Genomic DNA, 56,440 nt, shown 5'->3' with positions numbered 1-56,440 from the left:
GCCCGTCAGGAGCGCTTGCGGGCCAGCTCCTCGTAGAAGCGCATCAGGTCGAGGTTGTCGACGCGTCCTACCGGGTCGGGTCGGTGAGAGCAGGTCAGGTCAGTGCCAGAACGGTCGTCAGGACGTGACGCAGCGTCGACTCGGCGTCCTGGACCGCACCCGGCGATCGCCAGGCCACGAACCCGTCGGGCCGGACGAGTACGGCGCCCCCGGACGAGATGCCGTGCCGTTCCCGCCAGTCCGCGCCGTCCTCGGTTACCGGCTCGACGTCGGCCCCCGCTCCCACCCGGTACGAGGTGAGCGGGACGGACATCTGCTTCGCGAGCCGGATGGCGCCGTCGTGCCACCCGTTCGGTTCACCGGCGTCGCTGAGCAGGACCAGGGACCGTTCGTAGAGGTCGAGGGTGGAGATCCGCTCACCCCGGTGCCGTACCCACAGGTGGGGCGCCCGGCTGCCGGGTTCCCCGGTCAGGGCGAGTTTCTCCGGGACCACCGCGGCCTGGGGATCGGTGCCCACCACGGCGCCGTTCGGGTAGCGGTAGCCGAGAGCCACGTTGAGGATGCCGCGCTGAGGCCCGCCGCCACCGGCAGCGGGCGGTGGGGCGAAGCCGGGGTGGCTGTGCTCGGCGGACCGGGCGGCCGCGCGGGCGGTGGTCGCCTCCGCGACCGGACGGCGTTCGGCGTCGTAGGTCTCCAGCAGCCCCTCACCCGCCCAGCCGTCGAGCACCGCGGCCAGTTTCCAGGCGAGGTTGTGCGCGTCCTGGATACCGGTGTTGGAGCCGAAGGCCCCGGTGGGGGACATCTCGTGGGCCGAGTCCCCGGCGAGCAGGACGCGGCCTGACCGGTAGGACCGCGCGACGCGTTGGGCGGCGTGCCAACGAGCCTTGCCGGTGATCTCCACGTCGAGGTCCGCGTCCCCGACCGCCCGGCGGATGTGGTCGGCGCACCGCTGGTCGGTGAACTCCTCGATGCTCTCGCCGTGTTCGGGGTGCCAGGGGGCGTGGAAGACCCAGTTCTCACGGTTGTCCACCGGCAGCAGGGCGCCGTCCGCGTCCGGGCTGGTCAGGTAGCAGACGATGAAACGACGGTCGCCCACCACATCGGCCAGACGGCGGGAGCGGAAGGTGATGCTGACGTTGTGGAACAGGTCGCCGGGGCCGGACTGTCCGATGCCGAGCTGCTCCCGCACGGGGCTGCGAGGGCCGTCGGCAGCGACCAGGTAGTCCGCGCGGATGGTGGTGTGCTCACCGGTCTCCCGGCTCTTGACGATGGCGGTGACACCGGTGGGATCGCTGTCGAACGACATCATCTCGGTGGAGAACCGCAGGTCGCCGCCGAGCCTCGCGGCACGGTCGAGGAGGACCGGCTCCAGGTCGTTCTGGCTGCACAGACACCATGCGCTCGGGCTGAACCGGGCCAGTCCGCCGCCCGGATCGATCTCACGGAACAGCCACTCGCCCGCGTCACCGACCAGGGTGGGCGTCTGCAGGATGCCGTGGTTGTCGGCCAGCGTCGCCGCGGCCTCGTGGATCGCCGGCTCGACGCCGGCCACGCGGTACAGCTCCATGGTGCGTACGTTGTTGCCCCGCCCCCGGGGGTGGATGGAGGTGCCGGCATGGCGCTCCACGAGGGTGTGCCGTACCCCCAGTCGGCCCAGGAACAGGGAGGTCGACAGCCCCACCAGGGAGCCGCCGACGATCAGGACCGGGACCTTGTGGATCTTGCCGCCGGCCTCACCGGCTCTTTCGTTCATCACTCGCCTCCAGCGCGTCATGTCCGCCGACTCGGCCGGATACGGCCGGGGCCCTCATGTATGCCCCGCACGGTGGAGGGCGGCTCAGTCTTCACCCGGTCGCAGCGGTGGTCGAGAGATGACGTTGACGGAGGTCACCACGGTGACCGCTGTCCTCGGCCTCGGCATGGGATGGCTCGCCCAGCGGCCCGGACGGACATGGCGGACACCGGGGTCACCGCGGACACCGGGGTCACCAAGGCCGCCCCGCCCAGAGCCCGGCTCCACCGAGTAGCCGCCGGAGCTGCGTGCGTCCCCGGTCGGCGCTCGGTCGACCGTCGGAGTTGTCAGGAACGGTCGTCCCGGACGCGTTGGGCGACGTCGCGCAGCTTGACGTTGTGCTCCTGGGAGATGGAGCGCAGCACGTTGAAGGCGTCGTCCTCACTCAGCTGGTGGCGTTCCATGAGGATGCCCATGGCTTCGCCGATGCCGTGCCGGGTCTGCATCGCGTGCTCGAGCTGGTCGATGGTGCGGGCGCTGGACAGGGCCACGGCGGCGTGCGAGGCCAGCAGCCAGCCGGCCGTCTCGAACTCCTTCGTGAAGGCTCCGGGACGCCGTGCGTACAGATTCAGCGCGCCGAAATCCTCCTTGTCGGTGTAGAGGAGTACGCCGGTCATGCTGCCGAACCCGAGGTCGCGGGCCGCCTTCGCGAACCGGGGCCAGGTCGGTGGCGGATCGGTCATGTCCTCGATCCGGTACGCCCGTTCCGCGGCGGCGCCGCGCGCCAGGTCGAAGCACGGTCCCTCGCCCAGTTCTCCCTGCAGCCGGTCGCTCTCCCGGACCCCTGCCCCGCAGGCGGCGAGCGTCACGGCGTGCCCGTTGCGCACGGCGATGATCCCGGCCGCGTCACAGCCGGTGACCAGCTTCACCGCCGAATCGGCGATCTCGTCCAAGGTCTCCGACACCGATTCCTTGGACAGCAGCTCGCGCGCGAGCTCCGCCATCCGTTCGGCGAACTCTCGCCACTCCATCTGTCACCGTCCGGCCTCGGTCGCCCATCGCGTCAGTCCGCCTCCGGACCCGTACACCTCGACCGTACTCGCCGTGGCGTGCGAACGGGTCGGCGGCGGGAGCGGGGGAGGGCGGGGCGGCGGCGCGGGATCCGGGTGAGGTGCGGCGGCGACCGGATCACCCCGCCCGCCTGCGCGGACGCGGGACGGCACGCGTCAGCCGGGGCCGGTCCCGGCCGCGTCGGGGCCCAGCGACTGGAGGTGCACGGGCGCAGGCCGCTCCGCCGTGCTCGTGACACGCACGCGCCGGTCGTCGGCCGCGGAGCCGAGGACGGACTCCATGATGTCCAGCACGTGGTACGCGAGGGCCCCTCCGGCCCGCGGTTCCACGCCGGGCGGCGTCAACGCCAGGTCGGCGACCCCGTACCCCCGGCCCGCGTCGCGGTACCCGGCGGACACGGGAAGGGTCTCCCACCCCTCGCCGTGCAGGCGGCGCCACTGCACCTCGCCGTCGAAGTGGTTCGGATCGGGGAGTGCGAGGCTGCCGGTCTCGCCGTGCACCTCGATGTTCGCCGACTTGGTGGCGACCGCGTCGAAGCTCATCACCAGGGTCGACAGCACACCGGACGCGTGGGTGAGGACACCGGTGACATGGGTGCCGGTGCTGACCGGTATCGCCTCCCCGCTGCGCGGGCCGGACCCGATGACCCTGGTGGACCGGGTGCGGCTGGAGGTTCCGATCACGGATACGACCGGACCGAGCAACGTGACCAGGGCGGACACGTAGTAAGGACCCATGTCCAGAAGGGGGCCGCCGCCGGGCTGGTAGTAGAAGTCCGGGTTCGGGTGCCACAGTTCGTGACCGGGACCGACCATGGTGGCCGTCGCCGCGATGGGAGCGCCGATCAGACCCCGGTCGATCGCCGCGCGGGCGGTCTGGACGCCGGTCCCCAGAACGGTGTCCGGCGCGCAGCCCACGACGACGCCCGCCTTCGCCGCCGCGTCCATAACGGCACGCGCCCGCTGGGTGGTGGACGCGAGCGGTTTCTCGCCGTAGACACCCTTCCCGGCCGAGATCGCCTGCAGAGCGATCTCGTCGTGCGCGTCCGGGACGGTCAGGTTGACCACCAGGTCGACGTCCGGGGCGGCCAGCAGCTCCGCGACCGTGACGGCTCGGACTCCGGCACGGCCGTCGGTGACCGCCGCGGCACGCGCGGGGTCGAGATCCGCGACGGCCACCAGGTTGACGGCCGCCAGCCGGTCGAAGCTCGCGAGGTACTGGCCGCTGATGACCCCACAGCCGATCACACCGACGTTCAGCGGCTCGCCCACAGCAGTCCTCTTTCGATGACGGTCCGTACGTTGCGGTCCTCAAGGACCGGCAGGTCGTGCCCGGGAGTGGCGACGAACACCCTGCCCTCGCCCCACTGTCTGGTCCAGATGGCCGGGGACACCACGGGCCGGTTCCAGGGGTCCCACTCCCGCGCCCGCTGGGTGGTGGTGGCCAGGACGTCGACGTAGTCGTCGCACAGGACCCAGTACTGCTCGGTGACGAGGTCGAAGTCCCCGATGCCGTGGGTGATGGGGTGGTCGGCGGCCGCGGGCAGCATGGTGATGGTGTGGGACACGTAGTTGTCGGACTGCTCGCCGGTGCGTTCCGACGGCCCCACGCCCGGGTGGCACGCGAACTGGCCGCCGATCAGGTGCAGGTAGTCGGAACTGGCCCGGTAGGAGTCGGCGATCCCGCCGTGCCATCCCGCGAGTCCGGTGCCCGCCTCGACCGCGGCGCGCAGGCCGCGCAGTTCCGCCGCCTCGATGGTCGACATGGTCACGCACTGCACGATCAGGTCGACGCCGGCCATGAAGGTGGCGTCCGCGTAGACGGCGGGCGACTCCTCGACCCGCACGTCGTACCCGTGGTTCTTCAGATGGGGTATGAACAACTCGGTCGCCTCGACCGGTTGATGGCCTTCCCAGCCGCCGCGGACGACCAGGGCTTGTCTGCGGTGCTCAGTCAAACGTTCTCCGTCGGGGCGCGTAGTCCCTACGTGTTTCCACGTCTGCCAGGTCCTGCTGGATGCACGGTGTTCGCACAAAGAACCGAGATCCAAAGTGACCCTAAGGAGCAGGTCAGGCACCGTCAAGGACGGCGAACCCCGCAGGACGTCGGCCGACGGGCGTCGGTCCGCGGGAAGCCCCGGCCGGGGAATGGTTCCCCCAGCTCAGCGGCCGCTCGCCCTGGCGTCCGGAGCGTGACGGCCCCGAAAATGTTTCGCTGCCGGCGACTCCCCGCGCCGTGCCCGGCGACAGGGCCGCGGCCAGGCGACGGGGGCCGCTGCCCGGTGACGGGGGCCGCTGACCGGTGACACCCTCACGCGCGGGGCGTCCGGGGGACCCTCGAGTTGTCACATATCCCGCAGGCGTTTCGTCTAGGTGGTGAGAGGAGTTTTTTCGGCGGTCGGGAAGGTGATGGTCATGCGGGTGTTCGTGGCAGGCGGGACCGGGGTCCTGGGGCGGCGGCTGGTGCCGCAGCTCGTGGCCAGGGGCCACCAGGTGACGGCGACGACGACGAGCGCGGCCAAGCGGGAATCACTGGAGCGGCTGGGTGCCGCCGCTGTCGTGATGGACGGACTGGACGCCGAGTCGGTCGGCTCGGCGGTGGCCGAGGCCCGGCCGGAAGCGATCGTGCACCAGATGACCGCCATCGTCGGCAAGCCGGACTTCCGGCACATGGACCGCTGGTTCGCCACCACGAACCGGCTGCGCACCGAGGGGACCGACCACCTGCTGGCCGCCGCCGAGGCGACCGGGATGCCCCATGTCGTCGCGCAGAGCTACGCCTGCTGGAACGGCATCCGCGAGGGCGGCTGGGTGAAGACCGAACAGGACCCGCTGGACCCGATGACGGGGATGTCGGCCCGCCCGGTGATGGAGGCGATCAGCCACGTCGAGGACGTGGTCGTCCGGGCCGGCGGCACGGTCCTGCGGTACGGCGGGCTCTACGGGCCCGGTGCCTCCGACGACCAGCTGGAGCTGGTGCGCAAGCGGCAGTTCCCGCTGGTCGGGGGTGGTGCCGGGTACAGCTCGTGGGTGCATGTCGACGACGCGGCGAGCGCCACCGTCCTGGCCGTGGAGCAGAGGCCGGGAGGCGTGTTCAACATCGTCGACGACGAGCCCGCCCCGGCCCGCGAGTGGCTGCCCCACCTGGCCGCGTGCGCGGGCGCGAAGCCACCGATGCGGGTTCCCGCGTGGCTGGCCCGGCTGCTGGCCGGGGAGGTGGCGGTCGCGATGATGACCGAGGGGCGTGGCTTCTCCAACGCCAAGGCCAGGCGGGAGCTCGGCTGGGAACCGCGTCATCCCTCCTGGCGGCAGGGCTTCCGGGACGGCCTCGGATGACACGCGGACGGTCCGGGCGGCCACGCCGACCCGGCCCGCGTCCGCTGGAATGCCATGTCGGCGGCGCAGCGTTGGTGCACACTGCTTGCAGAACTCACAGTGCCCGATCAATCGCTCTGCGTGACAGGAGAGTCCTGTGTCGTCACCGCGTCACCGCGTCCTCGCGGCCGCCGCCTCGTCGGTCCTCGCCCTGATGGGGGTCACCGCTCCGGCCGCCATCGCCGCTCCCTCCACTCCAGCCGGGTCGGCCGCCGACGCGGCCAGGGCCGCCGCCTTCCCAACCAACCCCTTCGACGTCACGTACGGCGCCACCTACACCCGCGGCACCCTGACCTGGACGGACCGCTCCGTAGGTGTCTCGGGGAACCAGCGGGCCGTCAGCACCAGCGGATGCCGCAAGACGTTCGTGTACACCTACGACGCGAGCGTGAAGGAGCTCGGAGTCCGGAGCAGCAGCGCGGTCTGCAACGGGGTCGCACCGATCGCGTTCAGTGTTCCCGCGAACGTCAGGGGTGGCGCGGCCTACGTCTCCGTCTGTCTCACCGACGGAGCGGGCGCACCGCTCAAGTGCGAGGCGTATGCCCGATCCGACGCGACGAGTGGTGCGGGCCGTTGACGGCTATCCGTAACCGGCCGTACGGACACGGAAGTTCCTGAGGGCGCGGAAGGCGCCGACAGGTGGGTGCGCGCCCGTCGTGAACCCGGTCGACGCCGCAGTCCGGCGCCGACCGGGTGACCGCGCGACCGATTGACCACACCCGACGGGCGCGTCGGCCCCTGGTGTCAGCGCCAGTCGGGTGCCCCGGTGGCGGGCGGCAGATCGCTCTCGATACTTGCTCGTACCTCTCGCATGACGGCCACGATGCGGACCTCGTGTGCCCGGCTGAGCCGGGCCACCGGGACCGAGCAGCTGATGGCGTCGGTGGCCGGTGTGTCGTACCGCAGGGCGAAGCCGAAACCCGCGATGCCGTCCACGGTCTCCTCGCGGTCGATGGAGTAGCCGCGCTCACGCACCCCCGCCAGGTCGGCGAGCAGCGCGGCACGGCTGGTGTGCGTGTTCTGTGTGAGGGCGGCCAACGCCCCTTCGGGCAACGGGAGTTCGTCGTCATGGCGCTCGGCGAGCAGAGCCTTGCCGAGGGCGCCGGCGTGGGCCGGGACCCGGCGCCCGACGCGGCTGATGGTACGCAGGTACTCGTGGGACTCGCGGGTGGCGAGGTAGACGACGTCGCAGCCGTCGAGCCGTGCCAGGTGGATCGTCTCGCCCAGCGCGTCCGAGGCCTCGTCGAGATAGGGGCGGACCGTGCGGATACGCCGGTCGCCGTCGAGGTAGCTGGTGCCCGTCAGGAGCGCGCGGATGCCGATGCCGTAGAGGGAACCGGTGGCGTCGGAGCGCACCCAGCCGCAGTCGACGAGGGTCTTGAGCAGCTGGTACATGCTGCTGCGCGGCACATCCAGGTCCTCGGCGAGCTCGTCCAGACGTGAGGGCCGTTCACCCCGCGCGGCGAGCAGTTCGAGCAGTGCGACGGTCCGGGCCGCCGACTTCACGCCGCGGACGCCTCTGCTCTCCATGGCGCCCATCGTAAATCCGCGCCCCCACACCCATTGACCCCTCCCGTTCATGGATCTAACCTCCATCTGCATACGTAGACATCGTCTGCATAGAGAGACAGGGTTCATGACAGGGATCAGCGCGGCGTTCGATGAGGCTGTCCGACGGCTCCGTGACGGGATGACACGCGGGGTGCTGTCCTTCCCGCTCACGAGTTTTCGTGACGACGGCAGCCTCGACCTGGACTCGTACCGTTCGTACTTGACCGACCGGCTGGCCACCGCGCCCGGCGCGGTGTTCCCCGCCTGCGGGACCGGCGAGTTCTTCTCGCTGGACGAGGACGAGTACCGCGCCGTCATCGAGACGACGGTCGAGGTCGCCGACGGACGGCTGCCGGTGGTCGCGGGCATCGGTTACGGCTGGGCGCAGGCGCTGCGGTTCGCCCGTATCGCCGAGGACGCCGGCGCGGACGCCGCGCTGCTGCTGCCCCACTACCTGGTCACCGCCCCGCAGGACGGGCTGGTGGAGCAGGTGCGCCGGGTCGCCGCCGGTACCCGGCTGCCGCTCATCGCCTACCAGCGCGGTCAGGTCACCTTCAGCGCCGACGGGCTGCGCCGGATCGCTGAGATCCCCGGCGTCGTCGGCCTCAAGGACGGCCACAGCGACCTCGACCGGCTCCAGCGCCTCACGCTCGCCGCCCCCGAGGACTTCCTGTTCTTCAACGGCGCCGCCACCGCCGAGATCCAGGCCCGCGCCTACGCCACGGTCGGTGTCCCCGCCTACTCGTCAGCCGTCCACGCCTTCGCGCCGGAGATCGCGAACGCCTTCTTCGCCGCCCTGCGGGACGGGGACGACGCTGGCGTGACCAAGCTCCTGCGCGAGTTCTACATCCCGCTGGTCGAACTGCGGGACCGGGTGCCCGGATACGCCGTCTCGCTGGTCAAGGCCGCCGCCCGGCTGCGCGGCCTCCCGGTCGGCCCGGTCCGCGCGCCGCTCACCGACCCCGGCCCGGACGACCTCGCCGACCTGGAGAAGGTGCTGGACCACGGCCTGAGCCTGGTCGGTGCCGTACGACGACCCGTCTGAGCCCCGTCCGACGACGCGCAGGCGTCCCTCGTACCTCCCCCACATGCCCGTTGTGACCACCCGATGACCGCACGGACCCGACGACCGGGCCCGTGCGCCACCCCATCGCAGTTCAAAGGGGAACTGACATGCCGCTCCTCGTAGTCGGGATCAGCGTTGTGATCCTGCTGCTCCTCATGACCAGGCTGAGACTGAACGGGTTCGCGGCCCTGCTGCTCGTGGCGGTCGGCGTCGCGCTGGTCCGAGGCATACCGGTGGCGGACATCCCCGACGTCCTCTCCGAGGGCATCGGGGACCAGATCGGCGACACCATGCTCACCATCGGACTGGGCGCCATGGTCGGTCGTGTCATGGGGGACTCCGGCGCCGCCCAGCGCATCGCCGGCAGACTCCTCGACGCCTTCGGCCCGCGCTGGGTGCAGGTCGCGATGGTGGTCACCTCCATGCTCATCGGCGTGACCATGTTCTACGAGGTCGCCTTCATCATCATCGTGCCCATAGCCTTCACCCTGGTCAGGGTCACCGGGGCCAAGCTGCTGTGGGTGGGGCTGCCGATGTCTATCGCCCTGTCCACCATGCACAGTTTCCTGCCGCCGCACCCCGGCCCCACCGCCGTCGCCGCGACCTTCCACGCCTCCGCCGGACTGACGCTGTTCTACGGCCTGTTCATCGCCGTCCCGGTCGGCGCGGCCATCGCTCTGGCCTGGCCTCGCCTGCCGTTCGTCAGGGCGATGGACCCCTCCATCCCCAAGGGCCTCGTCAGCGAGCGGGAGTTCACCGACGAGGAGATGCCCGGCCTGGGCTGGTCCCTGTTCGTGGCACTGTTCCCCGTGGTGCTGATCGTGGCCGCCGCGGTGACCGACATGACCACCTCCGGTGACAGCCCGTTCCTGCACGTCGTCGCCTTCATAGGCTCGGCGCCGATCGCGCTCATGCTGGCCCTGTGCCTGGCGATCTGGGCGTTCGGCCCGAGGATCGGCCGGAGCCTGAGCGACGTCAGCGCCTCCTGCACCTCGGCCGCCCAGGCGATGGCCATGATCCTCCTGGTGATCGGCGCCGGCGGTGCCTTCAAGAACGTCCTCGTCGAAGGCGGGATCTCCGACTACATCAAGGACGCCACCGACGGCTGGTCCATCTCGCCGATCATCCTCGCCTGGCTCATCGCCGTGATCCTGCGCGTGGCGCTCGGCTCGGCGACCGTCGCTGTCGTCACCGCGTCCGGCGTGGTGCTGCCGCTCCTGGCCGGCGGCGGCGTCCACCCGGAGATGATGGTGCTGGCCGTCGCCTGCGGATCGATCGCCTGCTCGCACGTCAACGACCCCGGGTTCTGGCTGTTCAAGGAGTACTTCAACCTCTCCGTCATCGAAGCGATCAAGGTCCGTACCAGCTATACGACCGTGCTCGCCGTCCTCGGTCTCGGCGGTGTCCTGTCCGTCGAGTGGATCCTCGACGTCCTCAGCCTCTGACCACGGCCCCTCCACCCTCGTACACAAGGACTGTGAGCATGACTCAGCCGACCGTCACCACCTTCTCCGTCTATCCCGTCGCCGGCCGGGACAGCATGGAGCTGAACCTCTCCGGCGCCCACGGCCCCTACTTCACCCGCAACGTCGTGGTGCTCACCGACTCCGAGGGGCGCACGGGGCTGGGGGAGGTGCCCGGCGGGGAGAAGATCACGCGGACGCTGCGCGACGCGGAGTCCCTCGTCGTCGGCGCAAAGGTGGGCGCCTACAAGCGGGTCCTGCGCGCGATCGGGGACCGCTTCGCCGACCGCGACGCCGGCGGACGCGGGGCCCAGACCTTCGATCTGCGCACCACCGTCCACGCGGTCACAGCCGTCGAGTCGGCGCTCCTCGACCTCCTCGGACAGCACCTCGACGTGCCGGTCGCAGCCCTCCTCGGCGACGGGCAACAGCGTTCGTCCGTACGGGTGTTGGGCTACCTCTTCTACGTCGGCGACCCGGACCGCACCGATCTGGAGTACGTCCGCGAGCTCGACTCGGACGTCGACTGGTACCGCGTGCGGCACGAGGAAGCCCTGTCCGCTCAGGCGATCGTCCGACAGGCGGAGGCGGCCCATGAGCTCTACGGCTTCCAGGACTTCAAGCTCAAGGGCGGTGTCCTGGAGGGAGCCGAGGAGGTCAAGGCGGTACGGGCCCTCAAGGACCGTTTCCCCCAGGCTCGGATCACCCTCGACCCGAACGGGGCGTGGTCGCTGAGCGAGGCGATCGAACTCTGTCGGCCCCTGACCGGCACACTCGCCTACGCGGAGGACCCCTGCGGGGCCGAGGGCGGCTACTCGGGGCGGGAGATCCTGGCCGAGTTCCGGCGCGCCACCGGACTGCCCACCGCGACCAACATGATCGCCACCGACTGGCGGCAGATGACGCACGCACTGGCCCTGCAGTCGGTCTCCATCCCCCTGGCGGACCCCCATTTCTGGACCATGCAGGGTTCGGTACGCGTGGCGCAGCTGTGCAACGCGATGGGACTCACCTGGGGCTGCCACTCCAACAACCACTTCGACATCTCCCTGGCCATGGTCACGCACTGCGGAGCCGCGGCCCCGGGCGAGTACAACGCCCTGGACACCCACTGGATCTGGCAGGAGGGCCTGGAGCGGCTCACCACCGCCCCGCCCCGCATCGTCGGCGGCGAGATCGCGGTACCGGACGCCCCGGGTCTGGGCGTCCAGCTCGACATGGACCGACTCTTGGCGGCCAACGCCCTGTACCAGGAGAAGGCGCTGGGGGCACGTGACGACGCCGCCGGCATGCAATACCTCGTCCCTGGTTGGGAGTTCAGCAGCAAACGCCCCTGCCTCGTGCGCTAGCCGAGCACCCTCGGGCGTCTCCGGATGAGGTCGTGACGGACGGTCCTCGCGGGGGCGCCCTCGGTGCGGCGAGGCGACGTCGGCGCGGGCCCGGTTGTCAGTGCGGGCTGCGAGACTGCCCGGCATGACCGAATCCCCTGCGAAGGCCGACCTTCTCCACTACCTGCAAGCCGCCCGGGAAGCCCTGGTGTGGAAGCTCGACGGGCTCTCGGAGTACGACATCCGCCGCCCTCTGACGCCCACCGGCACCAATCTCCTGGGGCTGGTGAAGCATGTCGCGGGCGTGGAGTTGGGGTACTTCGGCGACACCTTCGGACGGCCGTTCTTCACCGCTGAGCCGCCATCCTGGTGGTACACGGAGGACGCCGAGCCCAACGCGGACATGTGGGCCACGGCGGACGAGTCACGTGAGGACATCGTCGGGCTCTACCACCAGGCGTGGGAGCACTCGGACAGCACGTTCGCGGCGCTGCCGCTCGACGCGGTCGGCCACGTTCCCTGGTGGCCGGAGGAACGACGAGCGACGACGCTCCACCACCTCGCGGTGCGCGTAATCGCCGACACCCACCGCCACGCCGGCCACGCGGACATCGTGCGCGAGCTCATCGACGGGTCCGTGGGATGGGTCAAGGAGAAGGACAACATGCCGGCGGGCGACCAGGCGTGGTGGTCGGCCCACCACCGTCGCCTGGAGGCCGCCGCGCGGGAAGCGGACAACGGCTGATCCCGGCCCCGGGGCTCACGGTCGGCGAAGTCCCGCGATGAGGAGCTCGACCAGCCGACGTGCGTCGTAGCGTGGATCGTTGTCCGCGCCGATGCAGAGGTTGCCGACGCCGCGCATGAGCTCGTAGGCCTCCAGGTCGGGGCGGATCTCGCCGGAACGGGCCGCGGCGTCGAGCAGTTGGGCGCACACGGGCACGAGGCGGTCGAGGAAGTAGGCGTGCAGCGTCTCGAAACCGGCGTTGTCGGACTGCAGCACGGCGGCGAGTCCGTGTTTGGTGACCAGGAAGTCGACGAAGAGATCGATCCACTGTCCCAGTGCGGCGTGCGCGGTCGCACTGGTCGACAGCAGTTCAGGCCCGGCCTCCGCGCAGGCGTCGACCTGGTGCCGGTAGACGGCGATGATGAGATCCGCCCGCGTCGGGAAGTGGCGGTAGATCGTGCCCAGCCCGACGCCCGCCTCGGCCGCGATGTCCCGGACCGGCGCTTCCACCCCTGACCTGACGAAGACCGCGGCGGCCGCGTCGAGCAGGGTCTCCTTGTTGCGCCGGGCGTCCGCCCTCTTCGACTGGGCCGCTCGCCCCACGTTCTCGTCGCTGCCGTTCACCGCGCCACTGCCTCCACTGCCGAGCTTGCCAAAGCGGAACAGCGTTCCGTATCGTTACCGGAACGAGGTTCCGCTTGCTCATGATGGCAGAGCGGGGCCCGGCAACCAAGCCATGCGTGGTCACCACGTCTCATTCGCCATGGAGGAAAACGGTCATGCAGTACCGCACCCTGGGCCGTACCGGTGTACAGGTCAGCTCGCTCGCGCTCGGCGCGATGAACTTCGGCGCGATCGGGCGCACCACCCAGGACGACGCCACCGCCATCGTCGACGCCGCTCTGGAGGGCGGGATCAATGTCATCGACACCGCCGACATGTACAGCGACGGCCAGTCCGAAGAGATGGTCGGCAAGGCCATCGCCGGACGCCGCGACGACATCGTGCTGGCCACCAAGGCGAACATGCCGATGGGCGACGAGCGCAACCACCAGGGCAGTTCACGCCGTTGGCTGGTCACCGAGCTGGACAACAGCCTGCGCCGGCTCGGTGTCGATCACGTCGACCTCTACCAGATCCACCGGTGGGACCCGCGCACCAGCGACGAGGAGACCCTGTCGGCCCTGACCGACCTGCAGCGCGCGGGGAAGATCCGCTACTTCGGCTCCTCGACCTTCCCGGCGTACCGCATCGTGCAGGCGCAGTGGGCCGCCCGGGACAACCACCTGAGCCGTTACGTCACCGAACAGCCCAGCTATTCGATCCTGCAGCGGGGGATCGAGGCCGACGTGCTGCCCGTGACCGAGGAGTACGGGCTCGGCGTGCTGGTGTGGAGCCCGCTGGCCTCGGGCTGGCTGTCCGGCGCGATCCGCGAGGGCCGGGACGTCACCACCAGCCGCTCCACGTTCATGCCGCAACGTTTCGACACCGCCGTCCCCGCCAACCGGTCCCGGCTCGACGCGGTCGAGCGGCTGGCCAAGGTCGCCGACGAGGCCGGCCTCACGATGATCCAGCTCGCGCTCGGATTCGTGACCGCGCACCCCGCCGTGACCTGCGCGCTCATCGGCCCCCGCACGCTGGAGCACCTGCACTCCCAACTCGCAGCCGCCGACACCGTGCTCTCCGCCGACGTGCTCGACGCCATCGACGAGATCGTCGCCCCCGGCACCGATCTCGCACCACACGAGAAATTCGACACCCCGCCCGCTCTGCTCGACCCTGCGCTACGGCGCCGCTGATCGCACCGGTTCGCCGATGCCCAGCAGGTTCCCCTCGCTGTCACGGAACCAGGCGGCGCGTTCACCCCGCGCGCCCTTGCTCGGGTAGTTCCCGTCGATGTCGGCGATCCCGTCCTTCGTTCGGAACCCGGGAACGTCGACCTCTTCGAACACCACACCACGCCGCTTGAGTTCCGCCACGACCGTCTCGATGTCATCGACCTCCCACCCCATCTGGGTGAAGGTGCCGGTCGAGGCTCCGGTCGACGTGAACAGGGCGAAATCTGTCCCTCCGCACCGGTACAGCAACCCACCGGGCCGTTCGTCGACGGGCTCCAGACCGAGCTGCTCGGCGTAGAAACGGCGCGCCCGGTCCAGGTCCTGGGCGGGCAGCCTGGTGGCCACGCGCCCCCGGGCCAGAATGTTCCTGTCGTCTGCGTTCATACCTCCACTGTGCCGCGAGTGGCGACAGGCGGCCGACCGGACGGGCCGCGGGGCTGGCTCCTGGAGGGGCCCGAAGGCCCCCCTTCTCGGGCGTGCGCGCCGTCCGAGAACGGGAGAGAATCCCCGTATGCCAGACATAAACGGGCGTTCTGGTCCTGAGGTGGCCGTCGCCGGCCCCGCTCCGCCCCACCAGACCTTGGCTCTCGCAGCGACCATGTTCGCCGTGTCGATGACATTCATCGACCAGACGATCGTCGCCATCGCCGCTCCGAGCATCGTGGACGAGCTCGACCTGTCCGCGTCGGGGATGCAGTGGGTGATGAACGCCTATCTGCTCGCGCTGGCCGCCTTCTTCGCGCTCGGCGGCCGACTCGCCGACATCCTCGGACACCGTCGGATGATGGTGGTCGGCACCCTGATCTTCGTCGTGTCCTCGGTGCTGTGCGGCTGCGTCCCCGACGACAGCTTCGCCCAGAGCTGGCTGATCGTCTTCCGCGCCACCCAGGGACTGGGCGCCGCCGTGATGTTCCCGGCCGCGCTCGCCGTCGTCGTCGCCGTGTTCCCGGTGGAGCGACGCGGCCGGGCCCTCGCCTTGTTCTTCGGTCTGTCCGGCGCCCTCACCGCGCTCGGGCCGCTCCTCGGCGGCTGGCTCACCGACTGGACCTGGCGCGCCATCTTCTGGGTCAACGTGCCCGTCGCCGTCCTCGCCCTGGTCCTGACCGCGCTCGCCCGTATCCCCCACCAGGTCCGCCGTGAACGCCTCGACGTTCCCGGCGCCGTCCTCGTCGCCGCCGGCATGGGTCTGAGCGTGCTGGGCCTGCAACAGGCCTCCGTCTGGGGCTGGAGCAGCGTGGCCACCTGGGCCTGCATCCTCGGCGGGCTCGCGGTGCTGGTGGTGTTCTGCGCGTACGAACTACGCGTCGAGGAACCCCTCATCAAGCTCCAGGTCTTCCGCGACAAGGCGTTCAGCGTCGACTCGGCCGTCCTGTTCTTCGCGATGCTCGCCTTCGTCCCGGTGTTCTTCTTCGCCTCCGTCTACGCCCAGGTCTGCCTCAGTGCATCCCCGAACCAGGCCGCGCTGTACCTCCTGTACTTCTTCATCGGCTTCGGTATCGCCTCCCAGTGGGGCGGCCGGATCCTCGACCAGCGCGGCGCGCGTCCCGCGATGAAACTGGGTACCGCACTCGGCGCGGTCGGATTCGCGCTGTGGGCGGGCAAGCTGACCGACCTTTCGATGCACGACCAGTGGCTCTACGCGGCCCTCGCCGGCGCCGGTATCGGCTTCCTGCTCGCGCCCGCCTCCACGGACGCCGTGAACCGCTCCCTCAATGCCTCCTACGGCGAGGTCACCGGCATCACCCAGACCGTGCGCAACTTCGCGGCGGCCGTCGGCCTCGCGGTGTTCAGCACAGTCCTGACGCATGTCAGCACCGACAGGGTCGCCGAGACACTTGAGGCCAGGGGAGCGCCCCACGGCCCGGCGACAGAGGCCGCACGTGACATCACCGAGGCGGTGACCGGCAACCCGGACGCGCAGACCCCGACCGGGCAGGGACCCGTCGCGACGGTGATGCGTGACTCGATGAACGCCATCCGGACGGACTTCGCGGAGGCCAACCAGTGGGTGTTCTACGGCATGGCCATCGCGCTCGGCATCGGATTCCTGTGCGCGCTCGCGCATCCCGGGACGCGGGTCACGGACGAGGCGCCGGCACCCAGCAGCGTGCCGGCGGACCGGTGACGGCCTCCGACGGCTCACCGCGAGGCGCGCACGCACACCGCCGGCCGGCCCGCTGGTCGCGTGCCGCGGGCCGGCCGGCGTGCGCGCGTTACGCGGTGAAGCGGTGGCGGCCGGAACCGACCCGGTACACCACGCAGCCCTCCTCCTGGCGCAGGAAGGTCGCGTCGGTGTGGGTGACCGCGTCCGGAGCGTCCGCGGGGATCCATACCTCGGCGGTCGTGTTGGGCGGCACGGCGCAGCTGAGGACGAAGCCGCCGGACTTCTGCCGCCACTGCGTGGAGATCGGACCGTGGACCGAGGTGAACGTGGCGCGGGCGGAGGTGACATCGCCGCCGGGGCGGGGACGGATGACGATCTCGCGGTAGCCGGGGCGTCCCGCCGAGATGCCGGCGATGTTCGTGTACATCCACTCACCCACCGAGCCGTAGGCGTAGTGGTTGAAGGAGTTCATGTCCGGGGTCTGGAAGGCGCCGTCGGGCTGGATGGAGTCCCAGCGTTCCCACATCGTGGTGGCGCCCTTGTCGATCTGGTAGCCCCAGCTGGGGAAGGAGCGTTGCTGGAGCAGCCGGTAGGCGACGTCGTTGTGGCCGGTGTCGGTGAGGACGGGCAGCAGCCGGGGCGTCCCGAGGAATCCCGTCGACAGGTGCCAGCCCCTGGCCTCGATCAGCGCGACGAGACGGTCGGCCGCCGCCTTCCGCAGCGCGTCGGGCAAGAGGTGCATCGACAGGGCGAGGACATAGGCCGTCTGGGTGTCACCCTTCACCCGGCCGGCGGCCGTGACATAGGCGCTCCGGAACGCCTCGCGGACGCGTTCGAAGAGGTCGAGGAAGGGTGCGGGGGACTGGTCGAGCTCCTGGGCGATCCTCGCCGCGAGGTCGGCGCTGTGCGCGAAGTAGGCGGTGGCGACGACGTCCTTGGGTGTCTCGTCGGAGATGTTCAGCCAGTCGCCGTACCCGGCGGCCGGTCGCAGCAGGTCGGTGCTGTTCTCCTCCAGGTACGTCAGCCAGGTCCGGATGGACGGCCAGGCGTCCTCCAGTACTTGCCGGTCGCCGTACGCCTGGTACAGGGCCCAGGGGACGGTGACGCCGGCGTCGCCCCATCCGGCGACACCGTTGCCAAGGGCGCCGACATCGGGCGCCACGTCGGTGAAAGCTCCCTGCGGGGTCTGCGCGTCGCGCAGGTCCACGAGCCACTTGGTGAGGAAGCGGGCCGACTCCATCGAGTAAGCGGCCGTGGGCGCGAAGACGTTGATGTCGCCCGTCCACCCCAGGCGCTCGTCGCGCGCCGGTGTGTCCGTCGGGATGGACAGGAAGTTGCCGCGCTGACCCCAAGTGATGTTCCGGTGCAGCTTGTTGAGCATCGGGACATCGGTCTCGAACTCGAAGGTGAAGGGCGCGGACGTATGCATGGCGCGGCCGGTCACCGCCTTCGCCGAGGGGGTGCCGGGGAATCCGGTCACCTCGACGTAGCGGAAGCCGTGGAAGGTGAAGCGCGGCTCGTACGTCTCCTCGCCGCCGCCCTTGAGGGTGTAGGTGTCGGTGGCCGCGGCGGTGCGCAGATTCGCCGTGTACAGGGTGCCGTCCGGGTTGAGGACCTCGGCGTGCCGCAGCCGGACGGTGGTTCCCGCGGCGCCCGAGACCCGCAGCCGTACCGAGCCGACCATGTTCTGACCGAGGTCGAAGACGAAGACGCCCGGGCTGGGTTCGGTGACCTTCCTGGCCGGGATCTCCTCGGCCACCCGGACCGGTCCGTCGACCTGCGCGACGATCTGCCGGGGAGCCGCCTCGCCCGCGGCGCGGACGTCGAGCCAGGCCCGGTCGTCGAAGCCGGGTTCGCTCCAGCCGGCGGTCTCCCCGCGCGCGTCGTACGTCTCGCCGCTCAGCAGGTCGGCGGAGACGATCGGTCCGGAGGCGGCCCGCCAGTCGCTGCCGGAGGTGATGCGCTCACCCGTCCCGTCGGTGTACTCCACCTCCAACTGCGCCAGCAGCGCCGGGCGTTCGCCGTACTGGTGGGGCCCGAACATGCCGACGTTGCCCGCGTACCAGCCGGGCGCCAGGTACGCGCCGATGGCGTTGGCCCCGGGCCGAAGCAGCGCGGTGACGTCGTACGTCTGGTACTGCACCCGTTCGCGGTAGTCGGTCCAGCCGGGGGCGAGCTGATCGCGGCCCACGCGGTGGCCGTTGAGGTGCGCTTCGTACAGGCCGAGAGCCGTGGCGTACAGGCGGGCCCGGGCCACCTTCTTGCGGGGGAGTCTGAACTCGTGCCGCAGCTGGTTGGCGGCGAACAGCGCCGGGACGACCTTCCCCCAGGGGCCGGCCCCCCACGTGGCCGCCACCTTCGCCGCGGGCCAGCCGCCGTCGTCGAAGTCGGCCTCGCGCCAGTCCGCGGCAGGTTCATGGTCCGTCGACTTCCAGGAGGCGTCGGTGATGACCCGCACCTCGCCGGACGCCGTGCGGACGGTGAGGACGGCGATCAGGCCGGCCGGTCCCACGGTCGCGTTGGTCGCCGAGACCCCGAGGACGTTCCTGCCGGAACGTACCTGAGCGAGGACGTCGACGACGGCCGGTCTGCGCCAGCCGTCGCGGTCGGTCGCGAGGTCGGTGCGGGCCACCTCGGTGCCGTTCACGGAGACGGAGTAGACGTTGTCGGCGGTGAGGGCCAGGGTCGCGGCCGTGATGCCCTCGGGAAGATCGGCGGTGCGACGGAACCAACGGGTGGCCGCGGGCGCGCTGACGGTCGGGTCGCCCTCGGGGAACCAGATCCACGCACTGCCCTCGAGCGAGGGCGCGTCGGTGAGGGCCGCAGGGACGGACACCCATGCGGCGGACCACTGCGCGGCGTCCATGAGGCCGGTCTCCCACCACGCGGCCTCGCTCCAGGCGGAGGCGTTGTCCGCGGCGTCCCATACCCGTACGGACCAGAAGTAGCGGGTCCGAGGCTTCAGCCCGGGGCCCGCGTAGGGAACGAGGACGGACTCGTCGGAGCTGACCTTTCCGCTGTCCCAGACATCCGGACGCGACAGCCCTGACGCGCTGGTGGCGACGCGGATCTGGTAGGCGCTCTGTCGCGCGCCCCGCTTGTCCGAGGTCATCGGCCAGCTCAGTCGCGGGCGTGGTGCGTCGAGGCCCAGGGGGTGCCGAACGTACTCCACGGTCGGAGCGGCGACGCGCAGGGCGCCGCGTCGCCCACCCGCCGGGGCCGGCGCGGAAGGTGACGCGGCCGCCGCTGAGCCGGTGTCGGCGGCCGTGGCGGCCACCGTTGTGGCCGCAGCCGTCGCCGCCGCCGCGAGGATGTTCCTCCTACTGATCACTACGACCCCTCACACAGAAATGATGAATCGATTCATGGCCGTGAAACGTAGGGGCGCGTGGGATGAGGGTCAAGGAGTGTGCGGGACTTTATCCGTCAACGAACGGCACTCCCGGCCGACTCGCGCTCCTGAAGCGGTTCGGGGTGATGCGCTTGGTTCATGGGTTCGGGCCGAAGCCTTGACGCTTGTCATGGGCGAGCTTAGCGTCTGCGGCTGCACCGTAAAACGATTCAATCCAGTGCGGCGCAGCACTCCGCCCGTCGGTGCCGGGGTGTGGCTGACCGTTTCGTGCTGTCCCGCCCACCCCGAACGGAGCCCCGCACGTTGCCAGCGCCACGCGAAACCTCCGGTCCGTCCCGCCGTCAGATCCTCCGCACCGGCACGGCCGCCACGACGGCGGCGGCCGTCACCGCAGTGGGACCCGCCGCGGCTGCCCGCGCCACCCCGCGCGACGCCGCCCGCCCCTGGGCCGAGGGGCGCGGAACCAGACCCGCCCTGGCTGCCTTCGAGCTGTCCGAGGTCCGGCTCCTGGACAGTCCCTTCCTCGCCAACATGCGCCGCACCTGCGCCTATCTGCTCTTCGTCGACATCGACCGGCTGCTGCACACCTTCCGCCTGACCGTCGGCCTGCCGTCCTCGGCGCAACCCTGCGGCGGCTGGGAGGCACCCGACGTCCAGTTACGCGGGCACACCACCGGACATCTGCTCAGCGCCCTGGCCCAGGCGCACGCCAACACCGGGGACCGGGCGTACGCCGACAAGGGCCGGGCACTGGTCTCGGCGCTCGCCGAGTGTCAGCGGGCCGCTCCGGCGGCCGGCTTCACCCGCGGCTACCTCTCCGCGTTCCCCGAGTCGGTCTTCGACCAGCTGGAGGCAGGGGGGAAACCCTGGGCTCCCTACTACACGCTGCACAAGATCATGGCCGGGCTGCTGGACCAGTACCGGCTCAGCGGCAACCGCGAAGCCCTGGAGGTCCTGCGGAAGGTGGCCGCGTGGGCCGACGCCCGCACCGGCCCCCTGTCGTACGAGCACATGCAGAGCCTGCTCAGGGTGGAGTTCGGCGGCATGAACGAGGTACTGACCCGGCTCCACCAGGAGACGGGCGATCCGGCACATCTGCGCACCGCCCGCCGCTTCGACCACGAGGAGCTGTACGCGCCGCTCCCCGCCGGCCGTGACGAACTCGCCGGACGGCACGCCAACACCGAGATCGCCAAGATCGTCGGGGCGGTGCCGTCCTTCGAGGCGACGGGGGAGCGGCGCTACCTGGACATCGCGGACACCTTCTGGACCACCGTCGTACGCCACCACTCGTACGCCATCGGAGGCAACTCCAACCAGGAACTCTTCGGACCGCCCGACGAGATCGCCGGCCGGCTCTCGGAGGTCACCTGCGAGAACTGCAACAGCTACAACATGCTGAAACTGGGGCGCCACCTCTTCCTGCACCGCCCGGACCGGGCGGAGTTCATGGACCACTACGAGTGGACGCTCTACAACCAGATGCTGGCGGAGCAGGACCCCGGCTCCGCGCACGGGTTCGTCACCTACTACACCGGCCTGTGGGCGGGCTCGCGGCGGGAACCCAAGGGCGGTCTCGGCTCGGACCCGGGCAGCTACAGCGGTGACTACGACAACTTCTCCTGCGACCACGGCACGGGACTGGAGACCCACACCAAGTTCGCCGACTCGGTCTACTTCCGCTCCGCCGCCCCGCGGTCGCCGGCCCTGTACGTGAACCTGTTCATCCCGTCCGAAGTGCGGTACTCACGCGCTGGTGTGACGATTCGTCAGCAGACGCGGTACCCGGTGGAGGGGCACACAAGGCTCACCGTCATCGCCGGGCGGGGACGCTTCGTCATGCGGATCAGGATCCCGGCCTGGGTGGCGGACACCGGACGCCCCGCCCTACTGAAGGTCAACGGCCACGCCGTCACCACCCGGCTCCGTCCCGGCACGTACGCCACGGTCGAGCGGACCTGGCACACCGGCGACACGGTCGAACTGATCCTCCCGCGCGAGCCGGTATGGACCCCGGCCCCGGACAACCCCCAGGTGACATCGCTGTCATACGGCCCCCTGGTGCTGTCGGGGCAGTACGGCGACACCGATCTCGCCACGCTGCCGACGATCCGCCCGCGGTCGCTGCGGCCCGTCCCCGGCACGTCCACACAGTTCACCGCGCTCGCCGACGGCCGTGCCGTGGCACTGCGGCCGTTCCACGAGGTGCACCACCAGCGCTACAACGTCTACTGGGCGGTGACTCCGCCCCGAGGCCGCGAACGGGACATCGCACGCTACCCGTTGGACGAGTCAACCGGCACCGCCGCCGCCGACACCACCGGCGCGTTCCCCGCCGCGGCCCTGTCCGCAGGCGCCGCCTGGGCGGACGACGGCACCGGTCCCGCCGTGTCACTGGACGGGAAGGGCGGCCATCTCGCCCTGCCCTCAGGCCTGTTGAGCGGCCTGGACGAACTGACGATCAGCGTAAGGGTCCGGGTCGACAGCCTCGCCGCCTCGGCACGCGTCTTCGACTTCGGCTACCACAAGGACACCTACCTCTTCCTCGCCGCCACCACGGGAGCGGGACGCGCCCGTGCCGCACTGAAGATCGCGGGAATGGCGCGGGAGGACTTCATCGACGCGAACGGCCCCCTGGCCGTGGGCCGTTGGACACATGTGGCCCTCACCCTGGGTGGCGGCACCGGGGTGCTCTACCTCGACGGCACCGAGACGGGCCGCAACGCCGCCATGGTCGCCAGTCCCCTGCTGCTCGGCGTGACCACCCGCAGCTACCTCGGACGCTCCCAGAACAGCACCCACCCCTACCTGCGCGGAGCCGTGCGCGACCTCCGGGTGCACAACAGGGCCCTGTCCGCCTCCGAAGTGGCCCGCCTGGCCGCCGACTGAGCTTCGCCCCCCTCGGCACTCGCCCCCTTTCCCGTCACGTCACACCACGGCACGTGACGGCCACGCCCGCACGCCGCACCCCGCAGGAGCTCACGCATGTCCGACACCATCCCCGCCCACCCCTCCGACTCCCGCCCCGTCCCTCAAGTCCCCCTGTCCAGACGCGGGTTCGTAGCCGCCGCGAGCGTCGGCGCCGCCGCGGGACTCCCCGCCCTCGGCCTCGCCGTGCCGCCCGCCTCCGCCACGCCCCGGTCCTCCGCACCGGACACGGCGCCCGCCGCCCTCACCGCGCACCGCTTCACCGATCCGCCCAGGACCAGCCGCCCCACCGTCTACTGGTACTGGAACGGACCCGTCACCCCGGAACTCGTCGACCGGCAACTCGCGGACCTGCGGGACAAGGGCATGTACGAGGTGATCCTCTTCTCCTTCGACAACGACGCGATGCGGCCCGTCTTCTTCACCGAGGAATGGTTCGACATCGTCGAGCACGTCCTGCGCACCGCGGAACGCACCGGCATGCGTGTCTGGCTGTTCAACGACGACCACTTCCCCAGCGGCCGGGCCGGCGAGTACATCGTCAAGGGCGGCACGGTCGGCTCCCGCGTCTACGAACCCCGCCCCGACCTGCGCCTCAAGGCCCTGTGGCGCTCCACCACGGTGATCGAGGGCCCCGCCCGCGCCGACCTGCGCCACAGCACCGGCGTGGGCGTGGAGGCCGGACACCTGGTCGCCGACGCCGCGCTCCTCGACGGGGCCACCGTCCTGCGCGGCAGCGAACACTGGAGCGACCTCACCGTCACCGCGAGCGCCAAAGCGGACCACACCGCCGCCGGGCTGGTGGTCCGCGCCTCCGCCGACGCCCTCGACGGCTACGCGGTCACCTTCGACCAGACCGGCGTCGTCACCGTGCGGCGCCTGACCCGCGGCCTTGACCCCGTCGAACTGCTGCGCAGCACCCGCACCGACGGCTTCAACAAGACCAAGTACCACGCCCTCACCGTCACCGTCCGCGGCGGCACCCTCTCGGTCACCCTCGACGGCCGCGCCAAGGGCACCGTCGAGGACGACCGCCACCCGTCCGGCGGTGTCGGGGTACGCGCGGTCGGCGACGAACGCGGCCTGTGGGACAGCCTCACCGTCACCGCGGCGGACGGCACCACGCTGTACGCGACCACATTCGAGGACGCGGCCGGCGCGGGCGACTTCCCCGAGCGGGCGACCCTCGGCGTCCGGGCCGTCGCCGCCGCGGCCCGTCCGGCCGGCGCCACGGACGCGTCCGACGTCATCGACCTGACCAGGCGGCTCACCGGGGACGGCGTCTGGGAGGTTCCCGCTGGTCGTTGGCAGATCGACCTGTTCGGCGGGGTCCCGCTGACCGACGACAGCCAGGGCTACAGCCGCAGTTACGTGGACCTGCTCGACGACGAGCCCGTGCGACTGTTCCTGGACATCGTCCCCGGCGAGTACTACCGCCGGTTCCGCCGCTACTTCTCGACCGTGATCCCCGGCTTCTGGGACGACGAGCCGTTCTTCGCCTCCGCCGAGGCCCACTTCAAGCGACTTCCCTGGTCACCCACGCTCGACGCGGCACTGCGCGCGGTGGGCGTCGAGCCCGGGGTTGCCTACGCCTGCGCCTTCGACGACCTGGGCCGCACCGGCCGGGTCGCCCGCGGACGCTACTGGCAGGCCGTCTCCAACCGGTTCGCCCGCTACTTCCGCGCGCAGGCCCGCTGGTGCGAGGAGCGGGGCGTCGAACTCATCACCAACCCGCTCTACGACGAGGCCGCCCCCGCCAAGCGCGTCCCCACCACCGGCGACCTGCACAAGGTCAACCAGTGGGCGCAGATCCCCGGCGGCGCCATCATCACCGCCGAGTACGTGCCCGGGCAGCAGACCATGCTGCCGCGCAACCCGGTCTCGGTCGCTCACCAGATGGGCCGGGAGCGGGCCCTGATGGAGATGTTCGGCAACATGGGCTGGCAGGTCACGCCCGGCTTCGTGCACGCGACCGTCGGCGCGCAGGCCGCCCGCGGGGTCAATCTGACGGTCCTGCACGCGCTGTGGACCGACGAGGCCGTCGTCTACTTCCCGCCGCCCTTCGGCCCCAGGGCGCCGTGGTGGTGGACCATGCGCCCGCTCGCCGAGTGGATCGGGCGGATCATGGAAGCCGGCCGGGGCACGTCCGCGGCCCGCACGGCGATCCTCCAGCCGCAGCGAGCCGCCGAACAGTGGACGGGCACCGTCCGGCAGGGCGAGGTCGACGGCGCCCTCGCCGACGCCGCCTACGCGCTGGAACGCGCCCAGGTCGACTTCGACCTCCTCCACGAGGGTGCCCTGACGGGCGACCCGGAGCTGCTGGCCCACGCGCGGGTACGGTCCGGACGCCTCGCCGTGGGAGCCGCCCGCTACGACCTCGTCGTACTGCCGTTCACCCCGGTCCTGGACACGGCGACCGTCCGCGTCCTGGACACGTTCGTCCGGGCCGGCGGGGCCGTCGTCGCGGTGGGCGCGTTGCCCGCCGACGAGTCCGACGGCAACGACCGCTCCCTCAGCCGCGCCCTGCACGACCTGTTCGGCGACACCGTGCCCGCGAGCCGCGCCCGCGGCCGGGGACGCGCGGTGCGCGTCGCCGACGTGGCGGGCCTCGGCGCCGCCGCCCACGACGCGGGGGCCGCGGCGGCCGTCCTCGAACCCGCCCGAGAGACGATCCGGGCCCTGCGGGTCACCCGGGGCAAGGACACCGTCTTCCTGTTCAACAACGAGAGCGCCACCGCGGTGACGACCACGGCGGTCCTGCCCGCCCAGGGCGCCCCCGAGCTGTGGGACCCCGCGACCGGCGAGATGGCTCCGGCTCCCGTCCACCGGACGAGCAGGCGCGGACTGCACCTGCCGCTCGCCTTCGCGCCGTACGAGACCCGGATCGTCGTCGTGCGTGAGGGCGCGTCGGTGGGCCCCCACCTGACGGACGCCACCCTCCACGTCCGCTCCGTCGAACGGCACGGCCGCGGTCTGCGCGCCACCGTCGAGACCGGGTCTCCCGGCATCCACCGGCTCACCGGCACCGACTCCGGCCGCGCCTACCGGGGCACGGTCCGCGTCGGCGACCCGCTCACCCCGGTCCCCGTCACCGGCGACTGGACCCTCACCCTGGACCGCGACGGGGACACCCCGGTCACCGGCCCGCTCGGCAGCTGGACCGGGCACGCGCCGCTGTTCTCCGGCAGCGGCACCTACACCACCGAGGTCGACGTGGACCGCGCCGTCCTGGACGGCCGGCGGGTGCTGCTCGACCTCGGCGACGTACGGGACGTGGCCGGCGTGGTCGTCAACGGAAGGGCCACGCCCCCGCTGTTGTGGGCGCCGTTCGTCACGGACGTCACCGGCCTGCTCGTCCCGGGACGCAACCGCCTCGCCGTGCGGGTCTCCAACACCCTCTCCAACGAACGCAACAAGCCCCTGCCGTCCGGTCTGCTCGGCCCGGTCACCCTGCGTTTCAGGCGCCGCGTCACCGCCGCACTGGACCGCGTCTGACGAGCCGCCCGCCCCCAGGAATCCCTCCGCGAAGGACTTCCATGCCCAGATCAAGACCGCGCGTCGGACGCCGACGCCTCGCCCTGATGCTGCCCGCCGCGGTGACCGCCTTCGTCACCGCCGTGTCCGGCAGCGTCCAGGCCACCGCCGCGACCACCCACGCGCTCACCCCCGCCCACCTGCGGACCCAGCACCTGGATGAGGCGCTCGGCATCGACGACACCACCCCGGTACTCAGCTGGAACACCACCGCCCGCACCCCGGGCGCCCTGCAGAGCGCCTACCGCGTCCAGGCGGCCACCTCACCCGAGCGCCTGCGCTCGGGTCGGCCCGACCTGTGGGACTCCGGCAAGGTCACCTCCGCCGTACCGGAGACGACGTACGCCGGCCGCCCGCTCGGCAGGTCGGTTCGGGTCGTTGGACCTTCCGCTCGACGCCGCCTGCCGGGCCCATCAGCGGGTACCGGACACCATGAGCCTCACCCTGCTTCTTGACGCGCGGTGAGCGGGGAGGCTTCGGGGGCAACGAAGGGAGAGCGGATGTCGGTCGACCTCGTCGGCTTCCTCGGCGTGGTGCTGGTGGCCTACGTGGTCCCCGGCCCGGACTTCCTCGTCGTGCTGAGATCGGCCACCGAGCACCCTGCGAAGGGGCGGGCCGCCGCGCTGGGCGCTCAGTCCGGGCTGTGCGTGCACATGCTCGCCGCGGTGGCCGGGCTGTCGCTGATCGCCGCGCGCTCTCCGGTGGTCTACGACGCCATCAAGCTCCTGGGCGCGGCATACCTCGTCCACTTGGGTGTCCGGGCAGTGCGGGCCGCCCGGCGGGCCGCCCGCGAGCGGCGCGGCGGACGGGAAACCACCGGCGGCCCGGAGGGCGGCACCGCGCCGCGCACGTCGGCGCAGGACGGGCCGGCGCATGGCCGGTGGCGGTCCGGCTTCACCCAGGGCTTTCTCACCAATGTGCTCAATCCCAAAGCCGCGTTGTTCTTCCTCAGCGTCCTGCCGCAGTTCGTCGACGGTGGCGGCCCGACAGCACGGAGCATCTTCTTCCTCGGCATCCTCGATGTCCTCATCGGCGTCGCCTACTGGTTCGTCCTTGTCGCCGTCGCCGCACGGCTGCGAGCGCTTCTCGAACGCCCGAAGGTCCGCCACCGCTGGGAACTGACGACCGGGTGGCTCTTCATCGCCCTGGGCGTCGGCGTCGCCGCGGCCGCCTGAAGCGTTCCGGCGATCTCCGGGACAGGTCGTTTCGAAACTCCCCACGGAGGACAATTTCTCACCTTTGAAAAACCTGCCTGGCAACTCCCGTTCACCTGCCGGTAACGCAATTCATGCAAAGGCCCGGAGTGTGGATGAAATCGCATGCGTCTTTTTCCGGCGCCGGCACAACCAACCAGAAACACGGCCCGTCTAAGTCGGCGAATCGACGAGGCGGGGGGTGACTTCCCCGGCCGGGACGCCACACGTCCCGAATGCTCTGGGGGGCTGTCAGGTATGCATGGTTCAACCCTGTATTCGGCCGCATTACGACGCGGCATTTCCCATCGGACAGCACTGTGACGCTCCGAGAGGGACAGGGTGTGAAACCGACGGCCCTGATTCCCGCCCCCGCGCCGGACCAGCCCGCCGATCCACCCTCCGGCCCGGCACGGGGGCGCCCACGCCGGTTCCGCCTGCCCCGCCCGACCGGACCGCGGCAGGCCGCCGCGCTGCTCGCCGCGGTCGTCACCGTCACCGCCTTCTGCGCCGCCGACGTCATCGCCCGTAGCTACCCCTTCGGCCCCCGCACCCGCAGCGTCAACGACCTGGGCAACCAGTACGTGCCGTTCCACGAACACCTGTGGGACCTGCTGCACGGAAAGGCCGACGGCGGTCTCCTGCTCAACTGGCAGTCCGGGTACGGCGCCAGCTTCCTCCCCGACCTCGGCACCTACCTCACCAGCCCGTTCGCCCTGCTCGTGGCGGCGTTCCCGCGGGACCGGATCGACCTCGCGGTGTATGTGATCACCGTACTGAAGGTCGCGTCCGCCGGCGCCGTCATGGCCTGTCTGCTGCTGACCCTGCGACCGGGCCGCTGGTGGGCGGCGGGACTGCTGGGCGCGTCGTACGCCCTGTGCGGGTGGACCGTGGCGAGTGCCGTGTACAACCTGATGTGGCTGGACGGGCTCGTCGCCCTGCCGCTGCTGTGCCTGGTGGGGGAGTGGCTGCTGAACGGACGGCGTCAGATCCTCGGTGTGGTGGTCGTGGCCGCCGCCTGGATCGCCAATTTCTACACGGCGTACATGGCCACCCTGGCGGCCGGTCTCGTGCTGCTCCTGCGGCTGTGGCTCTGCGACCACCCACGTCGCCGAAGGCTCGCCGCGGCGGGCCGGGCCGCGCTGACCGTCGTCCTCGGCATGGGCCTGGCCGCGCCGCTGGTGTCGGTGATCTACTTCGGCACCACGCACGCCTCACCGGGCAGGTTCAAGGACTTCACGCCGGTGGCGACTGAGGACCTGCTGGCCCGGCTGCTGCCGACCACGTACAGCTTCAGTTCGCCGGCCGTCTACGTCGGCACCACCGCGCTGCTGCTGGCCCTTGCCCTGCCTTTCCACCGCGCGGTTCCCAGGCGGGTGCGCGCCGGGTGGACCCTGTTGGTGGCCGGGACGACGCTGTCGATGCAGTGGGCCCCCACCCAGCTGCTGTGGCACGCCTTCACCCCACCGCAGGGCAGTTCGTACCGCGAGAGCTTCGTGCTGTGCGCGTTGCTGGTGATCGCGGCCTGGCACTCACTCTCGTGCGGGCCCCCCGACCGGCGCGCGCTGGGCGCGGCAGGCGCGCTGTTCGCGCTGATCACCGCCATCGCGAGCGGAAGCGACCTGGTGCGTTCCTTCACCTGGCCGGTGCTGCTGCTGGCCGCGGCGGGCGCGCTGGGCGGGCTGGCCCTGCTCCGCCGAACGGACGGCCCACGTCCCGTCGGCGACGGGCGCCGCACCCTGCCCGCCGTCCTCGCGGTGGTGCTGCTCGTCGGTACCCAACTCGGTGAGTCCACCGCCACCTCCGCCGTGGCCACCCGCATGCGGCTCGGGCACATGGACGACTACGCGCCCTGGGGGGACCGGCGACAGCAGCAGGCCGACGCGACAGCCGAGGCCGACGGCTGGCCCCGCTACCGAACCGACCCGGGCCGGGAGCAGACCGTCGGCAACGACCCACTGCTGGTGGGCGGTCAGGGCGCCCAGTACTACAGCAGTCACACCTCCGACGTGCTCTTCCGCACCCTCACCGCCCTCGGGGGCGGCTGGACCTCGGGCGGCCGCAGTCTGCAGAGCCTGGACAACGCCGTCACGGACGTCCTCTTCTCCGTGGGTGCCCGGGTGCACTCCCCGCCGGACCCCCATCAGAACTGGTTCCCGCAGGACGGCAGCCGGGTGAGGGTGACCCGTCGGGACGTACCGCCCCTGGTGACGGTACGACCGTCCACCGGCTCCGCACCCACGGGTGTCTCCGCGTTCGGACCGTCGCCGTACCGGAACCAGGAACTGCTGCTGGGCACCCGTGTCTACACCGTGCCCCGCCTCACCGTGCGAACCAGCACCGGGAAACCGCCGCACCGGAGCCACGGCGAGCGGCCCGGCGTGCGCATCGCGGCCCTCGATCCCGGGACGGCCGTACCGAAGCCGACCATCACGACCCGGTGCGCGGCGGGCAGCGAGGTGTACCTCTCGGCGCCGCACTTCGCTGGCACCGCACGACTCACCGGTGACTCCGCCGATGGCCCGACCGGGCGTTTCCGGTCCGACCCCGTCACCAAGATCGCCGCCATGCAGCGGCTGGGCACGGTCCCGGCGTCCGGACGCCTGCGCGTCGAACTGTCCCCCAACCGGTCGAGCGTCGTCCCGGACGGTGCGATCGGCTGCCTGGACACCGCCCGGCTGCGCTCCGCCGTCGAACGGCTCAAGGCGACCGGTGCCACCGACGTGACCGTCTCCGGCGGCACGATACGGGCCACGCTGCCCGCCGGCAGTAAAGGGACCGCCCTCGTCGCGGCCCCCAGGATCGCGGGGTGGCGCTGCGCCGCGGACGGCGGCTCAGCCGAACCGGCCGGGCAGTACTACGGGCTGATCGCCGTCCCCCTCGACGGCTCCTCGACCAGCGTCACCTGCACGTTCCACCCGCCAGGCCTCAGGCTGGGCACGGCCGTCGGGGGTGCCTCGCTCCTGGCGCTGATCCTGCTGTGCGCCTACCGGGCGGTCCGCCGACGGCGTGCCACTCGACCGACGTAGGCCTCGCGGTGCGGATGCCGCGGCCGACCATTCGCCAGGCCGCGGTGTCCGTTCAGTCCTTGACCGCGCCGGCGGTCACCCCCGCGGCGACGTAGCGCTGGGCGAGGACCAGCAGGATCGCCGCGGGGATCGAGGCGATGACGGCGGTGGCCATGATCGCGTTCCATTCCTGGTTGTTGTTGCCGATGTACTTGTAGATGCCGAGGGTGATCGGCCTCAGGTCGCCGCCGCCGTCGAGGGTGTTGGCGAAGACGAAGTCGGACCAGGCCCACAGGAAGCTGAAGAGCGAGACGGTGACCAGCGCGTTGCGGCTGACCGGCAGGACGACCGACCAGAAGGTGCGGACGGTGCCCGCGCCGTCGATGCGGGCGGCGGCGATCAGCTCGCCGGGGATGCCCGACATGAACGCGGTGAAGATCATGACACCGAAGGGCACGGCGATGGTGGAGTCGGCGACGATCAGACCCCACCAGGAGTTCTGCAGTCCGAGGTCGAGAAAGATGCCGTAGAAGCCCATCGCCATGACGATGCCCGGGATCATCTGCGCGACCAGCAGGGCGAGTTGGAGCAGGCGGCCGCCGAGGGGCCGGAGTTTGGCCAGCGCGAAGCCGGCCGGAGCGGCCAGGACGAGGGTGAGGGCGACGGTGCCGAGGCCGATGAGCAGGCTGGCGGCGAGGTAGGGCATCTGGTCGTCCAGGACGGCCCGGTAGCCCTCGAAGGTGGGGTGCAGGGGGAGCAGGTCGGGCGGGGTCTTGCGCATGTCCTGCTGGGGGGTGAGGGACACGTTGAGCATCCAGTACACCGGGAACAGCATCAGCGCGGTGAGGGCGAGTCCGATGACGGTGTGCCGACGGCCGGAGGTGGGGGATGTCATGCTTCCTGTCTCCTCTGGACGCGGATGTACAGCAGGCCGAAGACGAGGGCGATGAGGATGAGGAGGTTGCCGACCGCCGCGCCGGGGCCGAACTTGGGCAGCAGGGTGCCGAAGCCGAGCTGGTACGACCAGGTCGCCAGGGTGGAGGAGGTGTCCGAGGGGCCGCCCTTGGTCATGATCCAGATCAGGTCGAACACCTTGAGGGTGTAGACGAGCCCGAGGAGCAGGGTGATGGCTGAGACCGGGCGCAGCAGCGGGAAGGTGATGCGTCGGAACACCTGCCAGGTGCTTGCTCCGTCCAGGGACGCGGCCTCGTACAGCTCGGCGGGGATGTTCTGCAGACCGCTGTAGAGGATGACCAGGTTGAACGGGATACCGATCCAGATGTTGGCGATGACGACCGAGGTGAGCGCCCAGTCGGGGGAGGTGAGCCAGCCGACGGGATCGACGCTGACGAAGTGCAGGAAGTAGTTCACCACCCCTGATTCGCTGTTGAACATCCATGACCACGTCGACGCGGACACGATCAGCGGGAGCAGCCAGGGGATGAGGAACAGGGCCCGCAGCACCGTGGAGAGCCGGAAGTGGCGGTTGAAGAAGACGGCCAGGGCGAGCCCGATGACGTACTGGAAGGCGATCGACACGAACGTGAAGACCATGGTGTGGCGCATCGCCGGGCCGAACGTGGGGTCGCCCAGGACCGTACGGAAGTTGTCCAGTCCGGAGAACGGCGCGTCTCCGGACACGAACGACCGGACGGTGTAGTCGCGCAGGCTCAGGTCGAGGTTGCGGTAGAGGGGGTAGAGGTAGAACGCGGCGAGGTAGGCGACCAGCGGAGCGACGAAGGCCAGCGCGGTCAGCCGGCCTTTACGGCGTTGGCGGCGCCGGAGCGCCGAAGCGGCCGTGCGGTCCTCGGTGTCGGGATCCCCGGAGGTGACCGGGGACAGCCGCCTGCGACGGTCGACGCGGGCGAGGGTCATGCGAACTCCTGGATGCGGGTGGCGTGTCCGGGGGCGGGCGGGCGTGGCCGGCGACGGGGCGTGGGGCCGCGTCCGCGTACGTCGCCGGCTCTCGGGTGGGTCAGCCCTTGGCGGCGGCGGTCTGCGCCGAGTCGAGGGCGTCCTGCGGGCTCTTGCCGCCGGACAGGGCACCCTGCACCGCGGTCCACATCGGCTGCGAGATGGTCGGGTACTTGGTGCCCAGGCCACCGCTGGTACGACCGCGCGCCGACGCCACGGCGTCCACCCACGGCTTGAGCTTGGGGTTCGCCTTGACCTGCTGGGCCTGCACCTCGGCGGTGGGGGCCACGTACGCCAGGGTCGTGTCCGTGGAGAGCAGGTTGGCGGAGTTGGTCAGACAGGTGACGATCTTCTTGCTGACGTCATAGCGCGCGGTGTCCTTCTGCACCGGGACGGTGACGAACTCGCCGCCCGTCGGCACCGGCGCCGAACCACCGTTCTGTGCGGGGATGCTGATGACACCGTTGGTGAAGGTGGCCTTCTCCGCGTTGCCGAGCTGCCAGGTGCCGTTCTCGCCGAACGCGTAGTCGCCGGTGGCGAACTCCTGCCAGCTGGTGGTCTGGGTGTTCTGCAGGACGTCCTTGGGTGCGTAGCCGGCGTCGACCCACTGCTTCCACAGGGACAGAGCAGCCACGCCCTTCGCCGAGTTGAGCTTCGTCAGGTCCCCACCTGCCCCCCAGAACCACGGCAGGAACTGGAAGCTGCCCTCCTCGGTGTTGATCGCGGAGAACGTGATGCCCTTCTTGCCCGCCGCCTTGACCTTCTTCAGCGCCGCCGTCAGGGACGCCCAGTCCTTGATCGAGGCGGGGTCGACATGGGCGGCCGACAGGACCTTCTCGTTGTAGTACAGGGCGAGTGTGTTGGCGCCGATCGGTACGCCGTAAGAGGCGCCGTCGATGGTGCCCGCGCCGATGATGTTCCTCTGGATGGACTTCGTGTCGATCCCGAGGTCGCTCGTCTTGTTGAGGATCCCGGCCTCGACGAGCGTGGAGACGACCGGATTGTCCACCAGCATCACGTCCGGCGCGTTGCCCTGCTGCGCCGCCAGCAGCGCCTTGTTGCCGAGGTCGGTGGTGTCGAACCCGGTGCGCTTGATCTTCACTCCGGCGTCGGTGCCGCACTTACCGACCAGCTTGCCCCACGCCGAGGTGGCGTCGAACTGCGGGTACGGGTCCCAGAAGGTGTACGTCGCCCCGGCCTTGCCGGCGGAGGAGGAAGAGGAGCCGGATCCACCACCGCAGGCGGTGACGGAGGCAAGGGTGCCGAGGACGGCGACGGCGGCAAGCAGGTTGCGACGGGTGTGTCTCACGGTGACCTCGTTGTCTTTGGGGCGGTGCGCAGGGAGTGAGGAGGTGAAGAGGCAGCAGAAGGAGGCAAGGGGAAGGGGAACGGAAGAACGGGAAGGAGAAGGGGAAGCGGCGGGTGAGGAACACGGGGCGGGGGCTCAGGAGGTGGGCAGCCAGACGCGCATGCTGCCGTTCTGGCGGTTGGCCCAGGCGTAGTAGGGGATCGCGGTCAGTTCGAGGGGTTCGCCGGTCGCAGGCGCGTCGGCGGTCTCCGTCGCCCGGTACGGCCACCAGCCGGCGTCGGGCAGGTGCCGCCTTCGGCCCGCCGCGACGACCGTGGTGACACCGCCGAGCAGATCCGGGCGGTGCTTCACGGCGAGCGGGCGGGTGGTGTCGATGACGATGTCGTCGAGGCCGCCGCCGGGGTGGTCGACCTGCTCCAGGCAGTACACGAGCGGCCCGCGTTCGATCGCCACACAGCCGCGTACCGCGTCCACCCGGGGGTCGGCGGCGGTGAGGCGGGGTTCCAGGACGAGTTCGAGGACGACCTGGTCGCCGGGTGCCCAGGTGCGCTCCAGCCGCAGCCACCCGTCGTCGAGGGGGGCCTCGGTCTGGTCGTACGTCGTTCCCCCGGCCCGGACCCGGTACTCCCGGCACCACCGCGGGATGCGCAGGGACAGCGTCCAGGGCCTTTCCCGCGGGGTCTCCTCGACGGTGAGAGCGACGGTGCCGTGCCAGGGGTAGTCGGTCTCGGCGCTGACGACGACCGGCGTCCCGTCGATGTCGCCCGAGTAGCTGCCGGTGACGTACTGGTGGATCTGCAGGCCGTGGCCGTCAGCGCCGGCGAGGTAGTGCTCCAGCGAGGCGAGCAGCCGCATGACGTTGGGTGGGCAGCAGGCGCAGCGGAACCAGCGGGTGCGGCGGGCCGACTGGTCGCCGCCGGGGTCGGTGTGGCCGTCGCGGACCTGGAGGGGGTTGACGTACAGCCAGCGTTCGCCGTCCAGGGAGACCCCGGCCAGGAAGCCGTTGAACAGGGTGCGTTCGATCAGGTCGGAGTAGCGGGCCTCGCCGGTGAGCAGGGCCATGCGCCAGCTCCACTGGATCGAGGCGATGGCGGCGCAGGTCTCGCAGTAGGCCCGCTCGTTGGGCAGCTCGTACGGGTCGCCGAAGTCCTCCTGGTCGTGGTGGGAGCCGAGGCCGCCCGTGAGATGGGTCTTGGTGGTGGTCATGGCGTGCCACAACCGCTCGGCGGCGGCGCGCAGTTCGCTCTCGCCGGTCTCGGTGGCGAGGTCGGCCGCAGCGGCCAGCAGATAGAGCTGCCGTACGGCGTGGCCCTCCACGTTCGTCGCCTCACGCAGGGGCACCCGGTCCTGGCAGTACGCCTCGCCGCCGAGCAGACCGTGGCCGTGCCGGTCGACGAAGTAGGCGGCGAGGTCGAGGTAGCGGCGCTCGCCGGTCTCCCGGTACAGCTCGACCAGCGCGGTCTCCACCTCGGGGTGGCCGTCGATGCCGTCGATGGGCTTGCCACTGCCGGGCGGGCCGAAGACCGAGTCGACGTGGTCGGCGAACTTCCGTGCCACGTCGAGGAGTTCGGACCGTCCGGTGGCCCGGTGATGGGCGACCGCGGCCTGGATCAGATGCCCCGCGCAGTACAGCTCGTGGCCCCAGCGCAGATCCTGGAACCGTTCGCCGTTCCGGCGGAGCTGGAACCAGGTGTTGAGGTAGCCGTCGGGCTGCTGGGCGGCGGCGACCACGGCGATGATCCGCTCGATGTCGGCGGCGAGCCGTTCGGCCTGGGGGCCGCCCTCGCCGGGCGCCCACTGGGCGAGTTGCCAGGACGCCGCCTCCAGCCACTTGTAGACGTCCGAGTCCACGAACGGGTACGCGCCCTGGAACTCGCCGTCAGCCGTGCCCCCCAGCACCCGCAGGTTGTGCAGATTGCCCGCGGACTCCAGCAGTCCGGGGCCCTGCGGCACCGAGATCCGCGCGTTCACCTCACGACGCGCGTCCCAGAAACCGCCACGCACCTCGACGGTGGCAGGGACGAGCGCGGCCGCGGCACCCGGGCCCAGACGGACCGGACCGATGGGCGTACGGCCCCGTTCGGGCGAAGCCGGGAACCCGGGGGAGGGCGCGGCGGAACGTGTGAGGGGCATGGCTCTCCGAAGAAGTCAGTGGCGGGGCGGACGAGGGCTGGGCGGCCGATGTCGTGGCGCGCCCAGGAACGCGGCAGGCGATGTTCCGCCTCCCAGACCCGCTTGAGCAAACGTTTTTCTGCCCGAAACGTAGAGAGACGGCGAGCACGAGTCAAGATGTGCGGCGGATTTTTTCCGCGTTCCCACCAGGGGTGGTCGGTGCTCAGTGAGGATGCTGGGAGGCTCATCGTGAACGCCGTCTAGGAAAAGGGTTGCTCGCTGGGGCAGGCGGCCCGGTGGCCGCGCGACGCGGCCCCCCCGGCAGGCGGGGAGGTGGCGCGGGCGCCTGCCGCGGTCGGGTGCCCGCGCCCTCCACCCGAGGAGCGAGTCCAGCGCGCTCGGTCCGATCCGCCCGGCCCGCCCGGCCCGGCCCGCTCGCTCTGCCCGCCCGGTCCGGGCCACTCGGTTCGGTCCGGCCCAAAGAAGACGATGCGGGCGGAGGGTTGTTTCCGGCCATGCGTGTGCGTATAAATAAGCAACTTTCTTTCTTACAGACCGCAGACGCGAGACGAGGGCACCGTGACCCGCCGTTATCCAGCAGGCCCGCAGCGATTGCTGCGTTCGCTCAACGGCCGAGCCGTTCTGGAGGCGATCGACGACGCGGGCCCGGTCACGACCACCGACCTGGCCGGGCGGATCCCGCTGTCACGGCCCACCGTGGCCGCCGCGGTCGGGCTGCTGCTGGAGCGCGGGGTGATCACCGAGGTGGGCCCGGTGATGGGCCGCAAGGGACCGGCCCCCGCGCAGTACCGCGTGAACGCCGACTGCGCCTTCGCGATCGGCGTGGATGTCGGGCACCGCAGGATCCGAGCCGCGGTCGCCGACGTCACCGGCCGGGTACGAGGGCGGGCCGAGTCGGAGCAGCACGGTGAGCGGGGTGGTGACGCGCTCGTCCAACAGGTCCTGGACATGTGCGTGAACCTGGCCGAGCAGGTGGGCCGACCGCTGCGGGACATCACCCAGGTCGTCGCGGGACTGCCCGCCGCGGTCGGCTCGGACGGACGCCACCTGTCGTACGCCGCCGGACTGCCCGACGCCGGGCGGGGGATCGGTGAGGCGCTCGGCCGGGCGATGCCGGTGCCGTTGGTCCTGGAGAACGACGTGAATCTCGCCGCGCTGGCCGAGCGGACCCACGGACGCGGTACCGACACCGACGACTTCGTCCTGGTCAGCCTGGGTGTCGGACTCGGCCTCGGGCTGGTCGTGGACGGCCGGGTCCGGCGGGGCGCCACGGGCGTGGCCGGAGAAGCGGGCTATCTGCCCAGTGACCGCATGGTCGCGCCGGTCGGGCAGCGCCGGGACCTCGTGCAGGAACATCTGGGCGCGCGCTACATCAGCGACCGGGCCCAGCGGCTCGGGCTGCCCGGTGACGGCAGCCCGCGCACCGTCTTCGAACTCGCCCGCGCCGGCGACCCCGGCGCGCTGGAGATCGTGGACGACACGGCCCGCAGCGTCGCCTACGTGGTGGCCTGCGTCGTGCCCCTCATCGACCCGGCACTCATCGTGCTGGGTGGCGCCATCGGCGCCAACGGCGACCTGCTGCTCGAACCGGTCGCCCGTCATCTGGCCGATTTCAGTACGTTCCGGCCGCCCCTCGTCGCATCGGGCCTCGGTCCGGACGCCGTACTCACCGGAGCCACGACCATGTCGGCCAAGCTGGCCCGGGAGGCCGCCTTCGCCGCCGCCACCACTCCCGTCCCCCAGGCAGAGTCAGCGTCGTCCCTGCCCTGACGCACCACGTACCGCCGTGTTCCACACACACCGCGGCGACGCCGTCTTGCCGGACAGCGTCGCCGCTCAGGGTCACCGGGCGTTGTCGCGCCCGATCGACCGACGACCGATCCGTCACCCAGGGAATCCCGTCTCCGAGGAAGGACGATCAGTGTTCAAACCTATCACCGGGGCCGCGGCCGCCACGGCTGCCGGCGTGCTGTTGCTGGCCGGCTGTACGTCATCCGGGCCCGCATCCTCACAACCCGACTCCGCCATCTCGCCGGGCGCCTCGCACAAGGACACCACCGTCACGGTCTGGACGTTCAACCACCTCCCCAACGAGGTGGCGGCGTTCAAGGCGACACTGAACCGACTGCACACCAAGTACCCGTGGCTGACCGTGAAGTTCGTGCCCAACAAGGATGACGCCGCCTACGCGAAGGCGGTCGCCGCGGGCAACCCGCCCGACGTCTTCATCAGCTCCACGCCCGACAACGTGGCGAAGTTCTGCTACAACGGCACGGTCGCCGACCTCGGCCCCTACCTGACCTCGGCCAAGATCGACACTGCCAAGACCTTCCCGCCCGCGACCCTCGTCTACACCCGCTACCAGAGCAAGCAGTGCGCGCTGCCGCTGCTGACCGACGCGTTCGCGCTCTACTACAACAAGAAGATGTTCGCCGCGGCCGGCATCACCAAGCCCCCCACGACCCTCGCCGAACTGACCGCGGACGCCAAGAAGTTGACGGTCAAGAACGCGGACGGCTCCATCAAGACCTACGGCTTCGTCCCCCGCTCCGACTACGACGTCAACCGGTACCTCTTCGTCGGCGCGCACAGCGGCACCGACTTCTACGGCAAGGACGGCAAGACGACCTTCGCCTCCGACCCCAAGTGGCAGCAGATCCTCACCTGGGACCAGGAGCTCATCGACTACTACGGCAAGGCGAACGTGCAGAAGTTCGTGGGCCGTTACCAGCCGCACGCGGACGACGCGGGCAACCCGCTGCTGACCGGCGCCGCGGCGATGGAGTACGACGGTGAGTGGCACGTCGGCGAGATCGCCACCGAGAAGAAGGACTTCGACTACGGCGTGGTGCCGATGCCGGTCCTGGACGGATCCTCGGGCACCTACGGCGCGGGCGCCACGCTCGGCACCGTCGCCTACCTGTCCGCGGGCTCCAAGCACAAGCAGGAGGCGTTCTTCGCGCTCCAGCAGCTCACCACCGACACCACGTTTCTGAACACCCTCGCGGACACGGTCTACAACGTCCCGACCACGTTCGACGCGCTCAAGGCCTGGGACAAGGCCGACGACCCGCACTGGAAGCCGTTCGTCGACATCTTCCAGAACCCGCACTCGTCCTACAAGACGCTCACCCCGGCGGGCATCGAGGACATGGACACCTGGCGCGCCTTCCTCCTCGACTACGAGCAGGGCAAGGTGAAGGACGCAGCCGGCGGACTGGCCGGGGTCGGGAAGAAGATCGACGGCCTCAACTCCGACAGCGGGCAGTAGAGATGACGACCGTTCTCGCCCCCGTGGGCGACGCCCCGGGCACGGCGCACCCGCGCCGTGCCCGGGGCGGGCGGCGCCGCCCGAGCAGAGCCCGCTGGTGGGTCGTCCTCGCCTTCCTGTCCCCGTTCGTCATCGGGTTCACCGTCTTCGTGCTCTACCCGGTGCTCGCCACGCTCTACTACTCACTCACCGACTTCCAGGCCGGCTCCTACCGGCCGGTGCGGTTCGTCGGTCTGCGCAACTACCGCACCCTGTTCAGCCAGTCCGACACCTTCTGGGTGGCCGTACGCAACACGCTGTGGATGGTCGTCGTCATGGTGCCGCTGCGCACCGCCTGGGCCATGCTCGCCGCCTGGGTGATCATCCGGGTCAAGCGCGGCCGGGCCGTGTACCGCACGCTGTTCTTCCTGCCGTCGATGGTGCCGGTCGTGGCCGCCGCGCTGTCGTTCATCGTGCTGCTCAACCCCGTCGGACCGCTCAACCGGCTGCTCGCCCTCGTCGGCGTCAACGGCCCCGGATGGTTCTCGGACCCCGCCTGGTCCAAACCCAGCCTCGTCATGATGGCGCTGTGGGCCAGCGGCAACGTGATGGTCATCTTCTCCGCCGCCATGCTCGACGTACCGCGCGAACTGTACGAGGCCGCCGAACTCGACGGCGCGGGCGCGCTGCAGAAGTTCCGCAGCGTCACCCTCCCGGCGATCTCCCCGGTCATCTTCTTCGCCCTGCTCACCGGAATGATCTACACCTTCCAGTACTTCACCGAGGCGTTCGTCGCCTCCAGCTCCGCGAACGCCACGTCGTCCAGCAACGACCTGATCGGCTACCCCGCCAACTCGCTGCTGTTCTACTCCACGGAGCTGTACCGGCAGGGCTTCTCCTACTTCAAGACCGGCTACGCCTCCGCCATGGCCTGGCTGCTGTTCCTGGTCATCTTCGCGGCGACCGTGGTCTTCATCCGCGCCTCGCGCCGCTTCGTGCACCACGCGGGCGGTGGCCGATGAGCACCCTCGACCTGACGAAACGTCAACCTCGTAGCGGACGGCGCCTGTTGTACCTGCTCGCGGAGCACGCGCCGGCTGTCGCGATCGCGCTGTGCTTCGTGCTGCCGCTGACCATCGGCGTGCTCACCGCGTTCATGACCCAGCACCAGGCCGGCACCGGCTCGCTGTGGCCCTCCCCCTGGGAGTTCGGCAACTTCCGCAAGGTCTTCTCGGCCATGCCGTTCGGCCGCGACCTGCTCAACACCATGCTGTACGCCGGACTGTCCACGGTGGGCGTCGTCGTCTCCTCGGTACCCGTGGCCTACGCGCTGGCCCGGCTGCGATGGCGCGGCCGGGACGGCGTCTTCCTGGTGGTCCTCGCCGCGATGATGATCCCGGCGCAGGTCACCAGCCTTCCCCTGTACGTCATGTACGCGCACGTCGGCTGGGTGGGCACGCTCAAACCGCTCATCGTCCCGTCCTTCTTCGGCGACGCCTTCAGCATCTTCCTGCTGCGCCAGTTCTTCCTGACCATCCCCGACGAGTTCACCGAGGCGGCCCGGGTCGACGGCGCGGGGGAACTGCGCATCCTGTGGCGGGTCCTGATCCCCATGGCCAAGCCCGCCATCGCCGCCGTAGGGCTCTTCGCGTTCCTGTACGCGTGGAACGACTTCTACAACCCGCTGCTCTACACGGGCAACAGCGACACCGGCCAGACCCTCGCGGTGGCCCTCAGCCAGCTCGCGAAGAACGGGCACCAGAACGCCTACGAGCTGCAGATGGCGGCCTCGCTGATGTTCCTGCTGCCCGTCCTGGTGCTGTTCTTCCTGGCCCAGAAGGTCTTCGTCGAGGGCATCGCCCTGACCGGCGTCAAGGGCTGACTCCCCGCGCCCGGAGCGGCTACCCCACAACGTCATGGGAGCACCAGTGAAGATCACCGTTGTCGGCGGTGGCAGTACCTACACACCCGAACTGATCGAGGGTTTCGCCCGGCGTGCCGGTGTGCTGCCCGTCGACGAACTCGTCCTGCACGACATCGACGCCGAACGGCTGGCCGTGATCGGCGGCCTGTCCCGCCGTATCCTCGCCCGGCACGGCTTCCCCGGCCGTCTGACCACCACGAACGATCTCGCCCAGGCGGTCGACGGAGCGGCCGCGGTGCTCGTCCAGCTCCGCGTGGGCGGGCAGGCGGCCCGCCTGGTCGACGAGACCCTGCCCAACCGGTTCGGCCTGCTCGGGCAGGAGACCACCGGCCCCGGCGGCTTCGCGAAGGCCCTGCGCACGGTGCCGGTGGTGCTCGACATCGCCGCCGAAGTACGCCGCCGCGCCCGGCCCGGCGCCTGGATCGTCGACTTCACCAACCCGGTCGGCATCGTCACCCGCGCCCTGCTGGACGCCGGGCACCGCGCCGTCGGCCTGTGCAATGTGGCGATCAAGTTCCAGCGGGAGCTGGCCGATCGTCTCGGAACCGAAGCCGACCGGGTACGGCTGGGCCACGCCGGCCTCAACCACCTGTCCTGGATCCGCTCGGTCACCGTGGACGGCGTGGAGCGCCTGCCGGAACTGCTGAGCGGCGACACGCTCGACGAACTCGCCGCGCAGACCCGCGTCCCCGCCGGGGCACTGCGCGACCTCGGTGCCATCCCCTCGTACTACCTCCACTACTTCTACTGCACGGACGACGAGGTCCGGGCCCAGCAGAGAGGAATGCACCGCGCCACCCAAGTCCTCTCCATCGAAAGGGAGTTGCTGACCCTCTACGCGGACCCCCACCTGGACCGCAAACCCGACCTGCTGGAGCAGCGGGGCGGGGCCTACTACAGCGAAGCCGCGGCCGCCCTGGTCACCAGCCTGCTCACCGGCGACGGCGCCCACCACTACGTGAACGTGCGCAACGACTCAGTCCTGCCCGGCCTGCCGGACGAAGCAGTGGTCGAAGTGCCCGCCCACGTCGACACCGCCGGGCCGCACCCGGTCCCCGTGCCGCCCCTGCCGCCCGAGATGCTCGGACTCGTCCAGGCGGTCACCGCGTACGAGACCCTCACCGTCCAGGCCGCCATGACCGGCGACCGGACGGTGGCCCGGCGCGCCCTGATCGCCAACCCGCTGGTACGCGAATGGGCGCGGGCGGACACGCTGCTCGACGCGCTGCTGGAGGCCAACCGGCCCCATCTGCCCCGGTTCTTCGCGAGCGAGGCCGCCGATGCCTGACCTCGTGGTGGGCGTCGACGGGGGCAACTCCAAGACCGACCTCGTCCTCGCGGACACCGAGGGACGGCTGCTGTCCTGGGTGCGGGGCCCGGGCACCCGCCCGCACACCGAGGGAATGCAGACCACCACCGAACGGCTCGCCCACCTGGTGCGCCACGCCCTGACGGAGGCCGGCCTCCCCGACACCACCCCGGTCTCCGCCGGCGCGTACTTCCTCGCCAATGTCGACCGCCGGGCCCAGGAACGCCTGGCACTACGGCAGTTGACCCGACTGGGCGTGGCCCGGAGCACTGTCGTGCGCAACGACACCCTCGCGGTGCTGCTTGCCGGAGCACCGGACGGCTGGGGAGTGGCGGTGGTGTCCGGCGCCGGCATCAACGCGGCCGCGGTCCATCCGGGGGGCCGCTCGGCCCGCTTCCTCTCCCTCGGCGACATCACCGGGGACTGGGGCGGCGGGCTCGCCGTGGCCCGGGCGGGCCTGGGGGCCGCCGTACGCGCGGGCGACGGCCGCGGACCGGCGACCCGGCTACGGCAGAACCTGCCGGGTCACTTCGGCCTGGACAGCGTCGAGTTGGTCGCACTGGCCGTCAGCGACGGCGACATACCGGTGACCGCCCTGCACGGCCTGGCACCCTTGGTCTTCGCGACCGCCGCCGACGGCGACGCCGTGGCCCGGGGCATCGTGGAACGCCTCGGCGACGAGATCGCCGTCATGGTGACCGCCTTGCTGCGCCGACTGCGCCTCCTGCGCACCCAGACACCGGTGGTCCTCGGCGGCGGCACCCTGCAGAACGACCAGGTCCTGCTGCGGGACCACATCAGCGCCCGCCTGGCCACCGAGGCACCGATGGCCCGACCCCGGGTGCTCGATGTCCCTCCGGTCGCGGGCGCCCTGAGGGAAGCCCTCTCGACCGTGGGCGCCCCGGCCGCCGTACAGCACCGCCTTCGCGCGGCCGTCGCCGACCGGAAGCCGCCGCCGCTGCTCGCGGCGGACGCCGAGGACTGGCCGCCGGTGGGACCCGGAGAGCCCGCGCCGTAGCGAAAAGCGTCCGTCTGGCCCGTACGAGGACCCGCCCCAGAGCCCTCGTACGGGGCGCCGCCGACCGCGAAGGCCGGTGTACCTACCGCACGAGTTCCCAGTCCTGTGAGCCGTCCGTGGCGGCGCTCTGCAAGGTCAGCGGTGCTCCGGCGGACGCGCCGGTCAGGTACAGGCTGGTGTTCTTGACCGACTGCAGTTGGTAGAACCCGTCGCTGGTCCTGACCAGGTTCCAGCTGCCGGTGGCGCTGTTGTCGACCCACTGTCCGATGCGTTGGCCGGCCGTCGCGTTCCCCGTCCAGATGGCCGCCGCGCGGCCGCCAGACTTGTTCAGCAGGGTCGTGCCGCCGTTCGGCTCGGTCACCACGTGCCAGTACTGGGTGTCCGGGTTCGCCGCCGAGCCGGGCTCCTCCAGGCGGACGTCGGGAACGTCTCCGTTGCCGATGTTCGCGTCGTTGGTCCTGTTCCCGGTGCCGATCACCTGGTCGGTCCTGCGGTTGACCAACTGGTAGTAGGCGCCGTCCGAGTGGCCGAGGTCGACCTCGGCGTGCGCGATGGTCGACGTGCCCTGGTTGTTGAGGATCGCGACGCGGCCGGTGCCCTCGACGTACTGCAGGTCGCGGCTGTAACCGGCGGGCGAGGTCGTCTGGTACTCCTTCCATGTGCCGTCGCCGCGTCCGCTGTCGTTGACCCAGACGTTGCCGCTGCCCGCCGCGTTGTACACCAGGCGCCCACCGGGAAGCCTGACGAGGACCGGACTGCCGCCCGTCGCGAGGGCGTGGGAACCGGCGTCGAGCGGCAGCGAGGTGACGCCCGTGCCGGTCGCGGAGCCGGCGTAGAACTTCAACGGGTCTTTCGCGAGCAGGTACTTGGTGTTGACTCCGCCGCCCCAGTACTCGAAGGTCAGGAGCCACTTGCCGTCCGTGGTCCGTACCACGTTCGTCATACCCGGGCGGCCGCCGCCGATCTCCGCCTTGCCGCCTCCCATGTCCTGGGTCAGTCCGGCGACGTCGACGACGGGCGCGCTCCACTGGGCGCCGCGGCCGTCCCAGGTCCGGTGGGCGAGGATCTGGCCCTGGGAGTCGGCGGCGGTGTCGTTGGCGGGGTCCGGCGTGGGGACGCCGGTGGTCGCGTTGAAGCCGGTGTAGTCGTTCTCGTCGGAGTAGTAGCAGACGAGTCGGCCCTTGTAGACCATCAGGTACGGCTCCCAGACCGGGTCCACCTGCTTGTCGGTGTTCGCGGCGGCGATGTTCTGGCCGGTCGCGCCCGCGCTGCCACCCTGCCAGCCGCCCGTCGTGACGACGTTGACGACCTTCCACGTCGCGCCTTCGTCGGTGCTGGAGTACAGGGCGATCGCCAGGTCCTTGCGGTCGCCGTCGTTGGACGGCGTCCAGTTCGGGTCGGCCGCCTTGTGCTCCTTGTAGTAGTAGTCGTCGCCCGACACCACACTCGCCAGGAGCAGCGTGCCCTGCTTCAGGTTCCCGACGTCCTGCGGAAGCGTGTACAGGTACGGGTTGGTCCAGTTGCTCGTGTACTTCGCGTACTGCGGATCGCTGGACAGGTACGCGGGAGCCTTGACCTCCGACAGCGGCTGCCACGACGTTCCGTGGTCGTCGCTCTTGTAGACCGGGAGGGTCTGCCGGTCGGCGCTGCCCGTCGCCGACACCACCGTGGACTTCTCGAAGGACGCGACCAGACGTCCGCTCGGCAACTGCGCCGACTTCGGGTAGATCGCGCAGTTGCCCCGCCCCTTCAGGCAGGGTTCGCTTCCGAGCTGGAAGAGGATCCCCCCGGTCGGGTTGTACGCGTGCGCGCTCGCCATGGGTATCGCCAGCATCGCCGAAGCCGCGACGAAGGTTCCCAGCGCTTTCCCTGCTCTTCTTCTGTGCACAGCTGCTCCTCGGGGGATGGGCACGGTGGTACGGGGTCGGATCAGGCGACGAACACGCGGACGTCCCAGGGGCCGAGGTCCAGCGCCGTGCCCGCGGGGAGGGACGTGCCGGTCAGGGCGTCGGAGAGGTCCATCGGGGCGGGGACGCTCGCGGGCTCCCAGCTCCAGTTGTGCACGATGTGGACGCGGCGCCCGTCGGGGGCGGTGCCGGTCGTCGCGGTGACGGGTTCGGGGAGGTCCTGCCACGCGCTGCGGGCGGCCGGTGCCATCCAGACGGCCAGTGCCCGGGCGAGGTCGCGGCCGGGGACGGTGCCGACGGTGGTGACGCGGCCCGCGCCGTGGCGGCGGGTGGTGACCGCGGGCCAGCGGCCGAAGTGGGGGTGGCCGTAGGTGGCGAGTACCTCGGCGTCGGTGACGGTCAGACCGTCCGCCCAGCTGGTCCCCGTCGCGCCCTCGGGCAGGTCGAGCGGCCCACCGGACACCGACCGTACGGGGAGCGCGTGCGCGAGGTTGCTGAACTCGTCGTAGTGGACACCCGCGGCTTCCACCAGTCGCCCGGGGGCCGGTTCGTGGCGGGCCCGGGCCTCGTGGTCGGCGTAGCCGGTGCGCGGACCGAGGACCAGATGGCCACCCGCTGCCGCGTACGCCGCCAGCCAGTCGAGCGTCGAGTCGGCGGCGATGTACAACGCCGGGACGACGAGGACGGGGTGGCGGCCGGCCGCCTCCTGAGGCGTCAGTCCGTCCCGTTCCCCGGTCGGGTCGTGCAGCTGGCGGGCGTGGACGATGCGGACCTGACGGCCGGCGTCGAAGGCGCCGCGGTAGAGCGGGTCGAAGATGCGGTGGTAGGCCTCGGGGTCCGGTTCGCCTTCGGGGGTCGCGAGCGGCGGGTACTTCTGCATGAGCCACTTGCTGGGCGTCGAGTACACCATCGTGATGTCGGCGTCCGGTTCGAGTCCCGCGACGAGTTCCCCTGCCGCCTCGAACTCGCCGCCCAGCCGGGCGAGTTCGGCGTAGGTGCGGCCGGGCTGGCCGGTGTGGGGCAGGATGCCGCCCCAGTAGGTCTCCGCGCCGAAGTGCAGCGTGTGCCAGTGCCAGTACTCGATCATGCGGGCCCCGCGCGCGACCAGCGCCCAGGCCGCCTGCCGCCACTGGCCGTCGTAGGCGGGGCGGTTGTCCCACGGCATGCCGATCGAGCCGGCGTTGGTCTCGGTGACGAGGAAGGGCTCCTGGCGGGAGGAGAACATCCAGTCGGCGCTCTGGTACAGGGCCCAGACGCCGGTGGTCTGCCAGCTCTGCCGGTGGTCGTCGGGCGTGGGGTCGGGCAGCAGCAGATCGTCCTGCATGCCGTAGTACGGGTTGCCGGAGGCGATGTCGAGGCGGTCGGTCAGCTCGTCGTCCTCCACTCCGGGGCGCTTGTAGGAGATGCAGGTGGTGACGAAGTGTTCGGGTCGGGCGTACTCGCGGACGAGGTCGGCCTGCCAGCCGATGAACTCGGTGACCTGGCGGGCCTGGAACTCCCGCCAGGCGACGTCGTACTGCGGCTGGGCGTTGCCGTCCGGGGTCCACAGGTCGGCCCACGTCGACAGCCGGTGCGACCAGTAGACCAGGCCCCACTCACGGTTGAGGGTCTCGACGTCGCCGTACCGGTCGCGCAGGTGGTCCACGAAGCGCTGGAAGACGCCGTGGTTGTGGAAGAGTTCCAGGCCGGGTTCGTTGTCGACCTGGAAGCCGATGACCGCGGGGTGACCGGCGTACCGGCCGACGATCTTGCGGATGATCCGCTCGGCGTGGAACCGGAACGCGGGGTGGGTGAAGTCCACTTCCTGCCGGGCGCCCCAGCCGATGCGCTCGCCGGTCGCCCGCTCGCCGGTGATCTCCGGGTACTGGCGGGCCAGCCACGGCGGCACGGCGTACGTCGGGGTGCCGAGGACGACGGAGATGCCGCGTTCGTGGGCGCCGTCGAGGACGGGCTGGAGCCAGTCGAGGTCGAAGCGCCCGTTGTCGGGCTCCCAGGTGGACCAGACGGACTCGCCGACCCTGATGACGGTGACATGCGCGTCGGCCATGAGGTCGAGGTCGGTCTTGAGGCGCTCGTCGGGGCGTTCGGAGCCGTAGGAGGGCCGGTACTCGTGGTAGTACGCGGCGCCGAAGAGGACGCGGGCAGGCAGTGCCGCCATGAAGGAAACCTCCGAAGGAATCGGGGAGTGGGGGGGAGGGCGCGGACCCTACTGTTTGACGCCGCCGGCGGCCAGGCCGCTCTGCCAGTACCGCTGGAGCAGCAGGAAGGCCACGACGAGGGGCAGGATCGAGATCAGGGATCCGGTCACCACGAGCGCGAGCATGTCGCTGCTGGAGCCCGCCCCGCCGTTCTGGGCCTGGGCGGCCCAGGAGGAGAGCCCGACCGTGATCGGGTACAGGTCAGGGTCGTTCAGCATGATCAGCGGCAGGAAGTAGTTGTTCCAGGTCGCGACCAGCGTGAACAGCAGGACGGTCACCAGACCCGGCGCGAGCAGACGCAGGGCGATCGTGAAGAAGATACGGGCTTCGCCGGCGCCGTCGATGCGGGCGGCCTCCAGGATGCTGTCGGGAACGGCGTCCTGTGCGTAGACCCGCATGAGGTAGAGGCCGAACGGGTTGACCAGGGAGGGCAGGATGATCGCCCAGGGAGTGTTGACCAGGCCCGCCTCGGCGAACAGCAGGTACGTCGGGATCGCGAGGGCGGTGGTCGGGACCATGACGGCCCCGAGGACCAGGTTGAAGCCGAACCGGTCGCCGCGGAAGCGGAACTTGGCGAAGCCGTATCCGGCCGCCGCGGCGAGCAGGGCGGCACCTACGGAGCTCAGCACGGCGTACATCACCGTGTTGAGCAGCCAGCGTACGAAGACCCCGTCGTCCTGGGTGAAGGTCTCCTGGACGTTCGCCCACAGTCGCGGGGTGTGCGAGAACCACAGGCCGAAGCTGTTGAACAGGTCCTGGGTGCTCTTGGTCGAGGCGATCAGCAGCCAGCACAGGGGGAGGAGGAAGTAGGCCAGGGCCGCCAGCATGGCGATGGTCAGCGGGGTGCTGCGGCGTGCACGGGAACGGCGGCGCCGAGCGACGGGGACCGGGTCCGCCACCGGGGCGGCGCCGACCGCGGGGGTCGTCAGTGTCACGGGGTCCTCCTGCGGTTCGCGGTGAGCAGGATGGCGTAGGAGGCGATCACGATGACGAGGCCCAGGAGGAAGGACACCGTGGCCGCGTAGTTGACCTGCTGTCCGGTGAAGGCGAGGGAGTAGGCGTAGAGGTTGGCGGTGTAGGAGCTGCTGATGACGTCCGGGGCGACCTTCATCAGCAGGTTCGGTTCGTTGAACAGCTGGAAACTGCCGATGACGGAGAACAGCAGGGTGAGCATCAGGGCCGGCTTGAGCGCCGGGAGTTTCACGGACCAGGCGATCCGCCAGGCGCCGGCGCCGTCCATCGCGGCCGCCTCGTACAGCTCCTGCGGGACGGTGCGCAGGGCGGCGTACAGGATGATCATGTTGTAGCCGACGAACTCCCAGGTCACGATGTTCGCCAGACTGCCCAGCATCCAGCCCTCGCTGAGAAAACCGGGGGCAGGCAGGTCCAGTTTCCGGCTCAGCTGCGCGAACGGGCCGAAGTCCGGGCCGTACAGATAGCCCCACATGAGCGCGGCGACCACGCTCGGCACCGCGTACGGCACGAAGATGCCGAGCCGGATCACCCGGGCCAGCCGCAGCAGACCACTGTCGAGCGCGAGGGCGAACAGCAGTGCCAGCAGCAGCATCACCGGAACCTGGATCACGAAGAACAGCGCGACCCGTCCCACGCCGTGGATGAGCAGCGGGTCCCGGACGGCCTTCAGGTAGTTGTCCAGCCCGACGAACGCGGTGCCGCCGATGAGGCGTTCCTGGAACAGGCTGAGGTAGGCGGCGTAGCCGAGCGGGGCGAGGAAGAGCAGGACGAAGAGCACCATGAACGGTGCGACGAACAGCGGCCCTGCCGCCCGGCGCCTCCCCTTGGCGGAGGCGGCGGCGGTGGTGACGGCGGTGGTGACGGCCATCTCAGCGCCCCTTGACGGTGAAGCCCTGGGCCTTGGCATAGGTGGTGAGCCGCGACTGCCATGTGCCGAGTGCGCGGACGGTGTCGGTCTTGTCGGCGAGGGACTTGCCGACCGTCTCGGTCCAGTCGGTCGCCGCCTGGTCGAGGAACGGCGGCCACTGGAAGGAGGAGTTGACCGTGGAACCGATGTCCGCGAAGACCTGGTTGACCTTCTGGCCGCCGTAGAACGAGGGCTTGTCTCCGACGAACTCGGCGTCCGTGAGAAGCGCCTTCGTCGCCGGGAAGAAGAACTGTTCGGTGGCGAACATCTTCGCGCTGGCCGGGTCGCTGTTGAGGAACTGCGCGAACACCGCCGCCGCGACCGGGTTCTTGGTGGAGCGGATGACGGCGGTGGTCGAGCCGCCCCAGTTGCCGGAGCTGGGCTTGGCCGCGTCCCACTGCGGCAGCGGGGCCGCCCGCCACTTGCCGGCGGTGGCCTTGGCGGATCCGGAGAGGAAGACCGGCCCCCAGGCCGCGGTGATCCAGGTGGCGTACTTGCCCTTGTTGAGCGCCGCGTACCAGGAGTCGGTGAAGTCCGGCTCGACGCCGATGACGCCCTCCTTGGCGAGTCCGCCCCAGTACTCGCCGAGCTTCCTGGAGACAGCGTCGTCCACGCTGATGGCGATGTCGCTCTTGCCGGAGGTCACATACGGCTTGGCGCCGGCCTGCCACAGCAGGCCGTGCCAGGCGGCGACCTGGTTGGCCGCGAGGTTGGTCAGGTAGACGTCGGGGTCGGCCTTGTGGAGCTTGCGCGCCGCGGCGGCGAACTCGTCCCAGGTCCCCGGGACATCGATGCCGTGCTTGTCGAAGATGTCCTGCCGGTACAGCATGCCCATCGGGCCGGTGTCCTGCGGGATCGCCCAGACCTCGCCGCCGCTGCCGCTGACCTGCCCCCAGGTCCAGTCGACGAACTGCCCCTTGAGCGCGGAGGCACCGTAGGGGCGCAGGTCCAGCAGGCTGTCGGTGATGGTGAACGTCGGAATCGCCTGGTACTCCATCTGCACCATGTCCGGGGCGCCACTGCCCGCCTTCAGAGCCGTACGCAGCTTGGTGTACTGCGGGGTGCCCTGGCCGGCGTTGACGACCTTGACCTTGACGGCCGGGTACTTCTTCTCGAAGAGCGCGACCTCTTTCGCGATGTTCGGGACCCAGGTCCAGAAGGTCAGCTCGGTCGGAGTCTTCATCGCTTTGTCGATCTCGGCCCGGCTGACCGGCTTGGCGGCGGCGGAGGAGCCGCCGGAGTCATTGCCGCCGCAGGCGGTGAGGGCGGCGCCGAGCGACAGGGCGCCCGTCGTGGTGAGGAAGAGCCGACGGTTCATGGAGGAGGAGCGTGCGAAGGATCCGGATGTGGGCATGGTGAACTCCCGCCGATGGCGAAGGGGACCGCACGCCGGGGAAGGGCGTGCGGAAAGGGGATGAAGGTGGAAAAGCGCGCGTGGGCGTGACGGGATGGACGTCGAAGCCGACGGTTCGAAAAGCGCGCGGGTTGCTTACCGGCGTGCGGCGCACAGGTGTGTGCGGGACGGGCCGAAGAGCACTGCTGCCGTGCGGCTCGAGAGCCACAGGGTGGAGAGGAGTGCGCGCGTCGTCCGGGCCGCGGGGTCGTCCGCGGCGGCGGGGACACGGTCGGAAGGACGGGGCTGAACAAGAAACCGGTACGGCGGCTCGCCCCTGGGATCACACGCCGGGCAGGGGCTCTGCGGCCCGGGCCGCTCGGCGCTGTTCAGGGGGCGGTGGACGGCCCTCCCTTCGACAGCGGGGGACTGGACGCCTCCCCGGGGGGCCGGGAAGCGTTGTGCAGTCGCCGTCTGGGGGGTCTCCCGGGCGGCGGGGGCTGGGTCGAGGCGCGGACGATGAGATCGACCGGGGGGTCGTTCGCCGGCAGAGCCTCCGCCTCAGGGTTCTCGATGGCGTGCACCAGGCGCTTGAGCCCCTCCTGCGCCACCGTGTCGAACGGCTGCCGCACCGTGGTCAGCGGAGGAGTCACATAGGCGGCGACCGGAATGTCGTCGAAGCCGACGACGCTGACGTCCTCCGGCACGCGCCGGCCGGCTTCCGTCAGGGCACGGATCAAGCCGATGGCCATGTCGTCGTTCGCGGTGAACACCGCTGTCACGTCGGGGTCGGCGGCCAGTTCCTGGCCCGCCGAGTAGCCGGAGGCGGCCGACCAGTCGCCCTCGAAGACCGGCGGAGCGTCCCTGCCGTGGGCTGCCAGCGTCGCCCGCCATCCTTCACGTCGGTCCTTGGCGGCGTACCACCGCTGGGGACCGGCGAGGTGATGCACGGTCGGATGGCCCAGATCCAGCAGATGCTCGACGGCCGCCCGGGCCATCAGGTCGGCGCCGCCTCCCGCGGCCAGCACCGTGGAGGCGGTGAAGGGCGGCGGTGCGCCGAGGACCAGGACCGGCACGCTGATGCGGACGGAGAGGTCTCCCGCACCGGCTTCCTCCTCGATCGGCTCGGAGATGACGATCCCGTCCACGCCCTGGTCGAGGAGCGAGTCGACGGCGCCTGCGAGCCCTGAGGGGTCGCCTTCCATCGTGTTGACCACGCGGAGCGCGTAGCCCGTGTCCCGGACGACCCGCTCCACACCCATGAGCAGTGAGGCGGGGCCGTACAGAGCCGTGCCCAGCGTCACCACACCGATCGAGCGGGTCCGTCCGGAAGCCAGCGCCCGGGCGGCGTTGTTGAGGCGGTAGCCGAGCTGCCCGGCGGCTTCGAGGACGCGTCGGCGCACCTCGGCGGAGACATACGGCTCGTCGTTGAAGACCCTCGACACCGTCTTCTGCGAGACCCCGGCCGCCCGGGCCACGTCCACGCTGCGCGGCGCCCCGGGACTGCCGTCCCGTCCTGTCCCTCGCGTCATGACGTCTCCCGGTGGCCGAACGATCGAGCCCAATACTGCCAGACGCCGTGTGTCTGACTGCGCTGTCATGTCTACGTAGTCATGTCTACGCAGTCATATGGCGCCCGTCAAGAGCTCGGAACGTATCCGCAATGTTCCGTCCGAGGTTGTGGATCAGTCCGGCTTCGGGATCGTCATCCACCGCCACTGGGTGAACTGCTCCAGACTGGCGGTGCCGCCGATCCGTGATCCGTTGCCGGAGACGCCCATGCCGCCGAAGGGCGCGTTGGCGGCGTCCTTGGCGGAGACGTCGTTGATGTGGACCATGCCGGTGCGCAGTCGTTCGGCGACGGCGGCGGCTTTCGGTACGGAGCCGGAGTGCACCGCGGCGGTCAGACCGTACGCGGTGTCGTTGGCCATCTCGATGGCCTCCGCCTCGCTGCGGAAGGGGACGACCGGGGCGACCGGACCGAAGATCTCCTCGGTGTAGGCAGGCATGTCACGCTCGACACGGTCCAGGACGGTGGGCGGGTAGAAGAGCCCGTCGCGTCGGCCGCCGGTGCGCAGCCGTGCCCCGGCAGCCACGCTCTCGTCGACGATGTGCTGGACGCGCAGGGCCTGCCGCCCGCTGATGACCGGACCCATCGTGACGTGCTCGGTGCGCGGATCACCGATCCGCATGGCTCTCGCCTGGCCGACCAGCGCGTCGGTGTACGCGTCGATCAGACCGATGTGGACGAGGTGGCGACCGGCGGCGACGCAGGCCTGGCCCTGGTAGCCGAAGGTGCTGGCGGCTCCGGCTGCCGCGGCCGCCTCGATGTCCGCGTCGTCGAGCACGATGATCGAGTTCTTGCCGCCGAGTTCCAGGCAGACCCGCTTGAGGCCTTCTCCGGCCGCGCGGGCCACCGCCCGTCCGGCCTCCGTCGAGCCGGTGAACGAGACGAGGTCGACATGCGGATCGGTCGCGACCGCCCGCCCGGTCTCGGCGTCTCCCGGCAGGACATGCAGCACGCCCTCCGGCAGTCCGGCCTCCTCGAAGAGCCGCGCGACGAGGACGCCCCCGGACACCGGTGTGAGCGGGTCGGGCTTGAGCAGTACGGCGTTGCCCAGCGCGAGGGCCGGAGCGAGCGCACGCATCGCGAAGAGCAGCGGCGCGTTCCACGGGTTGATGACACCCACGACCCCCAGCGGTACCCGCCAGGCCAGACTGGTCGCGCCGGGGGCCTGCGGAGCGAGTACCTCACCCGGGGGCAGCGACGCGAGCCCCACGCCGTGAGCAATCTGGCCGAGGGCGGCGGCGATCTCGTAGTCACCCTTGGCCGGGACGCCCGCCGATTCACGGACGATCCAGTCGCGGACCGTCCCGCTGTGCTCCCGCAGAGCCGAGGAGGCACGCAGCAGCACCTCGATCCGTTCGCCGGGGGCCGCCGCGGCCCAACCCCCGGCCGCGCGGGCCGCCCTCGCGCCGGCTCGCGCCACGTCAGCGGGGGCCGCCACACCGACTTCGGCCAGCGGATGGCCTGTGGCCGGTTCGATGACCTGGCGGGTGCCGCCCTCGGAGGCGCACCAGCCCCCGCTGTAGATCTTCCCGGTCCACTCGGCGGGGGCCGGCCAGGTCCCCTCGCCGTTGACGTCCGTGGTCATGGTCCCGCCCTCCGGGCAGTCGGCGCACCTACACACCATGAGTGCCGATTCATGGTGATCTGCCACTCTTATTGTCTAGTGTCGTAATGAATGAGGGCGGCGCACCTCGGGCCCCTGCCGTTCAGGGGCAGAAGGCCCCAGGTGGGAGCGAGGCGAGATGACGTCATGACCGGATCCGCTTCCGGGGACGACCGCCCGCGCGCCGGGGCGCAGGGGACGGTCGACGAGGCGGCCACGGCGCGAGTCCGGGTGGACGGGCACGGCGTGGTGACCGCGTGGAACGAAGGGGCGCGGCGACTGCTCGGCCATCGTGCCTCCGAGGTCGTCGGCCGGAACGTGACCGTGCTGCTCCCGAACGCGGCTCCCGGAGAGATGCCGGATTCCCTCGGTGATCTGCGGAGGTGGAGCGGGACGGTGACGCTGCTGCACCGGGACGGCCGCCGGCTCCCCGTCAGTCTGCTGGCCCACCGCGGACTGGACGACGGGGGCGGGTGGCTGCTGGTGTCGGCGGTGACCCGCCCGGCGCGCGGACTGGAGGATGACGGGTTCGTGCAGCGGAGTTTCACGCATTCCCCCTGCACGATGGCCCTGTACGACACCGGACTGCGGCTGCGCCGGGCGAACGGGGACATGGAGCGTGCCATGGGCCTGTCCGAGGAGGCGATGCGCGGACTGCGGGTGACGGAGATCGTCGTCGATCCTGAGAGCGAGCGGACCGAGGCGGGGATGCGGCGCGTACTCGAGACGGGCCGGCCGCAGGAACTCGGAGCCGCGCTGCAACTCGAGGGCCATGAGCGTCAGAGCGTGTGGTCGGTGTCCCTCGCTCCCGTGTGGGACACCGACCGGCGGCTGGAGGGTGTCCTGCTGTCGGCCCACGACGCGACCGAGCAGCATTTGGCACGGCAGCGGCTGGTGCTGCTCAACGACGCCAGCGTGCTCATCGGCAGCACCCTGGACCTGGCGCGTACGGCCCAGGAACTCGCCGACGTCGCCGTGCCGCGGTTCGCGGACTTCGTCACCGTGGATCTCCTGCCGGCCATCGAGGGAGGAGAGGACCCGCCCCACGGCGCTCCGCGCGGACCCGTCAGGCTGCGCCGGGTCGCCTTCCAGTCGGTCCTGGAGGGCTGCCCCGAAGCCGTGGTACGACGCGGCACGGTGGCCGCGTACCCAGCCGGTTCGACCGCGGCCCGGTGCCTGGCCTCAGGGCGGCCGATCATCGAGCACGTGACCCCCGCTGCCTTGGCGGAGGTGGAACGGCAGACCCCGCAGCGCGCCGAACGTATGCGGAGATTCGGCTTCCATTCGGTGCTCGCGGTGCCCATGCGCGCCCGTGGCCTCACCCTGGGCGTGGCCACGTTCTCCCGCCACCGGCAGCCCAAGGTCTTCGAGCAGGACGATCTGCTGCTGGGCGAGGAGATCACCGCCCGCGCCGCCGTGTGCATCGACAACGCCCGCCGCTACACCCGCGAACGCGCCATCTCCCTCGCCCTGCAGAGCAGCCTGCTGCCGCAGCAACTCCCCGAGCAGGCAGCCCTGGACGTCGCCTCCCGCTACCTGCCGGCCAACACCCGGGCCGGCGTCGGCGGCGACTGGTTCGACGTCATTCCGCTGTCCGGCGCCAGGGTCGCCCTGGTCGTCGGCGACGTCGTGGGCCACGGCATCCAGGCCTCCGCCACCATGGGGCGGCTGCGCACCGCCGTACGCACACTCGCCGACATCGACCTTCCCCCCGACGAACTGCTCATCCACCTCGACGACCTGGTCAACCGCCCCGCAGGCGCGGCCGACGGCACCACCGCGACCACCGGTGACATCGGAGCCACCTGTCTGTACGCCGTCTACGATCCGGTCTCGCGTCACTGCACCGTCGCCCGCGCGGGCCACCCCGTGCCCGCCCTGGTGACGCCGGACGGCACGGTCGAGTTCCTGGATGTTCCGGCCGGCCCTCCGCTCGGTCTCGGCGGCCTGCCCTTCGAGTCGACCGAGCTGACACTGGCGGAGGGCAGCCTGCTCGTCCTCTACACGGACGGGCTCGTGGAGGTCCGCGGCCACGACGTCGACGACGGGACCGACACCCTGCGCGAGGCGCTCGGGCGACCGACCGGTGACCTGGAGGCGACCTGCGACGCCCTGCTGCGGACCATGCTCACGGACCACCCTTCCGACGACGTGGCCCTGCTGGTGGCCCGCACCCGTGCCCTCGACGCCTCCCACGTCGCCACCTGGCAGATACCGCCCGACCCCGCGATGGTCGCGTCGGCCCGCAAGAACGCCGGCCGGCAGCTGGTCGACTGGGGCCTGGAGGAGGCCGTGTTCGTCACCGAGCTGGTCGTCAGCGAACTGGTCACCAACGCCATCCGCTACGCCGAGCCGCCCATCGAACTCAGGCTGATCCACGACCGCACACTCATCTGCGAAGTCTCCGACGGCAGCACCACGGCCCCCCATCTGCGCCGGGCCCGCACCTTCGACGAGGGAGGCCGGGGACTGCTGCTCGTCGCCCAGCTCAGTCAGGGCTGGGGGACCCGCCAGACGACCGACGGAAAGATCATCTGGGCGGAACAGGCTCTCTCCGCGGAGCCAGGTGAATGGTAATTCACCGATGATTGGAAAAGGGTGGTGAATAGTCATTCATCGACTAAGATGAATGACTATTCACTCCACCACTGTCCACTGCTCGGAGAACGCCCATGCCGGATCCGCTGTCGGCCGATCCTGCCGCAGCCGTCGCCTCCGCCTCCGCGTCCCGAAACGGGCTGCGCGCACGCCTGACGGTCCCGGTCCTCGCATTCGGCGGAATCCTGATGGCGGTGATGCAGACCGCCGTCGTACCGCTGCTGCC

Annotated in this window: 40 protein-coding genes (1 of these 40 only partly in view); 21 read left to right on the top strand and 19 right to left on the bottom strand. The window is 70.7% G+C overall.

Annotation, left to right across the window (positions count from 1 at the left end):
• Nucleotides 1-94 precede the first annotated feature (94 nt).
• From ABZ027_RS26260 to ABZ027_RS26245, 4 genes are all read right to left on the bottom strand, one after another.
• On the bottom strand, nt 95-1,753 hold the full coding sequence (locus ABZ027_RS26260; protein WP_356772426.1) for an FAD-dependent monooxygenase: 1,659 nt from the start codon (nt 1,751-1,753) through the stop codon (nt 95-97).
• A gap of 326 nt (nt 1,754-2,079) precedes the next feature.
• Nucleotides 2,080-2,763 carry a GAF and ANTAR domain-containing protein gene (locus tag ABZ027_RS26255; protein WP_356772425.1) on the bottom strand — a complete coding sequence of 228 codons (684 nt, stop codon included), beginning with the start codon at nt 2,761-2,763 and terminating at the stop codon, nt 2,080-2,082.
• Nucleotides 2,764-2,958: 195 nt separating this feature from the next.
• Nucleotides 2,959-4,074: a Gfo/Idh/MocA family oxidoreductase gene (locus ABZ027_RS26250; protein ID WP_356772423.1), complete on the bottom strand. Its 1,116-nt coding sequence runs from the start codon at nt 4,072-4,074 to the stop codon at nt 2,959-2,961.
• A complete protein-coding gene (locus ABZ027_RS26245; RefSeq protein ID WP_356772421.1) occupies nt 4,059-4,760 on the bottom strand; it encodes a ThuA domain-containing protein in 702 nt (233 codons plus the stop codon). The genes ABZ027_RS26250 and ABZ027_RS26245 overlap by 16 nt, the downstream gene beginning before the upstream one ends.
• Nucleotides 4,761-5,217: 457 nt before the next feature.
• Between ABZ027_RS26245 and ABZ027_RS26240 the strand changes: the two genes are divergently transcribed.
• Nucleotides 5,218-6,138 carry an NAD(P)-dependent oxidoreductase gene (locus ABZ027_RS26240; protein WP_356772419.1) on the top strand — a complete coding sequence of 307 codons (921 nt, stop codon included), beginning with the start codon at nt 5,218-5,220 and terminating at the stop codon, nt 6,136-6,138.
• A 136-nt stretch (nt 6,139-6,274) separates the two neighbouring features.
• The gene (locus ABZ027_RS26235) at nt 6,275-6,754 is read left to right on the top strand and encodes a hypothetical protein (RefSeq protein ID WP_356772417.1); all 480 of its coding nucleotides are present in this window, start codon (nt 6,275-6,277) and stop codon (nt 6,752-6,754) included.
• Nucleotides 6,755-6,921: 167 nt separating this feature from the next.
• Here ABZ027_RS26235 and ABZ027_RS26230 read toward each other — a convergent pair whose 3' ends face one another.
• Nucleotides 6,922-7,707 carry an IclR family transcriptional regulator gene (locus tag ABZ027_RS26230; protein ID WP_356772415.1) on the bottom strand — a complete coding sequence of 262 codons (786 nt, stop codon included), beginning with the start codon at nt 7,705-7,707 and terminating at the stop codon, nt 6,922-6,924.
• Between the two features lie 106 nt (nt 7,708-7,813).
• Here ABZ027_RS26230 and ABZ027_RS26225 point away from each other — a divergent pair, with 106 nt between their 5' ends.
• From ABZ027_RS26225 to ABZ027_RS26210, 4 genes are all read left to right on the top strand, one after another.
• Nucleotides 7,814-8,773 (top strand): 5-dehydro-4-deoxyglucarate dehydratase, encoded by a 960-nt coding sequence (locus ABZ027_RS26225; protein WP_356772413.1) that lies wholly within the window; start codon nt 7,814-7,816, stop codon nt 8,771-8,773.
• Between the two features lie 128 nt (nt 8,774-8,901).
• Nucleotides 8,902-10,239 (top strand): gluconate:H+ symporter, encoded by a 1,338-nt coding sequence (locus ABZ027_RS26220; protein WP_356772411.1) that lies wholly within the window; start codon nt 8,902-8,904, stop codon nt 10,237-10,239.
• A 38-nt stretch (nt 10,240-10,277) separates the two neighbouring features.
• A complete protein-coding gene (locus tag ABZ027_RS26215) occupies nt 10,278-11,606 on the top strand; it encodes an enolase C-terminal domain-like protein (RefSeq protein ID WP_356772409.1) in 1,329 nt (442 codons plus the stop codon).
• Between the two features lie 124 nt (nt 11,607-11,730).
• The gene (locus ABZ027_RS26210; RefSeq protein WP_356772407.1) at nt 11,731-12,330 is read left to right on the top strand and encodes a DinB family protein; all 600 of its coding nucleotides are present in this window, start codon (nt 11,731-11,733) and stop codon (nt 12,328-12,330) included.
• A gap of 15 nt (nt 12,331-12,345) precedes the next feature.
• Here ABZ027_RS26210 and ABZ027_RS26205 read toward each other — a convergent pair whose 3' ends face one another.
• Nucleotides 12,346-12,933: a helix-turn-helix domain-containing protein gene (locus tag ABZ027_RS26205; protein WP_356772405.1), complete on the bottom strand. Its 588-nt coding sequence runs from the start codon at nt 12,931-12,933 to the stop codon at nt 12,346-12,348.
• Nucleotides 12,934-13,088: 155 nt separating this feature from the next.
• Here ABZ027_RS26205 and ABZ027_RS26200 point away from each other — a divergent pair, with 155 nt between their 5' ends.
• Nucleotides 13,089-14,108 carry an aldo/keto reductase gene (locus ABZ027_RS26200; protein ID WP_356772403.1) on the top strand — a complete coding sequence of 340 codons (1,020 nt, stop codon included), beginning with the start codon at nt 13,089-13,091 and terminating at the stop codon, nt 14,106-14,108.
• On the opposite strand, the gene ABZ027_RS26195 is transcribed toward ABZ027_RS26200, so the two are convergent.
• Nucleotides 14,094-14,531, bottom strand: coding sequence for a VOC family protein (locus tag ABZ027_RS26195; RefSeq protein WP_356772401.1), 438 nt, complete (start codon nt 14,529-14,531; stop codon nt 14,094-14,096). The genes ABZ027_RS26200 and ABZ027_RS26195 overlap by 15 nt on opposite strands.
• 127 nt (nt 14,532-14,658) lie before the next feature.
• Here ABZ027_RS26195 and ABZ027_RS26190 point away from each other — a divergent pair, with 127 nt between their 5' ends.
• Entirely contained in the window at nt 14,659-16,272 is a 1,614-nt protein-coding gene (locus ABZ027_RS26190; RefSeq protein WP_356772399.1) for an MFS transporter, read from the top strand.
• Between the two features lie 88 nt (nt 16,273-16,360).
• On the opposite strand, the gene ABZ027_RS26185 is transcribed toward ABZ027_RS26190, so the two are convergent.
• Nucleotides 16,361-19,582, bottom strand: a complete 3,222-nt coding sequence (locus ABZ027_RS26185) for an alpha-L-rhamnosidase (RefSeq protein WP_356772397.1) — start codon at nt 19,580-19,582, stop codon at nt 16,361-16,363.
• Nucleotides 19,583-19,906: 324 nt separating this feature from the next.
• Between ABZ027_RS26185 and ABZ027_RS26180 the strand changes: the two genes are divergently transcribed.
• The 5 genes from ABZ027_RS26180 (at nt 19,907) to ABZ027_RS26160 (ending at nt 30,287) form a co-directional block, all read left to right on the top strand.
• Nucleotides 19,907-22,492 carry a beta-L-arabinofuranosidase domain-containing protein gene (locus ABZ027_RS26180; protein ID WP_356772395.1) on the top strand — a complete coding sequence of 862 codons (2,586 nt, stop codon included), beginning with the start codon at nt 19,907-19,909 and terminating at the stop codon, nt 22,490-22,492.
• A gap of 96 nt (nt 22,493-22,588) precedes the next feature.
• A complete protein-coding gene (locus tag ABZ027_RS26175) occupies nt 22,589-26,026 on the top strand; it encodes a glycosyl hydrolase (RefSeq protein WP_356772393.1) in 3,438 nt (1,145 codons plus the stop codon).
• A gap of 41 nt (nt 26,027-26,067) precedes the next feature.
• On the top strand, nt 26,068-26,520 hold the full coding sequence (locus ABZ027_RS26170) for a hypothetical protein (RefSeq protein WP_356772391.1): 453 nt from the start codon (nt 26,068-26,070) through the stop codon (nt 26,518-26,520).
• 45 nt (nt 26,521-26,565) lie between these two features.
• On the top strand, nt 26,566-27,240 hold the full coding sequence (locus ABZ027_RS26165; protein WP_356772389.1) for a LysE family translocator: 675 nt from the start codon (nt 26,566-26,568) through the stop codon (nt 27,238-27,240).
• A gap of 455 nt (nt 27,241-27,695) precedes the next feature.
• Nucleotides 27,696-30,287 (top strand): YfhO family protein, encoded by a 2,592-nt coding sequence (locus ABZ027_RS26160; protein WP_356772442.1) that lies wholly within the window; start codon nt 27,696-27,698, stop codon nt 30,285-30,287.
• A 52-nt stretch (nt 30,288-30,339) separates the two neighbouring features.
• On the opposite strand, the gene ABZ027_RS26155 is transcribed toward ABZ027_RS26160, so the two are convergent.
• From ABZ027_RS26155 to ABZ027_RS26140, 4 genes are all read right to left on the bottom strand, one after another.
• A complete protein-coding gene (locus ABZ027_RS26155; RefSeq protein WP_356772387.1) occupies nt 30,340-31,161 on the bottom strand; it encodes a carbohydrate ABC transporter permease in 822 nt (273 codons plus the stop codon).
• Entirely contained in the window at nt 31,158-32,141 is a 984-nt protein-coding gene (locus ABZ027_RS26150) for a sugar ABC transporter permease (RefSeq protein WP_356772385.1), read from the bottom strand. Before ABZ027_RS26150 ends, ABZ027_RS26155 begins: the two co-directional genes overlap by 4 nt.
• A 100-nt stretch (nt 32,142-32,241) precedes the next feature.
• The gene (locus tag ABZ027_RS26145) at nt 32,242-33,489 is read right to left on the bottom strand and encodes an extracellular solute-binding protein (RefSeq protein ID WP_356772383.1); all 1,248 of its coding nucleotides are present in this window, start codon (nt 33,487-33,489) and stop codon (nt 32,242-32,244) included.
• Between the two features lie 135 nt (nt 33,490-33,624).
• Nucleotides 33,625-35,622, bottom strand: coding sequence for a beta-L-arabinofuranosidase domain-containing protein (locus tag ABZ027_RS26140; protein WP_356772381.1), 1,998 nt, complete (start codon nt 35,620-35,622; stop codon nt 33,625-33,627).
• A 558-nt stretch (nt 35,623-36,180) separates the two neighbouring features.
• On the opposite strand from ABZ027_RS26140, the gene ABZ027_RS26135 reads away from it, so the two are divergent.
• From ABZ027_RS26135 to ABZ027_RS26110, 6 genes are all read left to right on the top strand, one after another.
• Entirely contained in the window at nt 36,181-37,392 is a 1,212-nt protein-coding gene (locus tag ABZ027_RS26135) for an ROK family transcriptional regulator (protein ID WP_356772379.1), read from the top strand.
• 151 nt (nt 37,393-37,543) lie between these two features.
• Nucleotides 37,544-38,893: a hypothetical protein gene (locus ABZ027_RS26130; protein ID WP_356772377.1), complete on the top strand. Its 1,350-nt coding sequence runs from the start codon at nt 37,544-37,546 to the stop codon at nt 38,891-38,893.
• A 2-nt stretch (nt 38,894-38,895) separates the two neighbouring features.
• On the top strand, nt 38,896-39,894 hold the full coding sequence (locus tag ABZ027_RS26125; RefSeq protein ID WP_356772375.1) for a sugar ABC transporter permease: 999 nt from the start codon (nt 38,896-38,898) through the stop codon (nt 39,892-39,894).
• The gene (locus tag ABZ027_RS26120) at nt 39,891-40,754 is read left to right on the top strand and encodes a carbohydrate ABC transporter permease (protein WP_356772373.1); all 864 of its coding nucleotides are present in this window, start codon (nt 39,891-39,893) and stop codon (nt 40,752-40,754) included. The genes ABZ027_RS26125 and ABZ027_RS26120 overlap by 4 nt, the downstream gene beginning before the upstream one ends.
• 46 nt (nt 40,755-40,800) lie before the next feature.
• The gene (locus tag ABZ027_RS26115; protein WP_356772371.1) at nt 40,801-42,084 is read left to right on the top strand and encodes a 6-phospho-beta-glucosidase; all 1,284 of its coding nucleotides are present in this window, start codon (nt 40,801-40,803) and stop codon (nt 42,082-42,084) included.
• Nucleotides 42,077-43,123 carry a BadF/BadG/BcrA/BcrD ATPase family protein gene (locus ABZ027_RS26110; protein WP_356772369.1) on the top strand — a complete coding sequence of 349 codons (1,047 nt, stop codon included), beginning with the start codon at nt 42,077-42,079 and terminating at the stop codon, nt 43,121-43,123. Before ABZ027_RS26115 ends, ABZ027_RS26110 begins: the two co-directional genes overlap by 8 nt.
• Nucleotides 43,124-43,205: 82 nt before the next feature.
• On the opposite strand, the gene ABZ027_RS26105 is transcribed toward ABZ027_RS26110, so the two are convergent.
• The 7 genes from ABZ027_RS26105 to ABZ027_RS26075 form a co-directional block, all read right to left on the bottom strand.
• The gene (locus ABZ027_RS26105) at nt 43,206-44,957 is read right to left on the bottom strand and encodes an RICIN domain-containing protein (RefSeq protein ID WP_356772440.1); all 1,752 of its coding nucleotides are present in this window, start codon (nt 44,955-44,957) and stop codon (nt 43,206-43,208) included.
• Between the two features lie 95 nt (nt 44,958-45,052).
• Nucleotides 45,053-47,188 carry a beta-galactosidase gene (locus ABZ027_RS26100; RefSeq protein WP_356772367.1) on the bottom strand — a complete coding sequence of 712 codons (2,136 nt, stop codon included), beginning with the start codon at nt 47,186-47,188 and terminating at the stop codon, nt 45,053-45,055.
• A 48-nt stretch (nt 47,189-47,236) separates the two neighbouring features.
• Nucleotides 47,237-48,127, bottom strand: a complete 891-nt coding sequence (locus ABZ027_RS26095) for a carbohydrate ABC transporter permease (RefSeq protein ID WP_356772438.1) — start codon at nt 48,125-48,127, stop codon at nt 47,237-47,239.
• 32 nt (nt 48,128-48,159) lie between these two features.
• Complete coding sequence (locus ABZ027_RS26090) at nt 48,160-49,071, bottom strand: sugar ABC transporter permease (protein ID WP_356772365.1); 912 nt, start codon at nt 49,069-49,071, stop codon at nt 48,160-48,162.
• A 1-nt stretch (nt 49,072) separates the two neighbouring features.
• On the bottom strand, nt 49,073-50,464 hold the full coding sequence (locus tag ABZ027_RS26085; protein ID WP_356772363.1) for an extracellular solute-binding protein: 1,392 nt from the start codon (nt 50,462-50,464) through the stop codon (nt 49,073-49,075).
• Between the two features lie 368 nt (nt 50,465-50,832).
• Nucleotides 50,833-51,975, bottom strand: a complete 1,143-nt coding sequence (locus tag ABZ027_RS26080) for a LacI family DNA-binding transcriptional regulator (RefSeq protein ID WP_356772361.1) — start codon at nt 51,973-51,975, stop codon at nt 50,833-50,835.
• Nucleotides 51,976-52,128: 153 nt separating this feature from the next.
• Complete coding sequence (locus ABZ027_RS26075; RefSeq protein WP_356772359.1) at nt 52,129-53,598, bottom strand: aldehyde dehydrogenase family protein; 1,470 nt, start codon at nt 53,596-53,598, stop codon at nt 52,129-52,131.
• 165 nt (nt 53,599-53,763) lie between these two features.
• Here ABZ027_RS26075 and ABZ027_RS26070 point away from each other — a divergent pair, with 165 nt between their 5' ends.
• Nucleotides 53,764-56,193 carry a SpoIIE family protein phosphatase gene (locus ABZ027_RS26070; RefSeq protein ID WP_356772357.1) on the top strand — a complete coding sequence of 810 codons (2,430 nt, stop codon included), beginning with the start codon at nt 53,764-53,766 and terminating at the stop codon, nt 56,191-56,193.
• A gap of 95 nt (nt 56,194-56,288) precedes the next feature.
• Nucleotides 56,289-56,440: the 5' end (the start) of an MFS transporter gene (locus ABZ027_RS26065; RefSeq protein WP_356772356.1), read on the top strand. The gene runs 1,354 nt beyond the window's last position; the window shows 152 of its 1,506 coding nt (coding positions 1-152); its start codon is at nt 56,289-56,291; its stop codon lies beyond the right edge, outside the window.

Source organism: Streptomyces sp. NPDC006332 (assembly GCF_040612855.1).
Classification (GTDB): Bacteria; Actinomycetota; Actinomycetes; order Streptomycetales; family Streptomycetaceae; genus Streptomyces.
This window is presented reverse-complemented; position numbering and strand designations above follow the sequence as displayed.

Excerpts from the sequence above, each read along its gene's own strand:
- ABZ027_RS26260 (WP_356772426.1), bottom strand. The coding sequence starts at position 1,753 with ATGAACGAAAGAGCCGGTGAGGCCGGCGGCAAGATCCACAAGGTCCCG.
- ABZ027_RS26255 (WP_356772425.1), bottom strand. The coding sequence starts at position 2,763 with ATGGAGTGGCGAGAGTTCGCCGAACGGATGGCGGAGCTCGCGCGCGAG.
- ABZ027_RS26240 (WP_356772419.1), top strand. The coding sequence starts at position 5,218 with ATGCGGGTGTTCGTGGCAGGCGGGACCGGGGTCCTGGGGCGGCGGCTG.
- ABZ027_RS26230 (WP_356772415.1), bottom strand. The coding sequence starts at position 7,707 with ATGGAGAGCAGAGGCGTCCGCGGCGTGAAGTCGGCGGCCCGGACCGTC.
- ABZ027_RS26225 (WP_356772413.1), top strand. The coding sequence starts at position 7,814 with ATGACAGGGATCAGCGCGGCGTTCGATGAGGCTGTCCGACGGCTCCGT.
- ABZ027_RS26220 (WP_356772411.1), top strand. The coding sequence starts at position 8,902 with ATGCCGCTCCTCGTAGTCGGGATCAGCGTTGTGATCCTGCTGCTCCTC.
- ABZ027_RS26215 (WP_356772409.1), top strand. The coding sequence starts at position 10,278 with ATGACTCAGCCGACCGTCACCACCTTCTCCGTCTATCCCGTCGCCGGC.
- ABZ027_RS26210 (WP_356772407.1), top strand. The coding sequence starts at position 11,731 with ATGACCGAATCCCCTGCGAAGGCCGACCTTCTCCACTACCTGCAAGCC.
- ABZ027_RS26200 (WP_356772403.1), top strand. The coding sequence starts at position 13,089 with ATGCAGTACCGCACCCTGGGCCGTACCGGTGTACAGGTCAGCTCGCTC.
- ABZ027_RS26195 (WP_356772401.1), bottom strand. The coding sequence starts at position 14,531 with ATGAACGCAGACGACAGGAACATTCTGGCCCGGGGGCGCGTGGCCACC.
- ABZ027_RS26190 (WP_356772399.1), top strand. The coding sequence starts at position 14,659 with ATGCCAGACATAAACGGGCGTTCTGGTCCTGAGGTGGCCGTCGCCGGC.
- ABZ027_RS26175 (WP_356772393.1), top strand. The coding sequence starts at position 22,589 with ATGTCCGACACCATCCCCGCCCACCCCTCCGACTCCCGCCCCGTCCCT.
- ABZ027_RS26170 (WP_356772391.1), top strand. The coding sequence starts at position 26,068 with ATGCCCAGATCAAGACCGCGCGTCGGACGCCGACGCCTCGCCCTGATG.
- ABZ027_RS26165 (WP_356772389.1), top strand. The coding sequence starts at position 26,566 with ATGTCGGTCGACCTCGTCGGCTTCCTCGGCGTGGTGCTGGTGGCCTAC.
- ABZ027_RS26155 (WP_356772387.1), bottom strand. The coding sequence starts at position 31,161 with ATGACATCCCCCACCTCCGGCCGTCGGCACACCGTCATCGGACTCGCC.
- ABZ027_RS26150 (WP_356772385.1), bottom strand. The coding sequence starts at position 32,141 with ATGACCCTCGCCCGCGTCGACCGTCGCAGGCGGCTGTCCCCGGTCACC.
- ABZ027_RS26140 (WP_356772381.1), bottom strand. The coding sequence starts at position 35,622 with ATGCCCCTCACACGTTCCGCCGCGCCCTCCCCCGGGTTCCCGGCTTCG.
- ABZ027_RS26125 (WP_356772375.1), top strand. The coding sequence starts at position 38,896 with ATGACGACCGTTCTCGCCCCCGTGGGCGACGCCCCGGGCACGGCGCAC.
- ABZ027_RS26120 (WP_356772373.1), top strand. The coding sequence starts at position 39,891 with ATGAGCACCCTCGACCTGACGAAACGTCAACCTCGTAGCGGACGGCGC.
- ABZ027_RS26110 (WP_356772369.1), top strand. The coding sequence starts at position 42,077 with ATGCCTGACCTCGTGGTGGGCGTCGACGGGGGCAACTCCAAGACCGAC.
- ABZ027_RS26105 (WP_356772440.1), bottom strand. The coding sequence starts at position 44,957 with ATGCTGGCGATACCCATGGCGAGCGCGCACGCGTACAACCCGACCGGG.
- ABZ027_RS26100 (WP_356772367.1), bottom strand. The coding sequence starts at position 47,188 with ATGGCGGCACTGCCTGCCCGCGTCCTCTTCGGCGCCGCGTACTACCAC.
- ABZ027_RS26090 (WP_356772365.1), bottom strand. The coding sequence starts at position 49,071 with ATGGCCGTCACCACCGCCGTCACCACCGCCGCCGCCTCCGCCAAGGGG.
- ABZ027_RS26085 (WP_356772363.1), bottom strand. The coding sequence starts at position 50,464 with ATGCCCACATCCGGATCCTTCGCACGCTCCTCCTCCATGAACCGTCGG.
- ABZ027_RS26080 (WP_356772361.1), bottom strand. The coding sequence starts at position 51,975 with ATGACGCGAGGGACAGGACGGGACGGCAGTCCCGGGGCGCCGCGCAGC.
- ABZ027_RS26075 (WP_356772359.1), bottom strand. The coding sequence starts at position 53,598 with ATGACCACGGACGTCAACGGCGAGGGGACCTGGCCGGCCCCCGCCGAG.
- ABZ027_RS26070 (WP_356772357.1), top strand. The coding sequence starts at position 53,764 with ATGACCGGATCCGCTTCCGGGGACGACCGCCCGCGCGCCGGGGCGCAG.